This is a genomic window from Pseudogracilibacillus auburnensis, assembly GCF_003201975.1.
GTDB classification, from domain to species: Bacteria; Bacillota; Bacilli; order Bacillales; family Amphibacillaceae; genus Pseudogracilibacillus; species Pseudogracilibacillus auburnensis.
Map to the genome: position 1 here is coordinate 1 of NZ_QJJQ01000013.1, position 57,671 is coordinate 57,671.

Sequence of the window (57,671 nt, forward strand, 5' to 3'; positions counted from 1 at the left end):
AGATGGTTTCCTTCCAGTCAGATTTGTTCTAAATGTGGAAACAAAGGTGACAAGAAAACGCTTGAGATCAGGCAGTGGACTTGCCCCGTTTGTCATACAAATCACGACCGTGATATAAATGCGAGTAAAAACATTTTAAACGAAGGCTTACGATTACGAGCATTAAATTAAGTTTAAAAAAACCGTAGGAACTACGGGGATAGCTTGGTAAATAAGAGAAACCTCTGATTTTAGTGTATGCCACTAAAAATCAAGTATGCTCTCTTCCCAAGAATCTTATGACTCTAGTCATGAGAGGTTCAAGTCGTCTAAATAATTAGAAGAAAGTTCTTTAAAGTAAAAAGAGACCGGGACAAAAGTGTTTTCCCCAAAGAAAAATCCGAACCATGGTAGCTGAATATAACCCGCTCTGGAAATATACTTCGCTCAGATAATGCATGGTTCGTCTTTAGATTTGGTTGCTTTAGTGATGTCTCAGCCTCTAACGAAACAAATATATTATTTATAAAAAGAAATTAAGAATCATATAAGATATACCAGCTAAAGTAGCAGAAATAGGTAAGGTAATAATCCAAGTAAAGATCATTCTTTGAGCTGTACCCCACTTTACTCCTTTTAAACGGTGCGATGCTCCAACTCCAAGAATAGATGATGAAATGACATGCGTTGTACTAACTGGCAAGTGGCTAAATGTCGCTCCAAAAATAACTGCCGCTCCAGTAAGATCCGCAGCTACTCCATTTACAGGGCGGATTTTCATGATTTTTCCGCCGACTGTTTTTATTATTTTCCATCCACCCATTGCCGTTCCAAGAGCCATTGCAAGTGCACAAACAAACTGTACCCAAGACTGAATCTCATCAGAAGTTTGATAATTGTTTACAATCAGTGCCATCGTAATAATCCCCATTGCTTTTTGGGCATCATTTGTTCCATGAGAATACGCTTGTAATGCGGCTGTTGCAACTTGGATATTTCTAAACCTTCTGTTTGTTTTTGATAAATTATTATTTTTAAATACAACTTTAAAAATACTGTACACAATAAACCCAACGGAAAAGGCTAAAACTGGTGATAAAATAAGGGCTAAAATAATAGTCGAAAACCCACTATAATTTAATGCTTTAAAGCCTGCTGCAGCAATGGCTGCTCCGGCAATGGATCCAATAAGTGCATGCGAAGAACTACTCGGAATTCCAAAATACCATGTAATTAAGTTCCATGCAATAGCCGCTATTAGGGCAGCAATGATTACTAATGAACCATTTTCCAAGGTAAATGGATCAACTATGTCTTTTGTGATCGTTTTAGCCACGCCTGTAAAAGTCATCGCTCCAGCAAAATTCATCACAGATGCTAATATGATTGCATGCCTTGGTGTTAACGCTTTTGTTGAAACGGAAGTAGCGATTGCATTAGCTGTATCATGAAAACCATTAATAAAATCAAAAACTACAGCCAAACCAACAATTAAAATTGTTATGAAAAGTATTGTATCCATTATTAATATTACTCCTTAAGCATTTTTCATGATGATCGCTTCAAAAGTATTCGCCACATTCTCACAGCAATCTGCAATTTCTTCAAATTTCTCATAGATCTCTTTATACTTAATCAATTGAATTGGATCCTTTTCCACTTGAAATAACTTTTTAATAGATACACGACGAATTGTGTCGCATTTTGATTCATAATTTTTAATTTTAATTGCATGCCGTCTAATTTGGTGCAATTTCTTTTGAGACAATAGGACAACTGCTTTCTCAATTTCAATGACACTATTATGAATCGCTTCGACGAACTGATGCATATAATCATCAGTAGCAGTAATTGAATACATTTCAAATAGTGCTGCAATATGTTCTAATCCGTCCAACACATCGTCCATATGCATTGCTAAAGATAAGATATCTTCCCGTTCAATTGGAGTAATAAAAACTTTATTTAAATCTTTGATTACTTTATGAACAAAGGAATCTCCCTTTGTTTCAAATTCTTTCATCTTATCAGAAAATACTTTCAGATCTTCTATATTTTTCAATTTATAGTCTGTAAAATAGGTCATACTTTCCACTAAGTTTGAAGAAATATCACTTAAATGCTTCGAGAATTTATCTTCTTTTTTAAAAAACATTTTATTACCTACCTTTAGTATTAAATTCACGTTAATTATCATAGCGTAATTTGTCGAAATAATATATAGTTTAACATGTAGTTTACGCAAAATTTACGTAAAATTTACAAAGGGTATTAATATGTCATTATTTAGCAAAACAAAAGCGATCTCCAATTGGAAATCGCTTAAAAGTTCTTCTGATTATTTATGCAGGATTTGCTTGTAGCTCCAACGTTATTTTAATGTCATCTCCAACTAAAACGCCACCTGTTTCTAGCGTTTGATTCCATGTTAAACCAAATTCTTTTCTAGAAACTTTTCCTTCAACTTCAAATGCAGCTAGATCTACACCCCAAGGGTTTTTACCAGAGCCGACATATTCCGCCTCAAATGTAGCCTTTTTTGTTACATCTTTCATCGTCATGTCACCTGTAATCTTGTATTCATTATTACCTGTTTTTACAATCTCAGTTGACGAAAATGTTATATAAGGATATTTCTCCACATCGAAAAAGTCTGCTGATCGAAGGTGATTATCACGATCATCGCTATTCGTATGAATCGATGATACATGAATCTTAAAATTGATTTGAGCATTTGTTAAGTCTTCGGGATTTCCTTCAATCGTCCCTTCCACCTCGGTAAAACGACCTCGCACTTTTGACACCATCATATGTTTAACCGAAAATCCAACATTTGTGTGTGAAGCATCTACGTTCCAAGTTGCCATTTAAATTCCTACCTTTCTATTTTGGTATTACATTTATAATTTAGATAATTGAAGCAGACATTATTATTCCAATTCAATTATCTCTAATTCAATATATATTTACAATAAACGTTTATTTACATAAGGTCAAGAAAATAAGCTCAGAATGAATACAAAATATCAGTCTATACAACATGCAATAATAAGGACATGTTCATCATCCTTAAATCAGATAATGGTGGGTGATTTCAACGTCTTATCGTTATTCATTCACCTCAACATAAGTATTTAAAATTAGTAATCCCCTTCTTAAAGAAAAATAAACTAAAATGGAGCATTTTCCTAATTGACTCTAACGTTACGTAATACTTTATAGTGGCAATAGAGAAATGTAAATGGAATGACTAAGTACAACTACTAATGAAGTAGTTTGTCCAATTCAAACTGAAATAAAGAGAGGTATCTAAGAATGAAACTAGTAGTAGAAGATACAATCGGTCAATATGAGTCCATGTTTTCTATGGAAAAAGGGAGAGAACATTTCTTTCGGTATTCCATGATGAAGCCTTTTGAAAAAATGTGGAATGCAATCAATGTTCCAATAAATGCGAAACAAACGAATGGGTATGATGTTATCATGGCTACAAATATGCTTGGTTATCTTGATGTATCGGAGACCAAAATGGGACAACAGGCTTTAACGGTGCTAAAAGAAATTCAAGCACTTCAAACGGTTTATGATACTTTGAATGATTGTATTCATTTTATCGAAAAACATCATCTAAAAATAGATGCTCATGAATTGAAATTTGGCATGTATATTGCTGACCCAAAGAAACTCGAATTTCAAAAGGGGTATTGCGGGTTTGGTGGTATTCCAGGTTTTATTCATGTGTCTATTTATCCTAATGCTTATAATATTTCCAGAATTCCCGCTGTCATTGCACATGAATTTCACCACAATGTCCGTTTTTCTTATTTTGATTGGGATCATGGTAATGTAACTGTTGGTGATTACTTAATTATCGAAGGTTTAGCAGAGTCATTCGCAAAAGAGTTATATGGAGAAGATCTATTAGGCCCTTGGGTAACGTCTTTTGACCAAGAGGATCTAGAATACTCAATCGAAATAATTAAAGATTCATTGGACATAAAACGATTTGCCGAAGTCAGTAGCTATATGTTTGGTGACATCATTGCAAAGGAGCAAGGATTTCAACCTGTTGGATTGTCCCCTTTTGCAGGGTACTCAGTTGGATATAAAGCTGTGCAGTCCTTTATGGAATTAAATCGTGTAGGGATTAAAGAAGCCAGCCTACTTACAACAGATGAAATAGTAAAAAATTGTGGACTGTTTTCTTTTTAGTCAGTTTATTGCAATGAATAATGTTGCTATTAAGGTGTACGTTTCGTTGAATTTACATGCTATAATAAACGTATGAAAACTTGCATGTAGAATGGAGAGTGTTTGCATGAATAAACAAGATAAAGTAAAAGCTTTTAAAGAGTTACATGGATTACTTATTTTTTACTCTGAAAATAGAGATCAACCAGTTGAACAAGGATTTGATTTTTTCAAAGAAATTGCAACATTATGTCAACAGCTTGATTTAGATTATGAAACATTTAAAAAGGAATTCAATTTCACTAACTTTAATGAATAACTTAACTCTCGCAACAATAATATGAGTTTAAACAGTTTCCTTGGTTAAGTTCAAGGTGCTTCTATTAATGTCTTTGACAACTTGGGTATCATAAGCGGTTTTTTGAAAATCAAGAGCGCTACCTTCATCTGCAAAAAATGATTGGATGTTGCATATAAGAACCAAACTATGCAGTAACATTTAGTGGCGGAGACCCCGTCGCTACGGAAATACACTCCGCTTTCACCATAGGGCATAAGAGCGACATCTGTTCAACCTGCGCTATCGCTTGTTTTCACAGTGTCTCCTTTACCGCGGCGGCTGGTAAGTCTCCTCACTCGTAATTAAGGAAGGCCTACTGAAACCGGCCTTTGCGGCCAACGTCGGCATACCCCTTGCCGGGGCAGGGTCTCACCTATGCCTTTCCACAGTGATGGTAAACTTGAATCATGAGAGTATTATTTTGTTTGAAATAAATATCATTTACATTCACCTAACGTATAGTTGATTGGAGCGGAGGACAGTTGACTCCTACGGGAAAAGCAACAGCCGAAAATCCATTTTATCCGTTTTGACAAAAACGGATGAAATTAGTTGAGGCGTTGCCCGTGGAAAGCAACTGTCCGTAGCGAAAATCAACGGTGCTGCTAACTTAGTTACTGCACAGTTTGTTTCTACTATTTGATAAGACTTACAACCTGAAGAGCAATGCATTTAGACGTAAGTAGACACCCCTAAAGTAAAATTCAAAGTCAACCCTAGTACTGTATCTCCATCCCCTTCATTCTATCCAGTCTTTACTGTTTATTTCAGTATGCGAAAGTTGAGTGAATTAGAAAAAAGCACCTTCCATATGACCGTGATTTATCATATTATAAGGTGCTTTTTATTTATTTTGTTGGGATGACAAGTTTTCCTAAAATTCCACCGGTTACTTCCCCGTTCTTCATTACTGTAACCCCATTAACGATTGTGACAACTGGCATTCCAGTAACTTTATATCCATCATATGCTGTTACTTTACTTTTGCTATGCAACTGTTCTTTTTTAATGACAGCTTGCTTTTTCATATCAACAATCGTTAAGTCGGCATCCGAGCCAACTTGAATAGCTCCTTTTTGCGGAAAAACTCCAAATTGTTTTGCCGGATTTTCAGCTAATAAGGAAACGAACTGTTGCAATGTAATTCTTTTTTCTGATACGGCATTTAGCATTAATGGTGCAATTGTTTCGACTCCACACATGCCTGCAGGGATCGTCCATAAATCGCCATTCTTCTCCTCTTCTGTATGTGGGGCATGGTCGGAACAGACAAATGAAATCGTACCATCAGCAATTCCTTCCCAAATACTATCTTGATCTTTTCGGAATTTAACGAGCGGATACACTTTCATTGATGGACCAATTGTTTCATAATCTTCATTCGTTAAAAACAAATAATGTGGGCATGTTTCTGCTGTTATTGGAATGCCTTCTTTTTGTGCTTGACGAATTAAGTGTACCCCTTCAGCAGTGCTCACATGTAAGATATGCAGTTTTGCCCCTGTTTGTTTAGCCATTGAAATAGCTGTTTGAATCGTTAATTCTTCAACTACATTTGGTCTTGATGCTAAAAATGTCTCATAATCTGTTTTGCCGCTTTTCTCAAAACTCTTTGTTAATCGATTGATGACATCACTATTTTCTGCGTGAATAGCAAATGTTTGCCCAGTTTTCGCTACTTCCTCAAACATCGCAAACACTTCTCCATCATCACAAGGTGGAAAAACATCTTCCATCTCATTGGAGTAATTATATACTAATTGGAACGTATGTTTATTTACCGCATAACCCCAAAAATATTTAAAGCCGATTACTCCTGCTTCACTAAGGCTTTGTAAGTCTTCATTATTTATATCACCTAAACAAATTCCCCAAACCCCGAAGTTTACATGTGCTTTTGAATGTAAATTTTCTACTTGTTTATGAAAGTTTTCGACATTATTAATGGTTGGATTTGTATTTGGCATTTCAAAAATAGTCGTTATTCCACCCGCTGCTGCAGCTTGTGTCGAATGAAAAAAATCTTCCTTATATGTTGCTCCACCATCGCGTGAATGAACATGTGTGTCAATTAATCCCGGTAATACTTGAAGTCCTGTCGCATCGGTGATCTCTTTTGCTTCCCCTTCAAGTTCGCTATCTGTAATGGTAACAATTTTTCCATTTTTTACATATATATTTGCTTTATATTGAGAGGTTGGTGTAACAATTTCCCCACCTCGAATAATATGATCCCATTTCAATTGATTTAAACCTCTTTTCCATCAAAGACTCATCTATTAAGCTTGACATGTCGCTAGTTCAGAAGGGGTACTGACCTTCCCAACTATATCATTAATGTCTTTCACTTCATATTTTTTCATATATGCTTCGATCCCTTCAATAATCTCGATCATTGCCATTGGATTTATAAAACTTGCAGTACCAACTTGTACAGCTGTAGCACCAGCTAAGATCATTTCAATCGCATCATCTGCATTCATAACACCACCACAGCCGACGATTGGTATCGAACATACTTGGCTTACTTGATAGATCATTCGGACGATAATTGGTTTAACAGCAGGTCCTGAAATTCCACCAAGTACATTACCGATTTTAGGTTCCTTTGTATGGATATCGATGGCCATAGCAAGGAGCGTATTGGCAACATTTAATCCATCAGATCCGGCTTCTTCACATGCACGAGCAATTTCTTGAATACTCGTTACATTTGGAGTAAGTTTCGTAATAATTGGTTGCTCTGTTACTCCCTTTACTTTTTTCACTAGTTCATATGAAATATTGGCATCCATTCCGAATGCTTTTCCGTCTCCTTTTAAGTTTGGACACGAAATATTGAGCTCAATTCCTAAGACACCTTCCGTATTTCCAATGATTTCGGACATTTCTGCATATTCATCTACTGAGTCAGCGGAAATACTCGCAATTAAAGGGGTGTCGTATTTTTTATATGCAGGAATGATATGTTCTACATAATAAGGTAATCCTTTACTTTGAATTCCGATCGAATTAATCATGCCACCATTTACTTCACATACTCTTGGTGTGGCATTTCCTCCTCGAGGATATTTTGTAATACTTTTTGGCACAACAGCACCAAGTTTATTAAAATCAAATATACTTTCCATTTCAAAGCCGAATGCACCCGATGCTGGCATGATTGGATTTTTTAAATGTAACTTACCGATTTGAACAGCTAAATTTAGTTTTTCCATTATGCTAGCACCACCTTATCAAGATCGAAGACAGGCCCTTCCTTACAAACTCGTACAGATTCAATCTTATCCCCATGTTGCACGTCACACACACAAGCATAACAAACACCCATCGCACAGCCCATATGTTCCTCTAATGCAATCTGAGCTGGAATGTTTTTTTCCTGTGTTACTTTTTGCATCAATCTAGAAAGCCTTTTTGATCCACATGTGAATCCTGCTTTAACATCGTGTTCTTTAAAAATTTGCTCCATAATTATTTCGACATTGTCCACATCACTTGTGCCATCTTCTTCGGTCACTTTATACACTTCTGCGCCAAATCCTTGCAGTGTTTCTGTTGCAAGTAGGTCATTATTGCTACGCGCACTTAAAATTGCAACACACTTAATATTTTGTTTTGCTGCTTCCTGTGCAAGCGCTGCAAGTGTCGCAATTCCAACCCCTCTTGCTAAAAGTAGAATCGTATCCCATTCTTTTGCTAAAGAAAATCCAACGCCTAGCGGCCCAAAAACATCAACCGTTTCACCAGCTTTAACTTCTGTCAGCTTGACAGTGCCTAACCCTTTTACTAGATAAAGAAATTCAATTGTCCCATCTTCTTTATTAATCCGATAAATACTAAAAGGTCTACGCAAAAAAGGAAACGAATCGTCTGCGCATTTTATATTAAAAAATTGACCTGGTTCAATTTGGTTTGTCAGCTCTTGTGAATCTACTATCATATGCCAATACCGCTCACTCACCTTTACGTTTGACAATACTTCCAACTTATTTACTTGCATTTGCCTCACTCCTAACAATATGCCTTATTCGTCACTTGAGCTGCCTTCATTATTTCTTCTTTTAATAAAGTAGCACCGACTAATATTTGTTCTATTGATGTAAATTCATTTTTGTGGTGGCTTAACCCATCTTTTGAAGGAATGAAAATCATTCCTGTCGGATACATTTTTGCCATATTCATTGCATCATGCCCGGCCCCACTGGCCATCTTTATAAATGAGAATCCATTTTTTTCACACGTTTCTTTTAGTGATGCAATAATAGCCCCATCCATTTTGGTCGGACATTCATCACATAACTTTACTATTTCAATATTTAATTTACGACTTTGTTCCACATCATGAATAATCTTGTAAAGTTTTTCAACGACTCGCTGTTTTGATGCTTCTGATATGCCGCGAATATCAATTAATATCTCTGTTTCCCCTGGTACAACATTCATCGCACCAGCCTTTACTTCACAATTCCCAACGGTAGCCACTGTACCATTTATTGCTTCTTGACGAGCAGCTTTTTCTAGTGCAAGAGCAATTTCTGCTGCACCTGAAAAAGCATCTTGCCGATGGCTCATTGGAGTTGACCCCGAATGAGCTGATTGTCCGAAAATTTGTAATTTAAATCGTGTAGGTGCCGCAATTCCAGTTACAATTCCAATCTGTTTTTCCTCTTTTTCTAGAACTGGGCCTTGTTCAATATGAAGCTCATAAAAAGCTTTTATTTCATCCGTTTTTCGCTTAGCACGGTTAGCTTCTGCCATATTAAATTTGCATGATTGTAAGGCCTCTTTCAGCGTAATACCATCTTTATCAACTAAATGCGTTAATTCATCTTTTTCAACTAGACCTGTCATTACTTTACTCCCGATGGTCGCAACGCCAAACCTAGCAGACTCCTCACAAGCAAAAATAATTACTTCGATAGGATGTTTTGTTTTTATTTGATGTTCGTTTAGATAACGGATGACTTCTAGACCTGCAATCACGCCAACAGTACCATCAAAATTCCCAGCATTGTACACGGTATCAATATGTGAGCCACATGCTACTGCTGGAAGAGCTGGATCTATTCCTTCCCGACGAGCAATGACATTGCCAACTGAATCTATTTCGATTGTCATTCCTTCATTTTCAAATTGAGTGATTAAATGCTTCAATGCTTGTTGTTCTGTGTTAGTATATGCCAATCGGCTGATCCCTTCGTCTGAATAGCCAAATTGGTTAACTTGTTCCAAGCACTGTTGCAAGCGTTTTACATTCAATGGTACTCCCCCTCATTCCATTCCTCTACTTTAAGTATAAGCTTATTTACTCTATCTTTTATTTGTCTAAACAAACAGTAAATGAAGAGGATTTAAGTAGATATCTACAAAGACTTTATTTAGCAGATTTCTTATGGATTATTGAAGGTAAAATGAGGTGGACGCTTTTTTGCTTCCATCAATCATCAGATCAAAAAACGATTATCCTTATTTAGAATAATCGTTTTTTCCATTTCATTTATTCGAATCAAATTCATAAATGCCCATTTCAGAAATAAATACGAAAAATGATTGAACGATGAAATTGATTCATTCAAGTATTTTTAATAAGAACAATGAAACATCTGGAACATACGTAATAATGAGTAATCCTAATAAGTTAAAGCCTAAAAATGCTACTAATCCTGGGAACATTTCCTTCATATTTATTTTAGTAATCGTTTGCGTAACAAATATATTTAATCCAAAAGGTGGTGTATACATTCCAATTGCAAGATTTGCAATCATAATAATTCCTAAATGAACTGGATCAATACCAAGTGCAATTGCCGCTCCATATACAAGTGGGGCAACGACTATGATTGCTGCAACCCCTTCAATAAACATACCAAGAACGAGTAATAATATATTGAATAATAGTAAAAACATAAATGGAGTTGAAATATTCTCTGCAATAAAGGTAGCAATCATTTGTGGTACTTGACCTCTTGTTAACAACCATCCAAGAATTTGTGCAGCAGCCACAAGAACGAGTACTTGTGCTGTTGTAATGCCAGATTCTACACATATTTTATAGAACTTTTTAATTGTCATTTCACGGTAGACGAAAAAACTAATAAACAGCGCATAGATAGCAGAAACCCCCGCAGCCTCCGTTGGCGTAAACATTCCAGTATAAATTCCACCAAGAATAATAACCGGAATCAGTAGTGCCCAGCCTGCTTTACGGGTCGTTTCCCATAATTCTTTTTTACTTGCCTTTTTATCTCTGGCAATATTATATTTCTTCGCATATAAATAAATGTAAATAATAGAGGACAGGCCAAAAATGATACCTGCTCCAATTCCTGCTATAAATAGACTTCCAACCGAAACACCTGTTACAGAACCATAAATGATTAATGTAATACTTGGTGGAATAATTAAGGAAACAGCACCCGCTGAGGCGAGTAGGCCGGAAGAAAATGATTTACTATATCCACCTCTTAGTAATTCTGGATACATTATTTTACCGATTGCTATTACAGTTGCTGGCCCAGAACCTGAGAGTGCCCCAAAAAACATACTCGACACTTGTGTTGTCATTGCCACTCCACCAGATAGGTGACCGACGAGCGCACGGGCAAAACGTAAAATTCGTTCTGAAAGCCCCCCACCATCCATAATATTGGCGGCTAAAATGAAAAGCGGTAGCGCCATTAATGCAAACTGATCCAATCCAGCAAATAAACGCTGGATAAGTAACATAGGTTGAATATCACTGAAAAAGATGACCGATAAAAATGCAGCAAGTCCCAATGAGATATAAATAGGTACACTACTAAGTAAAAAGATAAAAATTAATGCAATTAAAGCTACTATCATTGAATTTTCTCCCCTTTCTATAACTAATTCGTTCTAAAATTCCGTATCATCTCAAATGTTTGAATAAACAAATGTATGAGAGAAAGGAGTGCACCTATAGGAATTGCTAAATAAACCCAAAACATTGGAACTTGTAGTGCTGGTGATAATTGCCCAGTCCCTTTACTAAATAAAACCAAATCAAGTCCATACTTAATAAGAAATATCATAAAAACAATTGCTAACAAATTAATAATCATACTTAATGTCTTTTTACTCTTTCCTGGTAAAGAATCAATCAATACATCAATACCAACATGGATTCCCCTACGGAAACAAATACTTGCACCAATAAAAGTAATCCATATAATTGCATATCGAATAAACTCTTCTGTCCAAGATATTCCTGCACTAAAGAAAAAACGCAAAATGATATTGATGAAAAGGAAAAATGTTACCGTCATAATGGTAATTCCTACAAAAGCTTCCTCTGTCTTATTAAAAATCTTCATTTTCTCATCTCCTTCCACATGTGATTTAATTTTAGAAAATAGAATGCAAAAAGCAAGGAATTAGTTTAAAGAAGTGAACTAACTCCTTGCTTTACTAAATTTAGTTAGAACGATAAATTCTAGAGATGTCCTTCTCACTAAGTGCGTATTCAAAAAGACCGATAAAAAGGACCAAGAAGTTCAAGACGGCGTAGCTCCCCAGAACGGACTTTTACAGGATGTAATGACTTCCGTGTTGCCCACGACGCTCAGGACGTGCTAGTACTGGCGTTGCGACAGGACGTCGCACCTTTAGCCAGTGAGCAGTAAGAAAGGATATATCCTTTCTTAACAGCCAACGTAGAAATTCGATGCGTCACTTTTGTTGGACTTTTAGAACATCCTCTTTAAGATATTAAAAGATTATTTTGTTACTTCTTCAATCTTTTCTTTTATTTGCTTTAGAATTTCTACTTGTTCTGATTCTCCATAAGCTTCCTCATGGAAAGGAACAGAAACTTCTCTAAATTTCTCGATCTCTTCATCTGTTAATTCATAATAATTAACTCCCGAGTCGATAATTTGTTGACGGTAATCGTCCTCTGTTTCTGCAAGCGATTCTCTTGCGGCCTTTTTCCCTTCTTCTTCTGCTTCATATATTAGCTCTTGAACGTCTGCCGGAAGCCCTTCAAACCAATCTTTGTTTGCCATAAATAAATAGGACATAATTCCGTGATAACTTTCAATAATATTATCTTGTACTTCATGATAATTGTTTAAGTAAATTGTTTGAAGCGGATTTTCCTGTCCATCAACAACACCTTGCTGTAAGGAGTTATAAACTTCTGCATATTCAATCATCGTTGGGTTGGCACCCCATAATTTATATTGATCTTCTAATAATGGTGATGACATGACTCGAATATCTAATCCTTTAAAATCCTCGGGTGCATGAATTTCTTTTTTACCTGTTGTAAATAACTTAAAACCACCAGGCCAGAAACCTAATCCTTTAAAGCCACCTTTTTCAAGTGTATCTAATACAGCTTGTCCAGCTTCACTATCTAATACTTCATACGTTTTTTCTGTGTCAGCAGGCCATAAATAAGGCAAATCAATTACTTTCACATCATCAACAAAAGGTGTTACAAAAGCTGTTGGTTGCATCGTAATATTAATTTCACCTAATTGAGTTCCTTCGATTTGCTCTCTCAAACTTCCCAGTTGAGAAGCAGGGAAGATTTCTACTGATACTTTTCCATCTGACTTTTCTTCAATAACTTCTTTAAATTTTGCTGCTCCAACATGTTCAGGACTTTCAAGTGGTTGGTTATGACTTAATCTAATGACGACAGAGTCTCCGTTGTTACTAGCATCAGTATCAGCTGTTTCCTTATTACCGTCGTCATTGTCTTTAGTGCCTCCCCCACATGCAGCTAGCACAAGAACGGTAAGTGTTGCTACTAATGCTAAAATTCTTTTGATGTTCATTAACATTTTCCCCCTAGTAATGATGTTAAATTTTTTAGCGATAAGAATGTATAAAACGTTCCTACTACTCATTGACTAAAATGCGCGACGCCCTGCTTCTCTCGCTAACGCTCGTCCCACCGAAAAGCATTTGTCGCGGACGCCAGTACTAGCACTGTGCGTCGTAAGTTAATTCACGCCATTAAAGGATTGGCGATAAGCCAAGTTTTTTCCAATTCATCCATTAATGAACTAAAATCACTAGTTGAATGTAAGCGTTATACAGAAACTTTGTTACGTAGTCAGTTGACTTAAATCTAATTATAATTTATATTCAGAAGATTGTAATGTGTGAAATGACCAAATTTAACGGATATGTTTTGTCGTTTAAGACAATGAAACCTATCATTCTTTCTGAATAAGCTCATGGATTTTCATTCCTATAAAAATATTCATTTTATCTTCTGACATTCTTAAATCACAATTCGTAATTTCCTCCACACGTTTTAGTCGATACTTCAATGTATTAACATGAATATACAAATCTTCAGCAGTCACTTTTAATGCCTCATTATGATAAAAGAAAGCCTGTAATGTTTTAATAAACTCTCCCTTTGGATCATGCTTTAATAGTTTGCCAATTGTTTCGTCATAAAAGTCCATTAATTCCGGTTTTTCAATTAGTAAACCTAATAAGCGAAAAGCTCCTAATTCTTCATAATAGATAATGTTTTTGGAATCTTTTATTCTCTTCGTTAATTTCAATGCTTGCTCGGCTTGGAAAAAGCTTTTTCTTATTCCTAAAGGGCCTTTGTATACTTCACCAACACCTAGTGTTAAACCGTGTCCATCAAGTTGTGTCGATAGATTAGTTATTATTTTTTCACATGTTTCCTTTAAATCTCTTTCATCAACTGAATGGATCATACATATTCTATTTCTAATCATGCCAATCAACATTTTTGGCCATTCTGTTAGTAACTTTGCATTCACTTCTGCTTTCCGTATGAGTTGCTTCGTGTTTTCCTTTTCATCTTCATCTAACAAAAAACAAACATATTTATTATCTTTGGAAATAGAATATTTTGTGCCCCATTCAATTAAATCATTTTCACTAATACTTTCATTAAATAATAGTTCCCTCATGAAATCATTTCTATACTGTTGCTCCATATCATATTTCACTTTTAATCGGAGGAATTCCAATGATAACAATGAAGAAGCCTTTTCTAAAATAGCTAAATCCATTGTTAAATGTTCATTCTTTACTGCCCAGCATGTGATATTTCCATAATATTCTCCATCAACGATGATCGGTGCTACAACACATGGAACGAGTTCATCCCCATATTTCCGTTCATACCGAATTGGCCTTTTTATAATGGACAACTCATGCTTTGCAGCTTCTGATAACGGAGAGACCGATTGTTCAGGTATTGGTGTCTTAATAAAAGAAAATTCACTTTCAATCGTAACTAAATTTTTCGTAATTGTACTGACATTCTCAACAAAAACGTCAACACCTTGAGCGTTTAAAGAAATCTCCTGCAATACGTTTGTTGCCTGCTCCAAATCTTCTTGTAATACAACTTTTTCATTAAAAATATGATGCATTACTGGGGATAATATATCTAAATATTTAACCTGTTCTGGTATTCGTATGACTGGAAAGCCTAGTTTATTTGCACTATTTATGATGCCTTCGGGTATGTCCTCCATCGATTCGAATGGCTTAATCGCCAGTGCAGTAGCACCAGCATAAGACAGTCGTTGAATTAATAAGTTTTGTGCATCTTTATCGTTTTTAATGGCAAATAAAGAAGTTAAAATTAATTCTCTTCCCTTTAACCATTTCACAATATCGGGTACTTCCATAATTGTGATATTTTCAATGATTCTATCTACACCACTATGACCAGCAACCACTTCACATTCACTGAACTTACCCAATTTCATCGAGTTTCTTAACGAAATGCTCATCATAGCACCTTCCTTACTCCATCATTTAACGTAAATTAACGAGAAAAAATGTTAGTCCAGAACTACCATAGCCCCTGTAACTAACAGTAACATTTAATATATCCAACATGTTCTGATCTTGCTCATATTTATCTTCACTATTTATGATCACTTAAGGATGCTTTTTTAGATACGAGATAAAAATGGTACGAATGATCAGAAACAGAAACACGCTCCTATGTTGTAAGCCCTTTATCTATGTTCATCGTAAAAATACTCATGGAAATTCAGTAATCAATTTAGATAACATAAAAATTATAGCATATGTTTGGTAAAAATACCTACAAAAAAATATCTGTAAAAATTTTCGTTATTATTCTCTCCATATTTTTTTGGTTTTTCTCCAACAAAAAAACTTAGTTTAAAAGGAAAACCTTCAACTAAGTCTTCTAAAATCACTTAATGAGATATTGAAATACTACCATTTTGGGAGGCAGCTTTTATTTTAATTTCCCCATCTCCTACTACCGTCTCCCAATTCTTCTCCCCAAAAACTTTCACCGATCCATTATGTGTTTTCAAATCAAACATGGCATTTTCCGGCTTGCTTTCGGAACGAATTTCAATTCTTCCATTATTTGTGCGCAGTTCCATTGATTGATCTAACTGTTCTGTTTTGAGAGAGATTCGCCCATTATTTGATTCTCCAACAATCTCAGCTTCTATCTGTTCTAATTTTATGCTACCATTTCTCGTATTGGCATGGACAAGATTTGCATGAATGCCTTTTGCCTTAATGCTTCCATTATCTGTTTCAAGGACGACATTCTCTCCATTTACATTATTTACATTGATACTGCCATTATTTGTTTCGAACTGAATCTTATTACCCTTTAGTTCCTCTATACTTAACCGACCATTATTACTTTTCACTTGTATATTTTCATATGTTTCCTTAGGTATAAAGACGGTTAATGATTGTTCTTGTGGAAAAATATCAAATGTAAATAGTTTATACCGGTTCATTAATGCAGTAATTTTAAGTGTGTCCCCTTCCACTTCTGCCGATAGCTCATAATTAACATTGTTACTGAACAATTCTACTTTTGCCTTTTTAACTTCACTAGGCACTATCGTTATTGCTATATTATTTGAATAAATATCGATATTGCTAAAATCCGTTGTTTCGATCACTTTCTCCTCTAATATTTCTGCAGATTTCATTTGTGTATCAATGGTTAAAATGCTCCCAATCACACCAGTAAGCAATAAGGCAATAGCTATGATGGATAATCTTTTTATCATGCGTTTAAACCACCTTTCACTAGGCTAATATTAAATTTTAGATAGCGAATAAGTCCAAATATAATAGCTTTAGTCGCAAAATACATGCCAATGCTAATAAAAATGCCTAGCCCAGAAAGTCCAGTTGCAACGAATAAATCAAAAAATTCGAAGCTACCTGGATAAACAAAAACGTTAACTAACACTAACAACGGGGATAAGACAAAAGCCATACCTGCTACCCAGCCACCTAATAGTATTCCTAAAATCCCGATAAGTGGTCCAAGAACGATAACTAAGTTAAAAAAGCCTAACCCAATGATTGCCCAAATAGCCTTAAAAATACTTCCTGGCGTTATTTGTGTCTCCATTTGATCAACATAGTAATTTGCAGCCATTTCTTTTCCTATCTGTTGCGGAGAACCTAAGGCAGCAATGATTTCTTTTTCACTTTTTCCTTCCGCTTCTCCCATTAAAAAATGTTCCATAAAATCTTGCTTTATTTCTTCACGATCTTCCTTTGGCAGCTTACGAAGAGCAGTATCCAAACTATTTAAAAATTGCTCTTTAGTCATCTTTCACACCTTCTTTAATTAATTCATTTACCCCATAGGTAAAATCCTTCCATTCTTGAAGTAATTTATGGAGATAGATGCGCCCCGTATTTGTTAATTGATAGTATTTTCTTGAAGGACCTTCTGTTGACTCTTTTAAATATGTTGTAAAATATCCTTCCTTTGTCAAACGCCTTAATAATGGGTAAACAGACCCTTCTGATATCGATATTTGATTAGAAATTTTCTGTACAAGTTCGTAGCCATAACGGTCTTGCTGATCAAGTAAAACAAGCACACATAACTCTAAAACCCCTTTTTTAAACTGAACATTCACTTTTCTCACGTCACTTTCTTTAGAACGATCTACTATATATTATATAGTACTGGTATAAAAACAATACCTTGCATAAATACTATACAACACACTACTAATTAATGCAAGGTACTGATGAATGAATTAATCGCTATTTTTTTGGGGTCATTATTAGGTACTTACTAAAAGTAAGTTTTCTCACATTTTGAATGGGTATCATATGATAAACATCTGTTCATACTAAGTCCCAAGTTAATTCACACTTTTAAATCTGGCTTAAAGGAGGATGTTATTGATGACTAAAAAGGAAAAGCCGGAGGAACCGTTAGAAAATGTAACAAATATAGAGGATGATTCCGAGAATGCCTCACAATTGCAGTCTGAAAAAATGGAGAAGTCAATGGGGAATGAAAATGAGTGGGAGCTATCATAGATAGCTCCCCCATTTTTTATTTATCAATGATTAATAAAAGGCTGGGACATAACTAGAACGATCAAATCTAAAGACGAACAATATACGACCTAAGTGAAGGTAATATACGTAGACTCCTGCGGGAAAAGCAACAGCCGAAAATCCATTTCAAAAGTTTTGAATAAAACTTTTGAAATTAGATGAGGCGTTGCCCGCGGAAAGCGAAGTATATTTCCGGAACGGATTATATGCAACAACTATTGTTCGGATTTCCCTTTGATAAAAAAACTTTTGTCCTAGCCTCATATGGAAGCTAAATTATTGCGTCTACATTAAATGAACTCTTTTCAATCGAGAATCTTTAAATTATGATAAAATACATACAGGTCATTTCGTTTAAAAAATAGGTAGCGAAGTCGAAGGAGCCATTCTCTTTTGGAGGGATCATGATGAACAATTGGTTTTATCAACCCGAAATACCGTTTTATATGTGGGGAACAGCTCATCTGATTACAATTGTTCTTATTTTTTCGATCATTTTCTCGTTATTTTTATGGAAAAAGAGCCTTTTACCATACAGGCGTACTATTCGACTTACCGTTGGCTCCTTATTAATTATCAGTCGCATTAGCCTAGAGTTCTGGTATATTCGAACAGAAACGTGGGATATACGCTCATCTCTTCCCCTTGAACTTTGTAGTATTTCTTCCTTAGTTTGTGGAATCATGCTACTGACGAAAAACCGTCAGCTCTTTGAGGTTTTTTATTTTATCGGGATTGGCGGCGCCATACAGGCAATTTTAACACCTGATTTGAACTTTGGATTTCCGCAATATCGTTTTTGGCAATTTTTTATTGATCATATGTTACTTATCCTTGCTCCATTAATGATGATATCACTATACCAGTTTACTATTACCATAAGGTCTGTTTTAAAAGCGTTTATCACGATAAACGCTATTGCCGTCATTGTATTTATAATCAACCTCTCTCTATCCGCAAATTATATGTTCTTAAGACATAAGCCTAGTGCTGCAAGCTTACTAGATTTATTAGGCCCATATCCTTGGTATCTTTTATCACTGGAAGGAATTACTCTAGTAGTCTTTTTCATTTTATACTCACCTTTTGCTTGGAAAAATTTCAAAACAAAGAATAATAGGTTTTAAGTTTTTTGGCACGCCATTTTCACTGCTAATGCCAATTACGATAACTGTTGCCATCTTAAATGTTACTTTGATTTGAAATGATTATCTATTACCCTCTTTCGTTATTGGTGGAGTACCTATGAAACGATTTCACTTCAATGATATTTATTTTTACGAGAATCTACGACACAATGGTATCTTGCTTTAGCTGACTTACGATTCCTATTTACCAGTTATGATGGATACTTCTTTACACAGAAACAAATTATGAAAGGGGTGTCGGAAGAAACAGCTAGATAACGATCAATACAGCGTTAAGGTAGTCGAACATCATGTTATACTAATAGAAAGAAGAAACGAAAATATTGTCAAATGTCATTTGTAGGAGGTTGGATCAAATGGTTACAATTAAAGATGTTGCCCAAGTATGTGGGGTATCTCCTTCTACAGTGTCTAGAGTAATTGCTGATAACCCAAGAATAAGTAATGCTACAAAAAAGAAAGTCCGCAAAGTCATGAAAGAACTTGGCTATCACCCAAATATCAGTGCAAGAAACCTAGTTGCAAAGTCTACGAATGCCCTTGGAGTCATCATGCCGTCGTCAACGAGCAAAGCACTGCAAAATCCTTTCTTTCCGGAAGTGCTTCGTGGCATCGGATCTGCCATCCATCATATGAAATATTCAATGTCCTTGTCGACCGGAGATACAGAGGATGAAATTTTTGAAGAAGTAAAGCGAATGGTATATGGAAGCTACGTTGATGGTGTCATTCTTCTTTATTCCCGAGCGAATGACCCTGTAACAACATTTTTACGTGAGCGGGACTTTCCTTTTGTGATTATTGGTAAGCCTTATGAATACGAGAATGAAATTACGTATGTCGATAATGATAACATCCGTGCTGGTAAAGAAATTACTGAGCATCTTATTCATAATGGGCACGAAAGGATTGCCTTTATTGGTGGTTCAACTGATTTATTTGTGACAGTTGATCGGGAAAAAGGTTATTCACTTGCATTAAAAGAAGCAGGAATTACGAGTAACGAACAATATAAGGTTCATACGGAATTTGTAAGATCAGGGGGAGAAGAAGCAGTTGCTAGTTTATTTTCGCTTAACAACCCTCCGACAGGAATCGTTGTTAGTGATGACCTTATCAGTCTAGGTGTTACAAATATGTTGAGACAGTCTAGTTATGAAGTTCCGAAAGATATTTCACTCGTTAGCTTTAACAATGTTTACTTGGCCGAATTAACTCAGCCACCATTAACGACTGTAGATATACAAATATATGAGTTGGGGATTCAGTCAGCGAGAGCGTTAATTGAAAAGACAATGAATAAAAATGAACCAACAAAGCGAATCATTATCCCCCATAAAATCGTATATAGAGAATCAGTTGGTAAAATAAAATAGGATGGAACATAACCCTTACACGGGGCTACTCTGTATAGGGCTAATTTTATCCCTTAAGCGTCTGTTACTAAAACTCCTGCTAAAAATCGTGGGAGTTTTAGTTTTTTGAAAGGTAACGTTAAGTTGCTGGAAATTAACATGATCACTTAATTAACAAGTGACTTCCCCATATAATATTCATCAAAAAATGTATCATCTATTAATAATGAGTGTTTTTTTAGCCCCTCTATTTCAAAACCAACTTTCTTGTATAGTGCGATAGCAGATTTATTTTCAACGACTACTGTAAGTTCTAACCGTAAAATCTCTCTTGTAGCTGCCCATTTTTCTAAGGTTTTAAATAAACCTGTTCCTATTCCTTTACCTCTTTCGGACTGCAAAATACCGATCACAATGTAAGCAGAATGTCTATTCCTTTTGGCTTTACCGCCTATTGCCATTAGATAGCCTACTAGCATTTTCCCCTCTTCAGCTACTAAAATAGTAGAGTTTCTTGCTTGTAATACACTTTCAATCAATTTCATTTGTTGATTAAGTGTAATGTTTCTCTCAGCCGGACCAAAAAGCATATAATCTGATTTCATTTCGATTTGTTTCACTAACACCAGCAAATTTTCTGCATCATTTTGCTCAATTTGTCTTATTATCATTGGATCACCTTTTTATTTGCTATTTATATACATAGTTCCTTTAAAAAGTTTTGTTAGGAAACTAACCTTTCTTTAATCTTTCACTTATTTATTTTCAAGAAATTAACCCCCTAATCGCAAGCACAAACTCATACAAAAAGTAACCCGCAAATCCTATTAATAATACACCTGCAATAACGGAAACCCATTTGATCATTTTTGCACTCATTACTTGCCTAGTCGCTGATAAAATGGCAAGAAGAACAATATCATGAAGAAGAATTCCAGCTAGTATGCCGGCCCCCATAATGATAAATTTAGATGGCTCCGTAATATTGTAAGAATCCGATAGCACTGCTCCAAAGACTGAAATCCAGAACACAAGATTTCCTGGTGAAACAGCAACAAACAAACCATTTCTATAGGAGAGAAAAAAGGATTTATTCGGTTTTTCTCCAGCTAATGTAATATCTTTATCCGCATTTTTGATCGAATCATAGCCAATAAAGATTAAAAAGCATGCACCAATCACCCACATTGGGATTTGTATAAAGGGAATAGACAGAAGTGTTGCCACGCCTAAGTATAAGGCAATGATTAGAACGAGATCTATGGTCATACCTCCTAATCCAACTGCCCACCCATGTATAAAACCATTTTTTAATCCTTGCTTCGTCATTTCAATTGTAATTGCTCCAACAGGCATCGCGATTGCAAGTCCAGCAACCATATATGTGAAAAATAAAGCCACAAAAACACTCCTTTAGAATGCAGATGTTTGTAATATATATACTTTAACATAATATTCAGTGAATGTTATGATTAATTTCAATATTTTATCATAAATGATAGACTCAATGAATATCGAATGGTTTATCATTCAAACAAAAAGCCTTCCCTCGAATTTTCGAGAAAAGACTTTAGAACTTTGCCTTATTTTATTATTTTCATTTTTTCAAAATTCAATTTAACGCTACGAAATTAAGAATCGGATACGGTGGTTTGCTCATTCCAATAATAACTGTCTGGATACATTCTTTCACCAAAAATTGCCGTGCCAACGCGTATCATTGTTGCTCCTTCTTCTATTGCTACCTTCAGATCACCAGACATCCCCATCGACAGAACACCCATTTCAACTCCTGGATAATTTTGTTCGATTACTTGTTGCTGAATCGATTTCAGCAAACGAAAACATTTTCTTACTTCACGCTCATCGGCAGACAATTTCCCAATCGTCATCAACCCTTTTATGCGTAAAGTATCTAGCTCGGTTAGTTGCTCAATCAAACTCAAGGCATCTTCAGGGGAAACACCAAACTTACTTTCTTCATACGATGTATTAATTTGTACAAGAATATCTATTTTCTTGTTTTCTTTAGAAAGATAGTTATGGATTTTTTTCCCTAATTTCAAGCGATCTACCGAGTGAATACATGTGACGTATTTCAATACTTCTTTCACTTTATTCGTTTGTAGATGTCCGATGAAATGCCAATTAGCTTTATCATTTCCAATAAGTGAATATTTTTGTTGCAATTCTTGTACTTTATTTTCACCGATCAATGTTTCACCAGCATCTATTGCTCGGTTGATTTTTTCCGCAGCAACCGTTTTTGTAGCCAACAATAACTTTACTTCTTCGGGATTTCTACCGGCAGATTGACAAGCCGCATATATTCTTTCTTTTACTTGTTTTAGATTATCTTCAATCCATAGATTTTTCATATCTCTTCCTCACTTCATCTAGAGGGAAATGTTAAAGGGAGTATCTGGATTTGAACCAGAACTTAAGGTTTTGCAGACCTACGCCTTACCATTTGGCTATACTCCCAAATAAGTAAATTCTTATTATCTTCATATTACCTACTTTTCTTTATATGTTCAATACTAAGTTTTTACTCATAATGATAGGTATTACCTATGAAACTCCGATAATTATTGCTCATGCATTAGATGTTTTTAATATCGCTCATTTCGAAAGAGAGTCCCGAAAACCAAGCCCGATACCCGCCTGAGATTGCCACCTCTCATTGGGCGTTCCTTTAGCCTCTTCACTACGCTTTGGAGACTTAGACTAAGGCTAATCCCGCCAACAGTTGCGTCTCTTTTTCCAATACTCTTGAAATCTTTAGCACCTAATATAATCTTGTCTACTACTTCTTTTCATCTAATAAACAATAAAGAAAAGGATAAAGAAATAATTGCACCATTTCATATAAATTAGAACGTACTTAATAACGTCAATAAATGTGATAGCATTAGTATTTATTTTTTTATCTACTATAATCTTTTACTTTACATTCTCTCTTTTCTTTTTTCTATCTATATAGACCTTAGTTAAAATTAAATAGAAAAACCAAAAAAAGATAATCGTTAAAATAATAGGTGTTAAATTATCGGTATTCACCCCTAGAGTTGTATATAAATCCCAGCCGTCGGTATTTTCCTCGGCCTTTACAAATAACGAATTGAAAAATGATGTTGTATATCCAACTTCATCATGAGTAAACATCAGCTTGATCAAACTAATTACTAAGATTATTACCGTACTTATCACAGCTGACACTAGAGTTCCAATGATAATATTAACTATCTTCATGTAAAAACTCCTCCTTTAGTTTTTTTAATCCCAAACAACTTATGTATATAACGAAAATATATAAAATCATCATTAATATGCTATTGTACAGTTTTGAAAAATTTAAGAATTGTAATATTAATGATATAAACCCTGAAATTATTACGATTATTAAAAATCCAATAATAGGTGAGAATGGATTGTCCTTTTTTGCCGGGAATAGAATTCCAATCAAAGTTGAAAGTATAATTATTAATAGTAATTGACCAAAAATAATTAAAGTATCATAAAGATTAACGTTACCTTTATTTATAATAAGCCCTAATATCAATATTGGTAATGAAGTTATTAATATGTATAGATACTGACTGATAATTAGATTAATATAATCTTTAATTGCACTATAGTTAAATCGATAGTAATTTATTCTAATTGAATCAGTTTGAGTATAAATATATAGTCCTGATGTAGTAACTAAAAACATGGCATATAACGGATTCAATATATCTAGAATAAGCAAAGAAATCGATAAAAAATATGCAATGATAAGAGTTGTTATGTTTTCCACTCTTCTTGATATTTGTAAAATATACAAATTAAACATAGTTAGTCTAAGTTTAGTAGGCTTTTTAATTTTTAAATATAGATTATCTTCTGATCCGAAATTATTAGGAATATAAAGAATGATCAATAGTACAAAAATGATTATTACAAAAATTAAGGATGTAACAATAAATCCATAATTACTATACAATTCTATGTAAAATTGGGACCAATGATTAAATTCACCAGTTTTATAATTTATATTATTTATAGATTGCATTATATCTAGATATAATATTGCCAACATAACAATAAAACTTAGAATTGAAACGAGTGCACTTACTTTTTCTAATTTAATTAAATTTAATACGTATATGATTATGGAATTAATCAGTTGTAATAACAAATACCCTGTTAAACTCGTAAAGAAAATTGTGCAAATTAGTAAAGGTATATAGTGAAAGTTAGTGCGTAATACTACTGCAATAATAACGGCGATACTAATTAGAAAAATAATAGTTAAAGACATAAGCAATTCAAAAATAATAAATGAACTATTTCTTTCATTATGTGTAATTGGCAACTGATTTGTTATTTTTAAGAAATCCCCTTTTTTCAAGAAAATAATTCTAGTAAAAACGAATATAATCATCGTCCAAACGATAATATTTACACCTTGCATTTTAATAATAAAATATATAAAGTTAATTTGTTCGGAAACATCGGTGTCATCTAAAAAATTATATAGAAAAACTGTGGTTACCGTAATAGTTACTACTGTGGCAATAAAGATGAAAGCTTTAAATATTTTCTCTTTTAATATACCCACACTTAGAATTCTTCTTAAAATAAATAGGAAATATAGCTTTTGTAAATTAAAAATATTTTTCAATTTCATTTTTCATGCCCTCATAATCTATAAGCCCTTTAAAAACATTTGTTAAATTAGAACCAGTCTTGAGAATGTTTTCAATAAGATCATCTATGTATATTACACCATTATTTATGAGTAACACCCTATATCCTATTTCTTCAACTAATTCTAAATCATGGGTACACATTATTATGGAACCACCACGTCGTTTGTATTGTTCAAATAATAGTTTGGTTGCTTCTTTTGCTTCCACATCTATACCATTCAATGTTTCATCTATAATAATAATTTTATTGTTAATCATAAATGCACTAACTAATTGAATCTTTTTCCTCATTCCATGAGAGTAACTTTCTATCAATTGATCTAATTTAGAATCTAAAGAATAATACTCTACTAAGCGAGATAACTTTTCTTTATCCAATGGTGTCTCATAAAAATCACATATCATTTCTATATATTCTTTACCTGTTAAAAAATCCGGTAAAAAATCCTCACTAGATAAATATATAATTTCTTTTTTAACCGATGGATTATCATGGAAAGTTTTATTAATGGAAATAGACCCTTCTTGAATTTTAAGTAAATCTACTATTAACTTAATAAGCGTTGTTTTTCCACTTCCATTAGGGCCAGCAATTGTTAATAGTTCTCCTTTATTTAAATTAAAACTTACGTTGTTTAGAACCGTATTTTTTTTGTCATAAAAATAAACAATGTTCTGAATGTTAAGCATATATTCCTCCTATAAAATTAATTATAAATAGTAATTTGTACGAATGGATTTTGATAAAGTCTATATTGACTGCCTTTTTGTTACAATGTTCTTAATGACAAAAACTTTTCCTGGAGGCAAATCAATAAGGCCCACATCCATTTCACATTGAAAACAAAAGAAATACAAAATCTAATTGAAAAATGTGTTCAAGATGATCTTTCTAAAAACATCTTACAAGGCGTTTAACCAACTGATGGAAAGAATACATTCAGGCAACAGATTGAACGGTCTAGTGAGTGAATCAGCTAATCGATTAATCGGAACTGTCCTTATCGACATTTATGAAGATTGGCCTAGCTCATTAAGAAAATATAGCCAATTTTAAGAAAAGTTTTTTTCCTAAATCGCAACCTTAAATGCACCACCTTCGTAAAACCACTTTATTAGATTATTCTGTAATTTATTGTGTGGCCTAGGCCACACAATAAATAAATTTTGCAAACGCTTCCTCGGGGGTCTGATAGTCTAATATTTTCCTAGGCAGCGTGTTCATCCAGTTTTCAACGTCCTCGATAAGTTTATCCGAGTAGGCATGGATGGGTTGTCCTTTTTTGATAAACCTTCGAATGAGCCCGTTATGGCGTTCATTTGATCCACGCTCCTATGATGCATAAGGATGGGCAAAGTAAACATCAATTTGCAATTTCTTGCCCTGTTCCGCCAACTTGCTGAACTCCGAACCGTTGTCCGATGTAATGCTTTTAAAAGTGTCTTGTAGATTTGGAAATTCTGAAAATATATCGCTTAACGCATCGGTTACTGCCGAGGCGTCTTTGCTTGGGATTCGTCGGATGATTTCCATGCGACTCTTCCTTTCCACGAGTGTTAGTAAAGCATTGTCTTTTGATTTGTGACCGAGTACCGTGTCAATTTCCCAATGCCCAAATTCTTCCCTAGTCTCGACGGATTCTGGACGTTCTTCTATACTCGTTCCAAGTATCTTTTTATTTTCTGCGGATTTTGCCTTCTTCGTTGAACGGCGAAGCTTCATAGCTAAATCCATATTGATCACGGACAATTTCCCTTCATCAATCCAATTATATAACGTCTTTGTGCTAGGCACATAGTCGAACAAATCGTGTCTCTTTGCGTAACCTACAACTGCATCTGGAGACCATTTGTCTACCAAAATTTTATCCTCGGCAAATTGATTAAATTCCCATGCAGCCATCACGGTAGAATGGCCACCACAATTTTCACGGTTTTCCTCATAGACACGCACATCTACATCAGGATAGTATTTGGTATAAGGCTTACGAAATGTATCAATCTGTTGGACAGTTCCCCGTTTCTTTTCACGTGATATCGTACTTACATCACGTCCTATTCTTCATGCGATTTCCCGTAATGGCAGGTCTTCATCCAGATAGGCTGCTATTTGTCCTCTTTCAATTTCTGTTAAATGTGTAAATGTGCGCTTTTTCGTGTTAGAATTACTTTGAGTCATCGTGAATACCCTCCGTATGTTTTTTGTTTTGGTCAACTTTAACTATACGTGGTTTCACGATGGCTTTCTATTTATCTAACTGTTGCATTTGATTTTACAATGATCCATTCCATCATTTCTAATTTTTCTTCAACAAACTTTGAAAGATCTTCCCCATCTGGAGCCCAATCTCCTTCTTCGGACAGAACTGCTCCTGTCTCAGCGTCAAATTCGGCGGAGTAAAAATCATCACCCTCCAAAATATCAACGGCATACACAACATCTTCAATTGTCAGGCTAACAAAACCATATTGAACGACTTCTTGATATTCTGGTAAATGATCAAAATCGTAAGGATCATAATTCATAATAAAAATAGATTCAAATCCAGAGTCTGTTTCAAATTCGACATAGTATGAAGGATATTTTTCCTCAAATGCAGCCATATCAAAATTACTTTCAATCGCTTCAATATCTAATGAATCATCGCTCGGGTCATTCGTAGATATTTGTTCATTTTTAGAACAGCCAAATAATAGACCAATACTTGTAATCATGAATAGGATTAACCAGCCTGTTTTATGCTTTTTATTCATCATTTTTTACCGATCCTCCTTACAGTTTTTCTACTTTTTTATACATAAAGTTATCAATTGTTACCTTTTTAAAATGTTCTTTATCATCATACCTCCAATTAGGCACGTTCATCATTTCACTGATCGTGCCATTTTTCACTTCGATCAATTTACCTTCCTCATCTGTCGCTAATAAAAACATCATCTTAAATTTCATATCTGAAACAGTCGATAATATGGTATCAGCAATAAAGGTATCCCATAAATGAAATAAAAAAGATCTTTTTTGACGTTTCATCACAACATACACAACATCACCTGGCGTTCTTAAATGTTCCATTGCGTCTAATGCTTCTTTTGTTTTCTTATTCATATTTTCTCTTCCTTTCCATAGTAAATCTTAGACGACCTCTGCTAATTGTAATGTATCATAATTAAATGGGTTCCAAAGAAACTTTATAAATTCTTTATGATAGGCAGAGTGGACATTTATTTTCCTATCCTTTTTGTTTCACTTCAAGTAAAATAAATATAAAGTGATAAAGGAATGGGTGAGGTGTTATGAAGTTGATTCGCAAAAACTGGAAAGAAGTAGTTGAGAATACATTATCTAATGTAATTGATCCTGATTTCATTCTTATTTTTGGTTCATATGCAAAAGGATCGGAACGAGTTGGAAGTGACTTAGATATTGCCTATTTTTCACATAACAAGCTATCAGATTATGATCGATTTCTCATCGCACAACAACTTGCAGAACAATTAAAAACAGAAGTTGACTTAGTTAATATAAAAACAATCGATACCGTATTTGCTGCTCAAATCTTTTTTACCGGGAAGCTTATCTCCTGCAAAGACAGAAACGAATTTAATAAACAAAGAATGAAAGCATTATCCATGTATGTAACTCTTAATGAGCAGCGAAAAAAAATTATAGAGCAAGTTGATGAAAGAGGGTATATATATGAAGAGTGATCTTGTTTATAACAAAATTGCAATAATTGAACGTTGTATTATTCGTGTGAAAGAAGTTTATGAAGATGACTCTAAAAATCTTCATAACTTCACAAAACAAGATAGTATCATTTTAAATATTCAAAGAGCATGCGAAGCAAGTATTGATCTTGCTATGCATATTGTTAGTCAAAAAAACCTTGGTATTCCTAAATCTTCTCGTGAAGCGTTTGAATTACTAAATAATAATGATTTAATCGATGCATCAATTTACAAAAGTATGGGGGCAATGATTGGATTTAGGAACATTGCCGTACATGATTACCAATCTCTGAACATCCAAATACTACAGGTCATCATTGAAGAACATCTAGAGGATTTCAAGAAGTATACTAAACAAATAATTAAAATTGTTTAAACATAATGAATCATTTAAAAGCAATAAGTTGACTGCTCCCAACGTACTGCCTTTTCATTTTAACTTGCATCCCTTACAACCTTTCTTTTCTTTAGCACCGGCTTAATTTCGGCAATTAAAATAGCCATCATAATTAGTAGTGCTCCAATGACCATTGGTACTGTCAACACTTCTTTTAAAAACAAAACAGATAGTACTGTTCCAAAAAAGGATTCTGTTGATAAAATGATTGCCCCTCTTGTAGCTGTCGTATACTTGAAGGCGATATTTTGGCATAGGTAGGCAATGGTTGTTGAGAAAATAGCTAAATAAATTAATGAGTATATTGCCTCCTTTTCCATTTCTACAGGTATATCTCTTTGTGCAAGTAAGACAATGACACTAATGAATGATGCTGTCATAAACTGAACAATGGTAAGCGAAATGGCATCTTCTTTTTTGACAAAATGATTCGTGTAAAAAATATCAAAGGCAAAACCAACAGCACAAGCTAGCGTCAAAGCATCTCCTATATTGATGGTCATGGAGCCTTGTAATGATAAAAAGCCAATTCCAATAATAGCGATAAAAGAACCAATCACTTCATTTCGATCGATTCTCCGTTTGTAAATAAAATAAGCTAGTATTGGAACAATGACCACATTAACAGCAGTTAAAAATGCATTTTTAGATGGTGTTGTATATTCCAGACCAACCGTTTGCAAGGCAAAAGCTACATATAAAATTGCTCCTAAGATAGCACCTTTCCAAACAACTGATCTCGTAAACTTTTTAATTCTATTTCCAAAAAGAATGATCAGGATGATTGATGCTAAAACAAATCTTCCCGCCATTACTTGATAGGCGGTTAAATAGTTAAGGGCAATTGCAGTTACTACAAACCCGCTTCCCCAAACAATTGCTGTAATCAGCAGCATTCCATCTCCAATATATTGCCTCATCTTCCTCGTCTCCTCCTAGCAAATATAAGGATAGCATAAAAAATAAGGCAATTACCTTTGTTTTTTTCCAAATCTTCTAGCCTATTTTTGTACAGAATCCAAATCATTAGACATTCTACCAACTTGCTGATCTAATAAATATAATTTAACTGCTTGTGATAAATGTTCATAAAAGGCCAGCTCATTACTTGATGGGTCAATCATTTGCTGGATTTTTGACAAACGATAACGGATTGTATTAGAGTGACAAAAAAGTGCCCCAGCGACCTCTTTTACATTACCATTTTTCAATATAAAAGAGATTGCAGTATGAAGCAATTCTTGATTTTTAAGGAGCTTATGTAAATATTTGTTCATGTAATTACGGGCAAATGGTGGATCGTTTCGGTAAAATTCAAATAATATTCTTTCAGAAGTAAGTTGTTCGTAATGACAAACTGATTTCATTTCAATCATAGCTAATGCACATGAATAATAAGCTTCCCTAACTGCAAGATGAAGTCCTGTGTGGCTTACATGGGTTTCACTATAACCGATCGTCCATTCTTCACTAGGAATATGATAGAAATCCATATGGTCTGTTAATGCTTTTTCAAATTGTATGTGTTGATGCTTATCCGAATAGATTAAGAATAGACTATTTCGATAATGACATACAATGCCTAATTTCAAGAAGGAATCCATCCACTTATCATCAGACAAGTTTTTTCGCTGAAGATTTGCTACACAAATATATTTATCTAATGGCCGATTCATTTGTTGTACATATGAATGAATTTGCTCTTCTGTCACTTCTTCTTCCAAAAAGCTGTGTACCATTTCCGTTAAAAATGTTTCATGTTTTCTTTCTTTGATATGTTCCATTACTTCCATAATAACTGTTTCAAAAAATTCATCGCCACCGAAACGCAAAATTGGGAACCCTTTTTCATTTGCATAAGCGATAATTTCATCAGGTAGCTCTTTAAATATGACTGGTTTATAGGCTAATGCACTTACTCTTAGTTCAATTAGTTTCTTTATTGTTTCGAGTAAAAGTTCTGGATGTTGATTGGCAAATAACAGGCTACTAAGTACGAGGCTATTCGGATTAAAAATCGTTTCCCTTGCATGCTCAATACCTGTTGCAAATTCAAAATCTAGAATTTCAACACTTTCAATTTTTTTACATAAAGCATTTTTTCCAGCAACGACTGTAAAATGTTTCGTAATGGGGATTTGCCATAAATCCTTCATGGTCATCATTGTTTCATCATCCTTACCCAAATAGATACTATTATTATAATCTATCTCGATAAAAAGACGGGAGATTTAGGATTACTCCAACAAAAAAGCCTCTTCTCACAGGCAGAGAAAAGGCAATGATTTCTATTTTACTGGAATATCAATTGTTTTATTATATGTTTTTAGAAAATGAATTCCTTCTATAGATAACTGTTCTGGTGTTTCCGTTGTATCAAATACGAGCGTTCTTTCTTTCATATAAACGCCATTTATTTGCATGGAATAATCCTCCCCGATCGTTGTTTGTAATGGTATTGTCCCTTTCTTCGTCACGATAGAAACCCCATCAAGCAAAACATACTCATCTGTTGCTATTGTGACCTCTATTCCTCTTGATGTTTCTTCTACCTGTTTCACGATCATTTCCTCTTCTTCGTATAAAGTGAAAAATTCATTTTTGTCAGGTCCAAATTGAATTTGCTTATTAATCTCCTCGTATCCGATAAATTTTCTAACCATGACTTGTAAAGAGTCTAACTCCTCCGGTAAAGTATGATATTGAATATCGAACGTTGTGCCAGTGGGGCCAGTTGTAACACCATAACTACTAGACCCTACAGAATTACCATTAGCAATTAATCTTATTCCATGTAGTGGAGCTCCTTCAAACTTATCTAAATTCTCTACATCTATTGAACCTTCAAGTACGGTTACTGTTGGAGAAGCAGTGATGACATCAAACGTTATGGTTCCTGAATCAACGGATACGGTCTCCTTAATCGGTTGTGTCAAATTGGCCTGCATCGCTTTGTTCGGGTCATGGTCGAACGTAATTTCCACCGTCGATTCATCATCTTCAGTAAATTGCCAGATAACGAGTGTGAGCTTTTTAGCAAATGGATTTACCGGTTCAAATTGGAGCATTCCCTTCACTTCCGTTTCATCTTCATTGAAGTAACCAGGACCACCTGAAATAGAGGAATTCGTTAAAAATCCCGTGATGGAGGCAAAAGAAATAAAATTTTCCTCATCAATCCCATTCGGATTACGTAACGTATAAAACAAAATCAGCTGATTTACATCTGTCATGATTCCATGGATCGTAAGTGTTGTACCACCTTCTAGCTCAACACTTTTATCAACAACTTGCCCCATTTCATTCTCATTTAAATCTTTTAACGGACCAGATAACATATCATCAAAACCGAGTATTTTTTTACTATAATAAGCGAGCGCATTAAAATTATAACTAATCACACTTACAAGTATGATTGCCGCTATAGCAACCTTCCATATAAAAGCGACTTTTCTTTTTCTTCTCGGTTCCACCGTGTTTAATGCTGCTGTTAATTTCATTTCTAAATCATCTGGAGCTTTCATGGAGTCCAATCGCGCTTTCTCATCAGCTAATTGTTTTTCAAGATTTTCCATTATGATCACTCCCATATTGATCTCGTAACTTTTTTAATCCGTAAAACACCCTGGACTTTGCCGTTCCGACTGAAACATTCATCATCGTAGCAATGGTTTCGTAGTCGAGATCATGAAAATATTTTAATTGGATTGCTTCTTTTTGTTGATCACTCAAATGCACTAACAGTGATTGAATATCGATTTGGTTTTCACTTCGACTATATGGATCACCATTTACTGCCTTGCCAAGTTCCTTACCATTAGCGGCAATGAATTCATCAACTAACACCACTTTCTTCCGCCTTTGTAGTAATGTTTTACATTCATTGACTAAAATCGTCTTACTCCAACTGTAAAATGCTGCTTCTTTTTTTAGTTGATCGATCTTTTCATACAGAGTAACAATCATTTCTGCCATTGCGTCCATTGCATCATGTTCATTTCCCATATACGTAAAGGCTAGCTTATAATAGGCATCTTTTTCCATCATAATTAATTGAAGTAATGCCTTTTTGCTCCCTTTTTTTGCTTTTTTAACTAAACGGACGACATGCATCGCTTCACCCCACTTACCTATAAGAGTCATCAACATGCTAAAAAGTTCATTTTTATTTTTAAAATAAATAAAAGGTGCAATTCTTATGAATAGCACCTTTTATCATTCTTCCATTTTTTAACTCACTACGTCTTTCATTCGTTTTTCATTTTGGGATGTATCTTCTGTTTCCAATCTTTCCGCAATGGGAACAGACAACTTAAATGCTAGATAGATAGAAAACAATGCCGCAACAATTTTTCCCACCATAATTGGTAGAATTAAATTTGGTTGAAAATTAGCAGTGAAAGATAAATGATCTCCAAACACGGTTGCAATACAGACAGAAAAAGCAATATTAATTACTTTATCCTTTGCTGGCATGTCCTTCACCATCCGAAACATCGCTAATGTATTAGCAACAGAGGCAACTAAACCAGTACTACCAATTGTTTGCATCCCTAACGCTTTAGCCAGCTTCTGAAGCGGTTTGGCAAATAAATTTCTAAATAAATAGATCATTGGGAATGAACCTGCTAGCATAATTCCGATATAACCCGCAACTTCTAATGCTCTAAATACATCTTCTTCGTCTGCAATAATCGGATCGAATCCCCAACCACCGAATAAAGTAGAAAAAATCCCAGTAAAATATTCTACGATTGAAAAAACAAGCACTAGTTTAATCCCTGTGTCTAATATTTTTCCATAAAGCAAAAATCCTTTAATCATCATATTCGGATAAATACGTAATCCGATCGCTAATAAGACGACAAAAATAATTAATGGAATTAAGGTAATAAAAATTTCTGAAAAACTTAATAATAATGGATATAATGACGGATCATTCGTTGATACCATCTCTCTAATTTGCGGCTTTGAAATAGCAATCATAAAGCAAGCTACTAAAACACCGACTGGAATGGTAAGAATTCCTGCCATGACACCGAGCGCCATATATTTATAATCTTTTTTAGAAATAAGAGCGAGACCAACAGGAATTAAAAACGTTAGTGTAGGCCCTAAAAAATAGCCAACAACCGTTGCGATAATCCATGATTCCCGCGTTTCAGCTAATACATCAGCTAATTGGTATCCTCCCATATCGACTGCGATCATAGACGTTGCCGCAATGGAAGAATCAATACCGAATTGACTTAGCCAAGGTCCTATTACAGTCGAGATAAACTTCGATAAATATGGTATGGAAGCCATAATTCCTGCGCAAGGAATAAAGATATGCCCGATGACATAAAAACCTTCCATAAATTCTCGACCGAGACCTTTTTCTGAATTTTTTATTGCTGCAAATGCACCGATCACGGCACATGCCATAATTAAATAGATAATTGAATTACTGATAACTTCCATCTAGTTAACCCTCTTCACTTTTTCACTTTAATTAGTTAAAATGTTACACCATCCTATTTAACCAAAAAAATTAACCAATTACCAGAATAATAATCTTAAAGCTGGGAAAAAATAATAATTTCTAATGGTAAAGATGTAAAAAAAGTGCTCTTAACTTGTAGAATTAAAAGCACCTTTATTATTTGAAAATCATTTAATTTACTTAGTTAGTCTTTTTTCCGCCTTTCATTTCATTAGTTGTTTTTCCTCTACAAGTTGATGATTGTTTTGTACTTTACCATTTTTATCTATCTCCACATCGAATGAAATGGATTGTAAATAATGAAGCATTTCTTGTTTTTGTTTTTCTTCAGGAGGAATGATTTGTCCATTACTTATTACATAGGGATCAAAAACTAAATCGATTTTATCACCTTTGAAAATCGCTTTTAATAAGCCCGTTTCGGCGGTTCTCCCTTCAACATAAGGAGGAAATAAAAAGTTTCCTAGTGAATAGGCAACAGGCATTCCTTCATAATATTCAAAGCCTTGGAGCCAGTGCGGATGAGAACCCACGATTAGATTCACACCAACTTCTTTCAAAGCTTTTACATATTCTTTTTGATAATCTGCAGGAGTGTTCGTTTTTTCAACTCCCCAATGAAAATAGACAATTACGTAATCAGCATCTGCCTTTTGTTCAAGGATCGTTTGCTTTACACCTTCAAGATCATATCCATCTGTTACACCAGCCCTGTTTTCTGTCGCCACCCAAGTAAAATTTGGGAAAAAGCGAACAAAAGAAAAGAAACGAAATTTCTTCCCCTGCAATACTACTTCTTTAGATTGATAGGCTTCCTTTCTATCTTTACCTGCTCCGATATATTCCATATTTGTGTTCTTCACATTTTTAAGTGTATCTAATAGACCGGGCTCCATGTAATCCATTGTATGGTTGTTTCCTATATTAATCATGTTAAACCCGGCGTCTTCTATTGCTTGAAGACCCCGCAAATCTGAATTGATCCAAAAAAGCTGGTCGGGATCTTTTGTACCAGGATTTTCTGTAAATACTGTTTCGGCATTAATAAAAGAATAATCTGCTTTTCTGACCGTATCTTTTATGTAGACAAACGGATAATCATAGCCTTTTGTCTCTAAAATTGGTCTTAGTCCCCAATCGAACATCGTATCTCCTGCGAATAAAATTTCAATCTCAGGATCTGCTTGTTGCGCTTTTGATTGAGCACTTACTTTGACTGATCCATTTTCAAAAACTAACAAAAACATAATTAGAAAGAATAATCCCAATAAAGGAATGAACATCTTATATTCACTCGGACTACTATCCTCCAATTTACATCGCCTCCCATAACATCTTATTCAATTGTTTATTAACTATGAATTGAAGTTACTAATCATTAAATGATGCCATTAGAAGAAACAATTTCTTTTAGAAGGTGTATTCATAAATATTGGCTATATTTCTCTCCATTTCTACTTTTCTTTACTTTTTACTATACTCCTAGCATTCTAGAGCCTAGTTGGAACTGAATTGCAAATTTTCCCTTAAATTAACTCTTCTTACACGCCAAAATTTACTAATAAATCATTAAGGGATTTTACTGTTCCATTAAGCAGATGTGAACTTTATTGAATTGAATGCCTATTCGCTAATTTATTTCACTTAAATATAATCCAAAACACAAAAAAAGCTTCTCCCATTTTGGGCAAGCTGTCTTTGTGTTTCCCGTATCTGAAAGGGTCTTAATACTTCCTTTTTATTGCTAATTATTTCAAAAAAGTCATCCAGCATTAATTTGAAAAAATACTAAATTTGATCTTCATTTTTTGGGAACCATCAATCCGTACTTTGATTATCAAATTTTTAATGATTTCTGTATGATATTCCCTTTTATTTTTGCTAGCGTATTCGATTTTTTGATAATGACCTCATTTAATGTCAATGGAGCAGTTGTTAGTAATTCGTATCCGTCCTTTGTCACAATAATCGTGTCAGAATGTCTGTACCCACCAACACCCTCCATATAAATGCCAGGTTCGACCGTAATCACCATGTTTTCTTTTAACGTTTCATAACTGCCTTTAGCAATAAAAGGTTTAGAACATCATTTAATCGTCTTATGTAAAATTATACAAAGCTATACAAAGAAAAAGGCAAAAAACATATGACATCATAACATTTCTCTCACTTAAAGTACCCTCCAACAATAGAAAAAAATAAAACAAATAAGTAGCTTATCATAACTTTTAACATATATGTAATTGAGTTCGTTCTGATTTCGAATGTTTACCGAGAAGTTTATCCAGATAAATAATGTTGTATAATTTTTTCACTCAACTTGCTCAAAGTAAATCTAAAATAGATGACTGATATCACGAATTAAAATTACTATAATGTATTAGTAGCCTTTGAGGTTTGTAAATTTAATAGATACGCAAATTTTATTAATTAGTGAGCAAAACGTTAGTCCCACTCCTAATAAATTGGGGCTTTTACTTTTTCAATAATATCTTCACGTACTTAATTTTAGTTTCATCTACCACTAAAATCATAGCCCTTAGTATAAGTAAAGAAAGAATTAAAAAGAAAGAACCGAGTAACAGAATAATATTTCCAGTTTTTAATGTATATTAATGTTATACAAATGTTCGAAATATTCAATAGGAAATAAGGCTTATCTTAGTGAAGAAATTTTGAGGTGAATAAAACTAAATGAAACGACTCTTTCAAAAAAACACACCTAGCTTGAATACCTAGATGTGCGATTGTATTAGTAAAATAGATTTAACATGTTTTCATTCCACTTAATCAGTGCAGTTAAAAAGTCAGATTGATCCGTTTCAGCATTGTTGGAAACATATCCATCTACCCATTCCAAATTTTTCACCATTTCTTTTCCACTATTTATTTGGTTGATCGCGTCTCGTTCATTTTTTACAAATTCACTTAGGATTCCATTCTGATACTTCTTTTTATGTTGTTGAATTTGCATTAGCAATTGTCTTGTTTCTTCTGGTGTACCTTTCCCATTAATCATTCGTTCCACGTAATCGTTATCAACATACCGTTTGGCAATAGTATATAAGCTAACTTCATCATGCTTAGAATTCGGACTGCTATAGGCTTTAAAAGGTTTCATATCACTATGATCAATGACAATATATCCTTTTTCTCTTAATAGATCGTTTTCCGCATACTCCAATAGCTCATCCATGAATGCTTTAGCTTCTTCTTCACTCTCAAAGTAATTATCAGCAATAAACTCTGCCTGCCTTAACGCCATTTCTCTATAAGCCGACCGTTCCTCTACGCTTTTTTCAGGCATTGAAATGGAACCACGTATCGCACTTGCCAACTCACTTGCATACAAAGAGGCGTTTTTTACTTTCCCCTCTAATGCTTTGGTGATCGTATGTTGCAATGTACCTTCTGGAAAAACGTAGTGTACACCTTCCACCACAAACTTGCTTTCTAACTGATTAAATGACTGTTCATTTTCCATTTGTTCTAAACGCCTTTTTTCAATGGCTTCAGCACTCATAAATTCTTGATAAAATGATTGGAAGGAGGCTAGTAATTCATCATTCTCATCCGCCAAAGCTGCTATTTTATATTGTCTCTTAGCATTCTCACTTATCGAAACATGAGCATTGGCTGGATGAACATTATTGAACTTATTTTTTGATGGTTTATCATCATTTCTTGTATAACTATAGATACTCCGCTGAGTATACAATTGATCATTTGAGATTTTGGGCATGTATGGTCACATCCTTGTTAAAAATCAGCTAAATTTCTTTCTATAAAAAGCTCTTATATTTAATATCGGGTGTGATCAACATTTTTAAAGTGTATCTATACCAATCTTCTTACAATGCTGTCTTTACGCCAAACCCCATCAGTAAAAAACCTGTTGCTTTTTGAAAATGAGATTGTTGTAACCACTTTTTTACATAATCTACTAAATAAACAACGAATAAAAACCAGCTAACAGCAATCCCTGTTAGAAGGAATCCAAGCGTCAATAATTGCTCATTTACATTGTCATTCAACTGAATAAACTGTGGCATAAATGTAATGTAGACAATCACCGTTTTTGGATTAAATGTGTTACTGATCATGCCTTGCAAACAGGCATGTTTATATATTTTCGCTGAATGCTCTGAAAAAATTTGCTCATTTCGAACGTGAAGCTGTTCAACGGAAAATGTCTTTTTCGTAAAAAGAGTTTGAAGACCTAAATATACTAGGTAAGCTGCACCTACATATTTAATGATGGAAAATAAGATGACTGATTTAGCTATGACAACAGATAGCCCGAGGACGGCAACAACCGTCCAAAACGTTAAACCTGTCGCCATTCCTAAGATGGTAAAGCGCCCAGCTTTTACACCGTGCGCTAATGTATTTTTCATAATAAGTACTGTATCTGCACCAGGTAGCATCGACATCATTAATGCCATTACGCTAAAAGCTAGTAAATTTTCCATTGACATCGCTCATTTCTTCATTTTGATCCTTTGTTCCATTAACTATTCTCATATACTGTTTCGGCGTTAAACCTATAAGACTCTTAAAAAATTTTGTAAAGTGACTTTGATCGGTAAAACCAGTTGCCAATGCAACATCAATTGGCTTGTCACCTTGCTCTAAAAATTCTTTCGCTTGATGAATACGGATCGTCATTAAATAACTGTTTGGCGAAATACCCATTCCTTTCGTAAACGTCCTTAAAAAATGATATTTGCTCCAGCCACTTATGTCACTGACGATGTCCAACGATAACTTTTTTGAATAATTTTCCCTTAAAAAGATACAGCTCGCTTCTATTTGATCTGATGTTGAGGGAGGGAGAGGTGGAATAGACAGGTCTGAATAGGTAAGAATCAGCTCCTCCAAAAAGTAATAAAATAATTCTTCCTTCTCTAAAGGGTCTTCTCGGTTGGATATTTTCTCGTGCAATACCTTTAACGATGCGACAAGCTCACTCTGAAAAAAGACATTTTGTGTAAACGTCGGAAGATCTGCACGCCCATTTATCTCCAAAATGACTTTTTCCATTATTTCATTTTTTATATTTAAGCATCGGTAATCAAGGGTTTTTCCATCAATTTGTGCACAACTATGTATTTCGAATGGATTGAATAGTAACAAATCACCAGGATTAATAATAGTTTCTTCCCCTTGACAAATTAATAGCCGTTGTCCTTCTTCAATAAAACCAATAACATAGTAATCATGAAAATGGGCAGGAAATTTTTGCATTAACCCCTAATCCGCATCCATATACACGTTACGCACTTCATTTTATCACATTCAATCCCTTTCCAACTTTAGAATACAATGAACCTTTCATTTGTTCTTGTATAATATTGCTATTATTTTTGTAAACATGATTAAAAAAGACCGTACAGTGATGAAACACCGTACAGTCCATAATATACTAGTTCCTGAAAATGAGCACACACTGAATTTTTGCGTATTGTCACTCGTTTGTTTGTAATTCACGCTGTATTTGGGCGCATTGCCGCTGAATTATTCCCGATTCGCGCTGTATTCGGGTGCATTGCCGCTGAATTGTTCTCGATTCGCGCTGTATTCGGATGCGCCTCCGCTGAATTGTTCTCGATTCACGCTGTATTTGAGCGCATTACCGCTGAATTGTTCCCGATCCGCGCTGTATTCGGGTGCGCTTCCGCTGAATTGTTCTCGATCCACGCTGAATTTGGGTGCATTGCCGCTGAATTATTCCCGATCCGCGCTGTATTCGGGTGCATTGCCGCTGAATTGTTCTCGATTCACGCTGTATTCGGGTGCGCTTCCGCTGAATTGTTCTCGATTCACGCTGTATTCGGGTGCGCTTCCGCTGAATTGTTCTCGATCCACGCTGTATTTGGGCGCATTACCGCTGAATTATTCCCGATCCGCGCTGTATTCGTGCACACCGCCGCTGAATTTTGTCAGCGAAGCACTCTTGGCATCCTCTATCAGGTTATTAAATACTCTCCTGTTTTAATGAATCAATTATATTTTCTTTTTTCACTTTACTACTTGCATAAAGCATTGCAGAACCGACAATGAGGAAGATTGCGAACGTTACGAATAATAAACTGCCCCAAGGTAGTGTAAATGTCGAATGAAAACTTGATCCTAATGTTCGATGCATTAAATACATCAGTCCAATACTAATTGGTAATCCGTATAGTAAAGCTTTCATTCCATAAAAAACACTTTCATAATTAATCATTCTATTAAAGCCTTTTGGCGTCATTCCCATTGACTTCAGCATAGCAAATTCACGCTTTCGTAAGGCAATACTTGTTGAAATCGTATTAAAAATATTTGCAACAGATATCAATGTAATTAACGTAATAAATCCGTAAGTAAAAACAGAAAGCAATAAAATTAGTTGTTCGTCTTGCTGTTTTACTTCATGAAAATTTGTTGCGGCAATCGCTACTTCGCGAATGTCATCGATTTCTTTCCCTGTTTTTATAGGGTCGCTACTTTTTAAATAAAGGTTGCTTTCATAAAAGTCAAAAAATTGATCGTTATCACCACTGGCAATATTACTTGTTACTTCTTTTAACGTCTGTTCAGATACGATTACTTTTAATCCATTATCTAGTACTACACCAACAGGAAGTGCTTCCGTATCAGTCATAATATTAATAGAATCAATATAAAATTCTTCCTCATCATTATCACCAAAAAGCTTTATTGATTCTCCTGCTGGTTTCTTCAAAGGCTGCAGTTCATAATATTTATTATCTATACCAAATGAAGTTTTATTAATAGCGATCCCATTTAATATATCTTGCGATTGTAACTCTTGAAAATCAACACCAACTTCATCTGCAAATTCTTTTAACTTTTCATCATTTAGTGTGATAATTTCAACATACAATTGATGTTCATCTTGCTCATTTGTGTATGTTATTTCTTGCATTTCGCTAGGTATTTCCGATTTTCCTAACCACGTATACACGTTAAATATGTTACTTTTACTATAATCCGTAACAGTATCGAGTGCTATCGTTTTTTCAACTAAACGATTCCATTGCTCATCTGTTTGTCCGCCCTGATGAATAACAATATCAAAATTTAAGTGATCGGTAGTCATATTATTCACCTGTTTTAAACTATCTGTAAAATAAGTAACGGATAAAAATAAAATAATACTGATCACAAGTGAAAGGATGGTTGCAACATACCGTCGTTTATTCCGTTTTAAATTTTTCAAACCTATTTCCGCTTCCATCCCAAATAATTTTCGTACCAACCGGTTCGTCTTCACTTTTTTTCCCGTTAATTTAATATCCTCTGCCTGCCGGATAGCGTCAATGGCAGTAATTTTTGATGCACGCCTTGCTGGAATATATGTGGACATAAATATTGTTAAAATAGATACAAGACAAGCAACGATAACAGATAATGGCGTTACTATCAAAGGTAATGACCCAGTTATTCCAAGCATTGCTTTTTCTAATATTTCATTGATAAACATCAGTGTAATACCAATCCCAGTAATTCCTGAGACCACTCCAATAGGAATACTAATAATCCCAATAATAAAACCTTCAAAGTATACCGAATTTCGTTTTTGTTTTTTTGTCGCTCCGACACTTGAAAGCATTCCGAGATGTCTAGAACGTTCAGATACCGAAATGGCAAATGCATTATAAATAAGTGAGACAGATCCTATGATAATAATTGCCATTATTATTGCACTAAAGGTAAACAATGTTTTACGCAAATCATCTGAAAAAACACCATAGTAACGTAATAATGTCTGATTAAAGTCTTCGGATGAAAAAGCTGTCAACTTTAATTTATTTGCAAGTTCTGCTGCGTAGTTTTTCTGCGCTTTATTCACTTTTTTCCAGGATACTGAAGCGTTGACTGTATGGCCAGCTTCTAATACACTTTCATCTAAATATGTTAACACTGTAAATCCAGGTGACCACACCGGCTCCCAATTAGGACGTTCCATTATTCCAACAATCGTAAATGCTTGATTGGAATGTACTTCTAACTCCTCGACAAGTTCATTTGTATCATATGAATAAGCTAAAGAAACACTTTGATCTAATGGCTCTGTGCCATAATCATCGTCTAGTGGAATGCGATCGCCGATTCCCAATTTTAACTTGTCATCTATCTTCAGCTGCACATTTGCATCCTTCATGATTGTTTCCGAAATAACTATTTCATCTTCCGACTTCGGAAACCGTCCATCGATTAATTCAATAGGAAAGTTGGAAAAACCTTTTTCATTATAAGCTTTTATAAATACATACGGTTTTTGCTCATTTTCACTTCCTTCTAGCATCGAAAAACCTAAATCTTGTGATAATAAAACATCTTTTGTCGTTTTATCTTGTTCAATTGCTTCGATTTGATCTTTATTTACATCACGATATAATACATGCCATTCCCCTTGTTCAGCAATTGTTTGCCGCTTCATTCCTTCAATAAAAGAGGCCGCTAATGTTGAAACGGCGGTTAACATAGCTACTGAAATAATGACCCCAATGATCGTAACAAATGTCCTCCGCTTATTCTCCTTCATATGGCGTAATGTAAGTTTTCTTACGATATTCATGGACGAATCACCTCGTCCTTTTTGAGTTTTCCGTCCTGAATCGTAATAATCCGATCCGCCTGTAAGGCAATATTTTCATCATGTGTAATGACGATCAATGTTTGGTTATACGTTTTATTAAACATTTTTAACAGTTCGATTATCTCATTGCCGTTTTTACTATCTAGATTTCCAGTCGGTTCATCAGCAAGCATAATGGCAGGGTTATTCATTAATGCTCTGCCAATGGACACTCGTTGTTGTTGCCCTCCAGATAATTGGTTAGGCAAATGATGTAAGCGTGATTCTAAATTTAACGAAAGAATAATATCATTTAAGTGTTTTTTGTCTACTTTATGTCCATCAAGTAATAATGGTAGCGTCATATTCTCTTCTACTGTTAAAACAGGAATTAAATTATAAAACTGATAAATTAATCCGAGTTGCCTTCTTCTAAAAATTGCTAATTGTGTTTCGTTTAAATTATAAATATCAGTCCCATCGACGAACACTTTTCCGGATGTCGGTTTGTCCACACCTCCAATCAAATGAAGTAAAGTAGATTTTCCTGAGCCTGATGCACCGACAATCGCAATAAATTCACCTTTATTCACTGTAAAAGAAACATGATCAAGCGCTTTAACGGCTGTTTCACCTTTTCCATATACTTTAGACAGATTTTCTATCTTTAAAATTTCCATGTCCATCCTCCTAATATCACTGTTATATACAGTTTATCTGTCTAAAATGACGCTGACGTGACTCTAATATGACTATATTGTCACTTAGATTTTATCCACGCTTGTAAAACTTCACTGTAAACGTTGTGCCAGTTTCTCCATCACTTTCCACTTTAATATCACCATCTTGTTCTGCAACGATGCTATAGGCAAGTGCAAGTCCTATTCCAACACTATCTTCGTCCGTACTTTTTCCTTTGTAAAAACGTTTAAAAATATAAGGTAAATCTTCTTTTGGAATTCCTCTTCCATTATCAGAGATAACCATTTCAGTATAAAGTGCATTTTCCGAAAAAGACACATTGATTTTGCCACCTTCAGCTGTATGCTCCACACTATTTTTCAACAAATTGATCATCGCTTCAACCGTCCAATTAAAATCACCAATATAATGGACATCTTTATTCCCATGAACCGATAATGTTTGGTCTTTAATTTCAAGCGGAATTAAAAGAGTTTCTACTGCTGTTTCGATTAATTCATGCACTAAAATAATTTCTCTTTTAAAATGAACTGTTCCAGCATCAATTTTGGATAGTTTCAGTAAGGATGAAACGAGCCATTTAATTCGCTCAAGCTGCATACGAATCGTATAAGTAAATTCAAGCCGTTTTTCATCTGGAAGCTCGTCGTTACTTAATAAATCAACCATCATTTTCATGGAAGTGAGCGGGGTTTTTAATTGATGGGAAATATCAGAAATGGCATTGGTTAAATGCTCTTTATCTTTTTGTAAATAAGCACCTTGTTCTGATAGCATATTCGTCACTTTATAGATCTCGTTTTTTAGTATACTTAGCTCGCCCTCATCATTATCTCGGACATCTAATTGGAAGTTACCTTTACTAATTTTCCGTAAATAGACGGATAGCTTTTCAATTTCTCGGTAACGCCAATACGAAAAAAGAATCGCTGTACTCATAAATAATACACAGGTAAAGAAAACAAAAATTGAGACTTCTTGTGATATAAAATAGCTTCCGATTGTCGCAATAATCGTAATGACACCCATACTAAGCAATAATAGTCTAATTTCTTTATTACGAAACATGCTATTCACCAACCTTATATCCTAAACCGCGGACCGTCTTAATCATCGTAGGTTGTTGTGGGTCATCCTCTAGCTTTTCACGGATCCTTTTAATATAAACAGTTAACGTATTGTCATTAACAAAGTCACCCGCGATATCCCAGATTTGACCTAACAGTTGATTTCTTGATAATACTTGACCGCGATGATTTACTAATGTTAGAAACAATTGATATTCCAGTGCCGTTAGCATTATTTCTTCTCCATTTTTGTATACTTTCCCTTGGAGCGTATGAATGTGCACATCCCCAATTTGGATAAGATTTTGTTGCTGCTGTTTATGATACCTGCGTAAAACCGAATTAATCCGAGATACAAGCTCTCGGATTCGAAACGGTTTCGTAATATAGTCATCTGCCCCCATATCAAGCCCCATCACGACATTTACTTCATCATCAAGCGCTGTTAAAAAGATGACTGGGATATCACTTTGCTGCTTAATAAGTTTACATAAATCATAGCCACTTCCATCTGGCAATGATAAATCAAGCAAACATAAATCAATTTCATGAATCCTATCCATGATTAGTTGTTTCGCTGATGTAGCATCATAACAAAGATATGTTTCATATTGTTCTGCTTGAAGTGAGTATTCTAATCCAGAAGCAATCGATTTATCATCTTCAACGATTAAGATTTTCATAGAAATAATCTCCCTTTAAAGTAAAGTCACACTGTTTAGCAATATCACAATATATCTAATTGAATCATTTTCATCCTTCAATAAACGCATTTAAAACACGAGCAATAAAGGAACTTTATATATTAATGTTCGTATTTTTTCTGAAATGAGCATTTATGAAATGGACTTAATTGGTCATAGATATACGTCCCTACTTCTTTCCTGCTTCTATTGTAGTACTTGGAACTAGTTCTAGACAATGAATCTTGCTTAATACAGACTTTTTAGTCCTTGCCAACGGTTGCTAAAATAAATAATTCCCGCTGAAAGCAAACAAGTACCAAATAAGACGATCATAAAATAAAGAACTGAATTTAGATGAAAAACACGATAAAAAACGATTAAAAACAAGCCATGTGATACATAAACAAGTAAGCTAAATGGGCGCAAATAGGCAAAATACTTCTGATCACGCAATTCCCATTGTTGTAACAATTTAAATAAAAAATAAATTGTCGGAACAAGCATGAACCACATCCCACTCCCTTTCGTAAACACTAAATGATGCACTCGATATGCCTCCATCGTAAGTAAAGCGAGGGAAAGGAAAAATAACCCGATATTTTGTCGTTGTGACAATGTGAATGGGTGCTTAGAGATGAAAATTCCTAGGCTAACGAAGAAAGCCCCAAAAAACAATCCATTTCTCGTCGTTAAAAAGATACGATGATAGAGGGATAACCATTCATTCGTTTGCCAGAGATCATAATACGATTGAAAAAGTGTTCCAATAATGAACAAAATAAGCGTGATAAATAGAACCGTTTGCGGCTTGAATAATTTAAATAAGATATAGGAAAAGGCAAGTGCAAACATAAGACCAGTGAGATACCAAAGTGTGTAATAACTTCCTTCAAAAATCGACTTTTGTAAAAACGATAGCCAATAATGCCATGGATCACCGCTTCTAACCCATAATAAAATTTGGAGTGGCAAATATATGAGTAGCCAAACCATATAAATCGTTAGCAATTTTTTTAAGACTGGGAATAAAACATAAAGATCACTCCCTAGCGCTGTATCCACACTCAACTTTTTTCCAAAAAAGAATCCTGAGACAACAAAGAAAAAAGGTACTGCTAGACGAGCAATAACGGAAACTAAAAAATAGTTCCCATTAGCGGAATATGTCATGAGTGGATCGGTATGGACACAGACTACTAGAAATGCTGCAATAACCCGGGCAACATCGATCCCATTATAATACTTCATGAAAGACTACCTGATCAATATAATTAGAAGCCATTCCAGAAAGAACACTAGCATATGTGTTTAGATGAAATGTAATCATATCCCCGACTGCAAAATGCTCACCACTGTCAGTAACATCAACGATAAGATGATCACTGCTCGCCCCTTCGACCGTAATCGTCTTATCTATTGCGACAAGCCCACTAATGTCGATATCTTGTCTACCAATTGCTAAAATTGCCCTTTTTCTAATCCCTTTATCTATAGGTGAAATAGGCTTTCCAAATGCATTCATATAGGCTATTTCCCCTTGTGGTAGAGATGGCTTTTCCTGTAATTCAATAATCTCCGCTTGTAAACGAATAGCATGTGCTTCCCATCCGTCAATCCTCTTTCCATAAGCAAGTTCCGTTCCTAGAAAGATAGCTTGATTGATTCGTACATTGTTTAGACCTCGAGGAATAGCTCTTTCGTATAGTAAATGTAAGCAACTCGAGTTCCCCCCTGATACGATCGGTAGCTCTATAGAAAAATCGGTACGAAGCTTCTCTGCCATTTTCGTAATAATTCCGTAATTTTCCTCTGTCGGAATCACACCTCCGAAACAGGTTAAGTTTGTTCCTATTCCAGCTAAATAAACCCCATTTAATTGTAAAATTTGCTTTACTACTGCATATATTTTCTCTGTTTCTTCAAACCAAAGACCTTCCCTTAGATCCCCAACATCCATCATTAAAATAACTTTATGCGTCTTTCCTTGGGATATGGCCGCTGCCGAAAGTGCCTTAATGACGGTGATTTCAGAATTCAAGCTATAATCAGCATATTGAACTACTTCCTGAACTTCACTTAGTTTAGGAGAACGCAGAAGCATTTTTTCTACTGGTAACGAATGAATGTTGATTAAGTTTTCAATCCGGGAATCGGCCAAATAATCGACACCAGCTTCAATTAGGGTTTGAGCAACATCCATATTGCCACAAACCCCTTTCGTTATACCCGTTACCGTAATATTTTGCTCTTTCGCTTTTCGCACTAGTTCACGCGTATTATTCCTTATTTTATTCAAATCCATTTGTAATGTCGGCTTCATTTCATTAACCTCTTCTCAATCGCTTCTACTACTTTATCAAACTGAAGGGAGCGTGATGCTTTCAGTAAAATGGTACACGGCTCTTTTGCCAATACAATGATCGTTTCAATTAATTTTTCTTCCTCTAGAAAAAAGTCCGCTTGAGGTGATGTATCTCTTTCTTGGATCGAAGTAATTGTATGAAAGGTTAAATCTCCAGATCCTAAAACCATATCAATATTTGCTTCTGCTATATAAGTGCCGATCTGTTTATGAAGGGCAACAGCTTGTTCCCCCAGATCAACCATATCACCCATCACAAATATTTTTCTTTTTCTATTTGGCAATGATTCTAACGTCTGAATAGCCGCTTTTACACTTTCGGGATTTGATTTATACGTATCATTAATTATTGTCACGGAACCGAACCTTTTCACTTCATTTCGCTGTGTAGTTAATTGAACTTGTCGAAAGCCCGTTTGAATATCTGCTTCGGATAGATGTAAAAGGTGAGCAACTTGCATCACAGCTAAACAATTAATTGCTTGATGACGTCCGATTAACGATAATGCAAACATACTATTACTATTTGATGCCGTAAACTGGAGGGAACTTTCCCCCTGATGGAAAGATGTTAGATACAATTGATTCGAGCTTTTCTCTCCAAAAGTAAGTTGCTTACATGAATGACGTTTTGTCTCCTTCAGAAGTAAATCATCATCCCCATTCACAACTAACACACCATCCTTTTTTAAGCCAGTGACAATTTCACACTTGGCCTGTGCAATATTTTCAAGTGTCCCCATTGTCTCCAAATGGGCGCTTCCAATATTCATAATCATCGCTATATCTGGCTTTACCATGTCACTTAAAAAAGCAATTTCTAAGAGATGATCCATCCCCATCTCAATAACAGCCATTTCTACATCCTCATCCAGTGACAATAAGGTAAGCGGAACACCAATATGATTATTATAATTTCCGATCGTCTTCTTTGTTTTAAACCGCGTACTTAACACTTGGTGCAAAATATCCTTTGTCGAAGTTTTCCCATTACTACCAGTAATTCCGATAAACGTTGCTTGTTTCAATTGATTTCGGTAGCTAGCAGCTAGTTGCTGTAAGGCGATTAATGTATCTTCCACAAATATGGTGGGGATGTCTTGTGGGGGATTCGGTTGATCTTTTTTCCAAAGGGTTGCAACTGCCCCATTTTGAATCGCTCCATTTATGTAATCATGTCCGTTACTATTAGGCCCAATGATTGGTATATACAGATTCCCTTGTACAACCGTCCTTGAATCAATTGACACACCGTGAATTTGCACATTTTCCCCGATCCACTTCGCGCCTGCGATCATCGATTCAATTTTTCGAAGCTGTCGAGTAATCACACGCTTACCCTCCTATATTGTAATGTATTACGATTTTCATATGCTTGGAAACCGAGCTTAATCAGTCGATCAAGTAGTTCAGAGTAGCTCAGCCCTTCTGTTTTCTCAATTAATACTGGAAACATACTATACGTTGTAAAACCTGGCAATGTATTCACTTCATTCAGATATATCTTTTGCTCGTCCGTTATAAAAAAGTCAATCCGCATGAGACCAGTCCCACCTAATGCTGTATAAGCTTGTTTTGCATAATCGCAAATCTGTTCATATGTTTCCGTATGGATTAGCGCTGGAATTTGTGGAGTTAAATTTTCATCTAAATATTTATCTTCATAATCGAAAAATTGCTGTTCCCGTTTCCATTCTCCTGCAAGTGAACAAGTCAGCTGATGGTTATTTCCAGTGACTCCGATAATTACTTCCTTCCCGACAATTTCTTTTTCAATTAAAATCTTATCATCATACAAAAAAGCTTCCCCAATTGCTCGTTCGAGTTCTAGCTTATTCTGGCAATAACTAATTCCGACACTCGATCCCATATTCGCTGGCTTCACATAGCACGGAAAATGAATCTTTGATTTTATGAGATTCAAATAATACTCTTCGCGATGCAAAAATAGCTCCTTTGTAAAGTAAATATAAGGTGTTTGCGGAATATCATTTGTGGCAAATAGTTGCTTTGACATGACTTTATCCATGCCAACCGCGGCTGCATTAACCCCATTTCCAACGTATGGTAGATCAAGCATCTCCAACATCCCTTGTAGTTTTCCGTCTTCCCCAAAAGTTCCGTGTAAGACAGGAAAAATGATGCTATTTGAATCAAAACTGTTTTGAAAAAATTGATGGATAGAAGCACGTACTTCCAATTCCGTTTCTTTCATGATTTGTTCTCTTTCTAGCCGTTTGCTTCCTACTTGAAAAGGTTTATTCCATTTGCCATCCTCTGTAATATAAACAGCGAACACATCATATAGTTGCTTGTTTAGTTCATTTAATACATTTAATGCCGAGTCAATGGACACTTGATGTTCTGCGGATTTCCCACCATATAACACATAAACTTGCTTTTTCATTTTCATTCCTCCTCGTTATATTTTTATACTTTGCTAATTTATTCCTCATTGTAAGATAGAAAAGTTTAGACAGCAGAAAGAAATGGTAAATATTTTTTAAAGATTATTTGCTTCCAGTGTTTTTTATTGATTATGTTTATTACGTTCTAGCTTATCTAAATAAAGTGACTTTCGCGTGACTTATAAGTGACGGAATTGTCATTTAATACCGTTTTAGGAACAAAAGAATAGTGGAAGAAAGAGAATGCGGTTATAAACAGCGTGACTGGAGAAGAGACTTAGCTATTTTCGCACATACATTTTATCCACAAGTTATATTTAAAAGCATGGACTCAACTCATACCTTAATATTTTTCAAAGTTTTACTTGAAGAATATGATAAGATGGAAATAAATCATTCGTTTAATAAGGTGATATGAAATGGATAAAGAGGTACATATTTTAGTTATGGAAGATGATGAAGATATTAATAACTTGCTTTGTCAAATTGTTCAAGATAGTGGTTACAACCCACAACCTGCATTTTCTGGAACGGAAGGACTTCTTTATTTTGAACAAAAAGAGTGGGATATGGTGCTACTTGACCTAATGATTCCAGGTATGACTGGGGAGGTAGTCCTTCAAAAAGTGAGGGAAAAATCAGATGTCGCCATCATTATTATTTCTGCTAAAGAAGAACAATTAACAAAAGTAGACTTGCTTCGTAATGGAGCCGATGATTATATAACAAAGCCATTTGATAATGGCGAAGTGGCTGCACGTATCGATGTTCTCCTCAGAAGATATAAACGAACCCCACCTACTTCCACGCTTACATTTAAAGATATAGTCATGGATACAAATGCGAAAAGTCTAACTGTAAACAATACGGAAGTTATCCTTACTGCACGTGAATACAAAATGATGAAACTATTTTTATCAACCCCTAAAAAAATGTTTACGAAAGAAAATATTTTTGAAAGTGTGTGGGGGGAGGAATACTACGGTGATGAAAACACAGTAAATGTTCATATGAGCCATTTAAGAAGTAAACTTTCAGAAGCAAATCCACATGAAGAATACATCGAAACAATTTGGGGGATGGGATACCGACTTAAAACTTAAGAATTACTTAAGAATTTATTTATCTTTCATTATGATTTGTACGCCATACTTAACATAGAACAAAAAAGGAGGTATGGCAGTGAGTGAATATGTCTTACAAACAGTCAACCTGACAAAAAAATATAAAGGCATTGATGTCGTAAAAAAGGTGAATATGCAAGTTAAAAAAGGGGAAATCTATGGATTTATTGGTCTAAATGGGGCAGGTAAATCAACGTTGATTCGTCTTGTCGCAGGATTAACTTACCCTACAGAAGGCCATCTTGAATTATTTGGAGAGAACCAATCAAAAGAACTAATACACGTACGCCAACAACTAGGAACTTTAATTGAAAATCCCGCATTATTCCCCAACATGACAGCTGAACAAAATTTAGAAGTGATCCGACTACAAAGAGGGATCCCAGGTAAGGAATGTATAAAAAAGGTCTTGTCACGGGTTGGGTTAGAAAATACAGGGAAGAAGAAGGCTAAATCATTTTCATTAGGAATGAAACAAAGACTAGGGATTGCCATTGCAATGTTACATGAGCCAGAACTTCTTATACTAGATGAACCGATCAATGGATTGGATCCGATGGGTGTCGTAGAAATTCGTGAACTTTTAAAACAACTAAATGAAGACCATGGTGTTACTATTATTATATCAAGTCATATTTTAAGTGAAGTTCATCAGCTCGCAACAAATTACGGATTCATTCATAAAGGTGAATTAATTGAGCAAATAACGGCAAATCAGTTAAATGAAGCATGTAAAGCACATCTATTGTTAAAAGTGAATGATGCAAATCAGGCAATTATTACATTGGAGCAAAAGCTTAACACGGAAAATTATGAAGTGATGCCTGATGGTGCGATTAAATTATTTAGTCATCTTGAAAACAGTACGCTCGTCACTCGTGTTCTTACAGAGAGTGGACTTGATATTGAACAAATTTCTCCACAAGGCGATACTTTGGAAGGCTATTTTACTAGCTTAGTAAAGGAGGTATCCTAAAATGAGTAACCTCCTCCGCGTAGAATTTTATAAACTAATCCGTACTAAAGTGTTATGGATTTTACTGATTATTAGTGCGCTGTTTAGTTTCATGCTTGTATCCCTTTTTTATATGGAAGGGCAAGGAACACTTGAAAAAATTGAAGAATTCAGTGACAATATTACAGTTGAAAAAATGGAAACAGATCCAAATGAAGAAGATATTCCTCATAGTGGTGTCAATATTTTTATGGTCTCTGCTCTTTCTGGTGATGTCTTTATAAATATATTATTCATTTGTATTATCGGTGCTTTCTTTATTACCAATGAGTATTCATCAGGAACGATAAAGAATCTTGTTTCCGCTGGTTATTCAAGGAATCAAATTTATATATCTAAATTAATCGTTTATTCTATGATTTCCATCGTCCTCACTTTATCTTTTGCGATTTTCATGGGGTTATTTGGAACCATGTATTTTGGCTTTGGAGAATTCCCCCCGATAGAAGATGTAATGAGGCTAGTAAAAGTACTATTGCTCCTTTGTTTGTATGTCACTTCATTTGTCTCTATCGCCATGTTATTTGTCATCATCGCTAGGGGAACAGGAATGGCGCTGTTACTATCATTTGGATTTTATCTGATCATCGGCTCTGGTTTAAAGTTTTTAAGTTTTCAATTTACACTTTTTGAGAAAATAAGTAAGTACTCCGTATATTCGCTTTATCCGTTAATCGGCGAGAGCGATTTAGGTAGTAAAGATTTATTTCAATTTATCAATGTGCCTTTTATAACAATCCTCATTTTTATTTTTATTGGGATAAGTTATTTTAAAAAGCAAGATATTACGTAATACATGAATTTATTGGAAAGGATGAAGAAAATGGTCTATTTACTGTTAACGATTTTATGTACAATTTTGATCATTTTCTTTTTCCATCTCTTACAAACTAGAAGACAAATAAAACAGTTATCCTTCCAGCTTCAACGTTACAACCGCGAAGAAACGTCAATGAAAGTGAACTTGTCTACCGCTAACAAATCCCTTGAAGATTTGGCTATTATCATTAATGAGACGATTGATAAGAAGACAGAATCTGAAGTAATTTCAAATCAGATGCAAAAGGAATTAAAGCGAGCTGTTGCGAGCATGTCACATGATTTACGCACGCCACTTACTTCCATTATTGGTTATCTTCAATTAATAAACGATAAAAATATTTCTGAGGAACAGCGGGAGGAATATCTTCATATTGTGCTAAAACGTACCTCCCGTTTACATACGCTTATCGACAACTTTTTCTCTTTATCTACTGTCGATTCAGAAGAATATTTATTACAACCTAAAAAAACGTTGCTGAATACATTGCTTCAAGAAATACTTTTATCGTATTATGATGAGTTTACAACAGCAGGGAAAGAACCGACTATTCATATAGTAGAGGAAAATCTGTTCGTTTTAATTGATGAAACCGCCTTTAAACGAATTGTTGAAAATGTACTATTAAATGCCATTCAACATTCGAACGGAAATATAACAATCGAATTAAAGAAAGAAGACCATTGCGTTTTGTTTGAAGTAACAAATACGATAAAGCCGGATGATACTCCAGACATTAAGCATATTTTTGATCGCTTTTATACTACAGATCGAGCGCGTAATCATGGAAATGGTTTAGGTCTTTCCATTGTCCAACGTTTAATGAATAAAACGAATGGCCAGGTGAAAGCAGAAATAAACAAAGATGAATTTAACATTGTTTGTACATGGCATTTGTATCAACAAGTATGAATGTGGGAGAATGATTAGTAAATTTCCCATACTATTCTTGTGTTCGGTATACCATAATTACCGCTTTGACAAATGGCCTGATTTTTAAGAGAGGCTTTTTTTATAAAGGCTATTCACTTTAACACCGAATAATAGACACAACAGCATGGTAACAGGAATGAAAACTAAGAATCGCCATATCACCTTGGAGATGTATCATACCATTGAAAAGAATACATCGGAATTCAGCGCTAAGCAGAACTATTCAGCGGCAAGGCTTGCGGATTCAGCGCGGTTCGGAATCATTCAGCGGATAGACTCCCAGATTCAGCGCGAACCGGAATAATTCAGCGGATGCACCGGAATTGAATAAATCAAGGGAACAAAAAATATTGGGATGTTGAGTAAAGTTGTTGTCAGTAATTGCTTTACCTATTTCTTTGATCTATTTAACAAACAAACCAACAACTTCATCCGCTTCATTAAAGCTAATTGTAAAGGTACGATTTTCGTTCGTATAATTTGCAACAATGATTGTGATATACATATTATCTTGTTTTTCAACAGATGATTTTTTGATTTCTTCATAATCTCCAGACTGCTCTATAACCGGTTCTATTTCTTTTAATCGATCCGCTGTTAACTCTGCTTTCATTTGGCTATCTAACGTTTCTGTTACAGCTTCGAAGTTCCCATCATTTAATAGCAGGATGATTTCCTCCGCTTTTCCAATATATTTGTCTGATGTGGCATCATCTACTTTTTCACCGCCACAAGCAACTAGCATGCTTAAACAAATACCTAGCAAAACAAACATGATCTTCTTCATTTATAAAACTCCCTTTCTTTTTAATTGAATACTATAAACAATGACACTGATACTCATGACAACTAAAAGACCTTCCAGTATCCAAGTTGCCGGCTGTCCCGAAATGATCATCGGTACTAGACCGACGAAAGAGTCTATAACACCATGCAATACTACTGCGATTACGAAATAGCGTATACGCTTTGTCACCACACTTTGTAACACAATGATCGATAAGCCGATATGCAATAATATTGCAAAAAATCGTTCTGTTGCTCCAAGAGCATATGCCTCACCATCAACAAAAATAGTTTGTGTGAATAATTGTATCACTGCATGTAATCCTAAAAATAAAACAGCCTCTATCCCACCATGTCCCACACCAAATAACAATCCTGCTTTCCAGTCGTGTCGCTTCATAACAAATCGCATCGCAATGAAACGGGCAACCTCTTCAAATATTCCTGCTGAAAAGCCTAGTAAGATGACATAAATAACAGGCTTTGTCACGCTAAACATATTGTAACTGATGCTGTTTGTATCTAGATAATTTAACAGTGGGATACGTAAAACGACTTGTGAAATGACAAATGCCAATACACCTAATACATAAGGAAATACTCGTCTCGTATACAGCGCATAAATAAATACAGAGAGTGGGAGTACAACACTAATAAAAATGGCAAAGTAAATACCTAGCATAGAACTCACCTCTTCCATTAGTGTAAAACACATGATGGGAATAGTAATCACTTTGTTCATACTTGGTTCCATTTTCTTCATAAACGGGCAAAAAAGCAGTAACATGATTGTCACTACTTTTTTAAAGTGATTATTTGTGTGAAATATAGGGAGGTAAATTCTGTTTCAAGTTGCGCATTTGGGATTTTTGTAATCATTTGCTTCAGCGAAAACAACCCATAGCCTCGTTTTTTCCCTTTGCTAGAATGCTTTTTTTCATAAATTTCTTGTACATCAAGCTGCTGATTACTACAACTATTTCGGACAATAAATCGTTGAATATCTTCTCCTTCGAAAAAAGCGATTTGCACATTACGCTCCTGACTTATGATCGCTTCTTCGATTGCATTATCTAATAAAATGGAAATCGCACGAATAAAAGGAACTAATGGCATCGCAATCTGATCGATTTTTTCTGGGATATCAAGTAGTACTGACAAATCATGCTGCTGTGCTCCAATTACTTTTACACTCAACATGCTTTTTACTTCGGGGATTGCAATCTGTGACAACTTCACTAGTTCTATCTCTCGATGATTAATTAATTCGGAAGTAGGTGCAATGATATCACGGTAAATAGTTTCAATTTGTTCTAAATCTTTTGTTCGTATCCCATCATGAAGCGATAACAATACATTCATATAATCATGACGAAAACTCGCTAACTCCTCGTGCATGACTTCCAATTTTTCCACATAATCTAGTAATTCTTTATCTAATTTTTGCTGTTGGTCATCCAATATTTTTTCTTTTGCTAAATGTGAACTAATCGAAAACAGGATGATCAACACCAAAAACAGCATAACTGAAATAATATAAGTCGTTTCACCGTAATTTAGATGTAACGTACGAAGGAAGCTCGAAGTTGGTATCGTTAAAATAAACAGTATCAATGTACTTAGCATAAGTAAAATATAACTCAAATAGAACAAGAATGGACTTTGTACAATAAAACAAGCCAATTTCCTAGTTTGTTTCTGAAATAAAATAAGCAAAAGAAAAATAATACTCACACTAATTAATTGTAGTACACTTGCTGTCCATAAATATAAGTTAAGAGGAGATAACATGAATAGTTGAAATAATCCTTGTACAAAAACCATTTTTAAAAGGGTAATACTTACGATGCTAACTAAAGCAAAATAAAGATTTTGTGAAAATGTTAGTCCATGTTTTTGTCGTAATAAACCGAGAGCTAAAAGAAAAATGAGGGATACGATCAAATTAAATTCAGGATAACCTGTCACAGTTACAATGATCCCTAGTAACACTGTAAATAAAAGACTTAAAACAATAAGAAATTTCCATGTAAAACGCTCATATTGAATAAGCTGTAAATAAAACACGATATGACTTAAACCAACGATTACAATCGTAAAGACATCATAAATATACATTATCTTTCACCTTTTAAAAGTTGTTTCACTTTACGTACTAAACGACGTGAAACAGGAATTCGCTTCCCACTTTTTAAGACTAGCATTCTCTGTGATGCTTCATATGCAACCATTTTATCACGATTCACTAAATAAGATTGATGACAACGGAATAGCCGTTCATCCAATGCTTCAACTTCTTTTAATGTACCATAAAAATTAATCAGTCGATCTTCAGTTATTAACGCTAGGCGGTGGGCTTCTGCCGTCATAAAATAGTCAATCGTATTGAATGGCACTCTTACCGTAGCACGCATATTCTCTAGTACGAAATCATCGGAATTTGCCGCTTCATCATGCTGAGATTGATAATGTAATAGACAATCCTTAAACAATTGATAACGAGTTTCGTA

The 57,671-nt window shown here is 34.8% G+C and carries 55 protein-coding genes, 1 tRNA gene and 3 pseudogenes (1 of these 59 running past the window's edge); 13 read left to right on the top strand and 46 right to left on the bottom strand.

Features of this window, described 5'->3' with window-relative positions; translation table 11 throughout:
* On the top strand, positions 1 to 171 hold a 171-nt coding region (locus tag DFR56_RS15910), incomplete at its 5' end, for a zinc ribbon domain-containing protein (protein WP_146214307.1).
* A 331-nt stretch (positions 172 to 502) separates the two neighbouring features.
* On the opposite strand, the gene DFR56_RS15915 is transcribed toward DFR56_RS15910, so the two are convergent.
* The 3 genes from DFR56_RS15915 to DFR56_RS15925 form a co-directional block, all read right to left on the bottom strand.
* A complete protein-coding gene (locus DFR56_RS15915) occupies positions 503 to 1,501 on the bottom strand; it encodes an inorganic phosphate transporter (RefSeq protein ID WP_110396445.1) in 999 nt (332 codons plus the stop codon).
* 15 nt (positions 1,502 to 1,516) lie between these two features.
* Positions 1,517 to 2,134, bottom strand: coding sequence for a DUF47 domain-containing protein (locus DFR56_RS15920; protein ID WP_110396446.1), 618 nt, complete (start codon positions 2,132 to 2,134; stop codon positions 1,517 to 1,519).
* 187 nt (positions 2,135 to 2,321) lie between these two features.
* Positions 2,322 to 2,846, bottom strand: a complete 525-nt coding sequence (locus DFR56_RS15925) for a YceI family protein (RefSeq protein ID WP_110396447.1) — start codon at positions 2,844 to 2,846, stop codon at positions 2,322 to 2,324.
* Between the two features lie 448 nt (positions 2,847 to 3,294).
* Between DFR56_RS15925 and DFR56_RS15930 the strand changes: the two genes are divergently transcribed.
* Together DFR56_RS15930 and DFR56_RS15935 are read left to right on the top strand one after the other, a co-directional pair.
* Positions 3,295 to 4,191 (top strand): DUF2268 domain-containing putative Zn-dependent protease, encoded by an 897-nt coding sequence (locus tag DFR56_RS15930; protein WP_110396448.1) that lies wholly within the window; start codon positions 3,295 to 3,297, stop codon positions 4,189 to 4,191.
* Between the two features lie 106 nt (positions 4,192 to 4,297).
* On the top strand, positions 4,298 to 4,489 hold the full coding sequence (locus DFR56_RS15935; protein ID WP_110396449.1) for a hypothetical protein: 192 nt from the start codon (positions 4,298 to 4,300) through the stop codon (positions 4,487 to 4,489).
* Between the two features lie 869 nt (positions 4,490 to 5,358).
* On the opposite strand, the gene allB is transcribed toward DFR56_RS15935, so the two are convergent.
* The 11 genes and pseudogenes from allB to DFR56_RS15990 all read right to left on the bottom strand — a co-directional run bounded on the left by allB (position 5,359) and on the right by DFR56_RS15990 (position 17,430).
* A complete protein-coding gene (gene allB / locus DFR56_RS15940) occupies positions 5,359 to 6,753 on the bottom strand; it encodes an allantoinase AllB (RefSeq protein WP_110396450.1) in 1,395 nt (464 codons plus the stop codon).
* 36 nt (positions 6,754 to 6,789) lie between these two features.
* A complete protein-coding gene (locus DFR56_RS15945; protein WP_110396451.1) occupies positions 6,790 to 7,728 on the bottom strand; it encodes a dihydroorotate dehydrogenase in 939 nt (312 codons plus the stop codon).
* Positions 7,728 to 8,513 (bottom strand): dihydroorotate dehydrogenase electron transfer subunit, encoded by a 786-nt coding sequence (locus tag DFR56_RS15950; RefSeq protein WP_110396452.1) that lies wholly within the window; start codon positions 8,511 to 8,513, stop codon positions 7,728 to 7,730. Before DFR56_RS15950 ends, DFR56_RS15945 begins: the two co-directional genes overlap by 1 nt.
* An 11-nt stretch (positions 8,514 to 8,524) precedes the next feature.
* Positions 8,525 to 9,772, bottom strand: coding sequence for a Zn-dependent hydrolase (locus DFR56_RS15955; protein WP_110396453.1), 1,248 nt, complete (start codon positions 9,770 to 9,772; stop codon positions 8,525 to 8,527).
* Between the two features lie 309 nt (positions 9,773 to 10,081).
* A complete protein-coding gene (locus DFR56_RS15960) occupies positions 10,082 to 11,356 on the bottom strand; it encodes a TRAP transporter large permease (RefSeq protein WP_110396454.1) in 1,275 nt (424 codons plus the stop codon).
* Between the two features lie 23 nt (positions 11,357 to 11,379).
* Complete coding sequence (locus DFR56_RS15965) at positions 11,380 to 11,847, bottom strand: TRAP transporter small permease (RefSeq protein ID WP_110396455.1); 468 nt, start codon at positions 11,845 to 11,847, stop codon at positions 11,380 to 11,382.
* A 402-nt stretch (positions 11,848 to 12,249) separates the two neighbouring features.
* Positions 12,250 to 13,317 (bottom strand): TRAP transporter substrate-binding protein, encoded by a 1,068-nt coding sequence (locus tag DFR56_RS15970; RefSeq protein WP_110396456.1) that lies wholly within the window; start codon positions 13,315 to 13,317, stop codon positions 12,250 to 12,252.
* Positions 13,318 to 13,701: 384 nt separating this feature from the next.
* The gene (locus tag DFR56_RS15975; RefSeq protein ID WP_158525674.1) at positions 13,702 to 15,276 is read right to left on the bottom strand and encodes a PucR family transcriptional regulator; all 1,575 of its coding nucleotides are present in this window, start codon (positions 15,274 to 15,276) and stop codon (positions 13,702 to 13,704) included.
* A gap of 438 nt (positions 15,277 to 15,714) precedes the next feature.
* On the bottom strand, positions 15,715 to 16,560 hold the full coding sequence (locus DFR56_RS15980; protein ID WP_110396458.1) for a DUF4097 family beta strand repeat-containing protein: 846 nt from the start codon (positions 16,558 to 16,560) through the stop codon (positions 15,715 to 15,717).
* A pseudogene (locus DFR56_RS15985) lies at positions 16,553 to 17,114 on the bottom strand (HAAS signaling domain-containing protein); the annotation flags it as partial. The pseudogene DFR56_RS15985 and the gene DFR56_RS15980, both read right to left, overlap by 8 nt.
* Entirely contained in the window at positions 17,107 to 17,430 is a 324-nt protein-coding gene (locus DFR56_RS15990) for a PadR family transcriptional regulator (RefSeq protein WP_110396460.1), read from the bottom strand. The pseudogene DFR56_RS15985 and the gene DFR56_RS15990, both read right to left, overlap by 8 nt.
* A 271-nt stretch (positions 17,431 to 17,701) precedes the next feature.
* Between DFR56_RS15990 and DFR56_RS23050 the strand changes: the two genes are divergently transcribed.
* From DFR56_RS23050 to DFR56_RS16000, 3 genes are all read left to right on the top strand, one after another.
* Positions 17,702 to 17,842 carry a hypothetical protein gene (locus DFR56_RS23050; RefSeq protein WP_211320645.1) on the top strand — a complete coding sequence of 47 codons (141 nt, stop codon included), beginning with the start codon at positions 17,702 to 17,704 and terminating at the stop codon, positions 17,840 to 17,842.
* Positions 17,843 to 18,270: 428 nt separating this feature from the next.
* Positions 18,271 to 18,990, top strand: coding sequence for a YwaF family protein (locus DFR56_RS15995; protein WP_158525676.1), 720 nt, complete (start codon positions 18,271 to 18,273; stop codon positions 18,988 to 18,990).
* Between the two features lie 377 nt (positions 18,991 to 19,367).
* The gene (locus DFR56_RS16000; RefSeq protein WP_110396462.1) at positions 19,368 to 20,387 is read left to right on the top strand and encodes a LacI family DNA-binding transcriptional regulator; all 1,020 of its coding nucleotides are present in this window, start codon (positions 19,368 to 19,370) and stop codon (positions 20,385 to 20,387) included.
* Positions 20,388 to 20,533: 146 nt separating this feature from the next.
* Here the strand turns inward: DFR56_RS16000 and DFR56_RS16005 are convergent, their stop codons facing one another.
* The 10 genes and pseudogenes from DFR56_RS16005 to DFR56_RS16050 all read right to left on the bottom strand — a co-directional run bounded on the left by DFR56_RS16005 (position 20,534) and on the right by DFR56_RS16050 (position 28,166).
* Complete coding sequence (locus DFR56_RS16005; RefSeq protein WP_110396463.1) at positions 20,534 to 21,037, bottom strand: GNAT family N-acetyltransferase; 504 nt, start codon at positions 21,035 to 21,037, stop codon at positions 20,534 to 20,536.
* Positions 21,038 to 21,131: 94 nt separating this feature from the next.
* A complete protein-coding gene (locus DFR56_RS16010) occupies positions 21,132 to 21,767 on the bottom strand; it encodes a LysE family transporter (protein ID WP_110396464.1) in 636 nt (211 codons plus the stop codon).
* 230 nt (positions 21,768 to 21,997) lie between these two features.
* Positions 21,998 to 22,744 (bottom strand): YggS family pyridoxal phosphate-dependent enzyme, encoded by a 747-nt coding sequence (locus DFR56_RS16015; RefSeq protein WP_110396465.1) that lies wholly within the window; start codon positions 22,742 to 22,744, stop codon positions 21,998 to 22,000.
* A 35-nt stretch (positions 22,745 to 22,779) separates the two neighbouring features.
* A tRNA-Cys gene (locus DFR56_RS16020) sits at positions 22,780 to 22,850 on the bottom strand.
* A 459-nt stretch (positions 22,851 to 23,309) separates the two neighbouring features.
* Positions 23,310 to 23,618 (bottom strand): hypothetical protein, encoded by a 309-nt coding sequence (locus DFR56_RS16025; protein WP_110396466.1) that lies wholly within the window; start codon positions 23,616 to 23,618, stop codon positions 23,310 to 23,312.
* Entirely contained in the window at positions 23,605 to 25,038 is a 1,434-nt protein-coding gene (locus DFR56_RS16030; protein WP_110396467.1) for a hypothetical protein, read from the bottom strand. The genes DFR56_RS16025 and DFR56_RS16030 overlap by 14 nt, the downstream gene beginning before the upstream one ends.
* The gene (locus DFR56_RS16035; RefSeq protein ID WP_110396468.1) at positions 25,016 to 25,750 is read right to left on the bottom strand and encodes an ATP-binding cassette domain-containing protein; all 735 of its coding nucleotides are present in this window, start codon (positions 25,748 to 25,750) and stop codon (positions 25,016 to 25,018) included. The genes DFR56_RS16030 and DFR56_RS16035 overlap by 23 nt, the downstream gene beginning before the upstream one ends.
* 454 nt (positions 25,751 to 26,204) lie before the next feature.
* Positions 26,205 to 27,239 (bottom strand): annotated as a pseudogene (locus DFR56_RS16040) (IS30 family transposase).
* 71 nt (positions 27,240 to 27,310) lie between these two features.
* The gene (locus tag DFR56_RS16045; protein WP_110396469.1) at positions 27,311 to 27,817 is read right to left on the bottom strand and encodes a hypothetical protein; all 507 of its coding nucleotides are present in this window, start codon (positions 27,815 to 27,817) and stop codon (positions 27,311 to 27,313) included.
* A gap of 16 nt (positions 27,818 to 27,833) precedes the next feature.
* Entirely contained in the window at positions 27,834 to 28,166 is a 333-nt protein-coding gene (locus DFR56_RS16050) for a hypothetical protein (protein ID WP_110396470.1), read from the bottom strand.
* 194 nt (positions 28,167 to 28,360) lie between these two features.
* Between DFR56_RS16050 and mntA the strand changes: the two genes are divergently transcribed.
* Both mntA and hepT read left to right on the top strand, forming a co-directional pair.
* A complete protein-coding gene (gene mntA, locus DFR56_RS16055; protein ID WP_244916556.1) occupies positions 28,361 to 28,768 on the top strand; it encodes a type VII toxin-antitoxin system MntA family adenylyltransferase antitoxin in 408 nt (135 codons plus the stop codon).
* The gene (hepT, locus tag DFR56_RS16060) at positions 28,758 to 29,165 is read left to right on the top strand and encodes a type VII toxin-antitoxin system HepT family RNase toxin (protein ID WP_110396472.1); all 408 of its coding nucleotides are present in this window, start codon (positions 28,758 to 28,760) and stop codon (positions 29,163 to 29,165) included. The genes mntA and hepT overlap by 11 nt, the downstream gene beginning before the upstream one ends.
* A 59-nt stretch (positions 29,166 to 29,224) precedes the next feature.
* Here hepT and DFR56_RS16065 read toward each other — a convergent pair whose 3' ends face one another.
* The 10 genes and pseudogenes from DFR56_RS16065 to DFR56_RS16110 all read right to left on the bottom strand — a co-directional run.
* Positions 29,225 to 30,106 carry a DMT family transporter gene (locus DFR56_RS16065; RefSeq protein ID WP_110396473.1) on the bottom strand — a complete coding sequence of 294 codons (882 nt, stop codon included), beginning with the start codon at positions 30,104 to 30,106 and terminating at the stop codon, positions 29,225 to 29,227.
* A gap of 81 nt (positions 30,107 to 30,187) precedes the next feature.
* Entirely contained in the window at positions 30,188 to 31,351 is a 1,164-nt protein-coding gene (locus DFR56_RS16070; RefSeq protein WP_244916557.1) for a PucR family transcriptional regulator, read from the bottom strand.
* A gap of 123 nt (positions 31,352 to 31,474) precedes the next feature.
* Positions 31,475 to 32,761: a DUF4179 domain-containing protein gene (locus tag DFR56_RS16075; RefSeq protein ID WP_158525678.1), complete on the bottom strand. Its 1,287-nt coding sequence runs from the start codon at positions 32,759 to 32,761 to the stop codon at positions 31,475 to 31,477.
* A complete protein-coding gene (locus DFR56_RS16080) occupies positions 32,748 to 33,299 on the bottom strand; it encodes an RNA polymerase sigma factor (protein ID WP_110396586.1) in 552 nt (183 codons plus the stop codon). Before DFR56_RS16080 ends, DFR56_RS16075 begins: the two co-directional genes overlap by 14 nt.
* 117 nt (positions 33,300 to 33,416) lie before the next feature.
* Complete coding sequence (gene eutH / locus DFR56_RS16085; RefSeq protein WP_110396475.1) at positions 33,417 to 34,649, bottom strand: ethanolamine utilization protein EutH; 1,233 nt, start codon at positions 34,647 to 34,649, stop codon at positions 33,417 to 33,419.
* A 225-nt stretch (positions 34,650 to 34,874) separates the two neighbouring features.
* Positions 34,875 to 35,984 carry a CapA family protein gene (locus DFR56_RS16090; RefSeq protein ID WP_110396476.1) on the bottom strand — a complete coding sequence of 370 codons (1,110 nt, stop codon included), beginning with the start codon at positions 35,982 to 35,984 and terminating at the stop codon, positions 34,875 to 34,877.
* 524 nt (positions 35,985 to 36,508) lie between these two features.
* Positions 36,509 to 36,742 carry a M24 family metallopeptidase gene (locus DFR56_RS23745; RefSeq protein ID WP_280523468.1) on the bottom strand — a complete coding sequence of 78 codons (234 nt, stop codon included), beginning with the start codon at positions 36,740 to 36,742 and terminating at the stop codon, positions 36,509 to 36,511.
* A gap of 681 nt (positions 36,743 to 37,423) precedes the next feature.
* The gene (locus DFR56_RS16100) at positions 37,424 to 38,413 is read right to left on the bottom strand and encodes a hypothetical protein (RefSeq protein WP_110396478.1); all 990 of its coding nucleotides are present in this window, start codon (positions 38,411 to 38,413) and stop codon (positions 37,424 to 37,426) included.
* A gap of 109 nt (positions 38,414 to 38,522) precedes the next feature.
* Positions 38,523 to 39,143, bottom strand: coding sequence for a LysE family transporter (locus DFR56_RS16105; protein WP_110396479.1), 621 nt, complete (start codon positions 39,141 to 39,143; stop codon positions 38,523 to 38,525).
* Positions 39,121 to 39,924: pseudogene (locus tag DFR56_RS16110) on the bottom strand (AraC family transcriptional regulator); the annotation flags it as partial. The gene DFR56_RS16105 and the pseudogene DFR56_RS16110, both read right to left, overlap by 23 nt.
* 204 nt (positions 39,925 to 40,128) lie before the next feature.
* Here DFR56_RS16110 and DFR56_RS22610 point away from each other — a divergent pair.
* Complete coding sequence (locus DFR56_RS22610; protein WP_146214309.1) at positions 40,129 to 40,734, top strand: hypothetical protein; 606 nt, start codon at positions 40,129 to 40,131, stop codon at positions 40,732 to 40,734.
* Here the strand turns inward: DFR56_RS22610 and DFR56_RS16115 are convergent.
* The 8 genes from DFR56_RS16115 to DFR56_RS16150 form a co-directional block, all read right to left on the bottom strand.
* Positions 40,649 to 43,258 (bottom strand): FtsX-like permease family protein, encoded by a 2,610-nt coding sequence (locus DFR56_RS16115; RefSeq protein WP_110396481.1) that lies wholly within the window; start codon positions 43,256 to 43,258, stop codon positions 40,649 to 40,651. The genes DFR56_RS22610 and DFR56_RS16115 overlap by 86 nt on opposite strands.
* A complete protein-coding gene (locus DFR56_RS16120; protein ID WP_110396482.1) occupies positions 43,255 to 43,938 on the bottom strand; it encodes an ABC transporter ATP-binding protein in 684 nt (227 codons plus the stop codon). Before DFR56_RS16120 ends, DFR56_RS16115 begins: the two co-directional genes overlap by 4 nt.
* A 91-nt stretch (positions 43,939 to 44,029) precedes the next feature.
* Positions 44,030 to 45,028, bottom strand: a complete 999-nt coding sequence (locus DFR56_RS16125) for a sensor histidine kinase (RefSeq protein WP_110396483.1) — start codon at positions 45,026 to 45,028, stop codon at positions 44,030 to 44,032.
* 1 nt (position 45,029) lies between these two features.
* On the bottom strand, positions 45,030 to 45,710 hold the full coding sequence (locus tag DFR56_RS16130; RefSeq protein ID WP_110396484.1) for a response regulator transcription factor: 681 nt from the start codon (positions 45,708 to 45,710) through the stop codon (positions 45,030 to 45,032).
* A 249-nt stretch (positions 45,711 to 45,959) separates the two neighbouring features.
* Entirely contained in the window at positions 45,960 to 46,961 is a 1,002-nt protein-coding gene (locus DFR56_RS16135; protein ID WP_110396485.1) for an acyltransferase family protein, read from the bottom strand.
* The gene (locus tag DFR56_RS16140) at positions 46,948 to 48,033 is read right to left on the bottom strand and encodes an alanine/ornithine racemase family PLP-dependent enzyme (RefSeq protein ID WP_110396486.1); all 1,086 of its coding nucleotides are present in this window, start codon (positions 48,031 to 48,033) and stop codon (positions 46,948 to 46,950) included. Before DFR56_RS16140 ends, DFR56_RS16135 begins: the two co-directional genes overlap by 14 nt.
* On the bottom strand, positions 48,030 to 49,406 hold the full coding sequence (locus DFR56_RS16145; protein ID WP_110396487.1) for a UDP-N-acetylmuramoyl-tripeptide--D-alanyl-D-alanine ligase: 1,377 nt from the start codon (positions 49,404 to 49,406) through the stop codon (positions 48,030 to 48,032). The genes DFR56_RS16140 and DFR56_RS16145 overlap by 4 nt, the downstream gene beginning before the upstream one ends.
* A complete protein-coding gene (locus tag DFR56_RS16150) occupies positions 49,403 to 50,482 on the bottom strand; it encodes a D-alanine--D-alanine ligase family protein (RefSeq protein ID WP_110396488.1) in 1,080 nt (359 codons plus the stop codon). The genes DFR56_RS16145 and DFR56_RS16150 overlap by 4 nt, the downstream gene beginning before the upstream one ends.
* Positions 50,483 to 50,902: 420 nt before the next feature.
* On the opposite strand from DFR56_RS16150, the gene DFR56_RS16160 reads away from it, so the two are divergent.
* The 4 genes from DFR56_RS16160 to DFR56_RS16175 all read left to right on the top strand — a co-directional run bounded on the left by DFR56_RS16160 (position 50,903) and on the right by DFR56_RS16175 (position 54,354).
* The gene (locus DFR56_RS16160; protein ID WP_110396490.1) at positions 50,903 to 51,586 is read left to right on the top strand and encodes a response regulator transcription factor; all 684 of its coding nucleotides are present in this window, start codon (positions 50,903 to 50,905) and stop codon (positions 51,584 to 51,586) included.
* Positions 51,587 to 51,665: 79 nt separating this feature from the next.
* Entirely contained in the window at positions 51,666 to 52,583 is a 918-nt protein-coding gene (locus DFR56_RS16165) for an ABC transporter ATP-binding protein (RefSeq protein ID WP_110396491.1), read from the top strand.
* A gap of 1 nt (position 52,584) precedes the next feature.
* Positions 52,585 to 53,415 (top strand): ABC transporter permease, encoded by an 831-nt coding sequence (locus DFR56_RS16170; RefSeq protein WP_110396492.1) that lies wholly within the window; start codon positions 52,585 to 52,587, stop codon positions 53,413 to 53,415.
* Between the two features lie 30 nt (positions 53,416 to 53,445).
* Entirely contained in the window at positions 53,446 to 54,354 is a 909-nt protein-coding gene (locus DFR56_RS16175) for a sensor histidine kinase (protein WP_158525679.1), read from the top strand.
* A gap of 424 nt (positions 54,355 to 54,778) precedes the next feature.
* On the opposite strand, the gene DFR56_RS16180 is transcribed toward DFR56_RS16175, so the two are convergent.
* The 4 genes from DFR56_RS16180 to DFR56_RS16195 all read right to left on the bottom strand — a co-directional run.
* Positions 54,779 to 55,162, bottom strand: a complete 384-nt coding sequence (locus DFR56_RS16180; RefSeq protein ID WP_110396494.1) for a DUF3887 domain-containing protein — start codon at positions 55,160 to 55,162, stop codon at positions 54,779 to 54,781.
* Positions 55,163 to 55,843, bottom strand: a complete 681-nt coding sequence (locus DFR56_RS16185) for a YhfC family glutamic-type intramembrane protease (RefSeq protein ID WP_211320646.1) — start codon at positions 55,841 to 55,843, stop codon at positions 55,163 to 55,165. It lies immediately after the preceding gene.
* 113 nt (positions 55,844 to 55,956) lie between these two features.
* The gene (locus DFR56_RS16190) at positions 55,957 to 57,279 is read right to left on the bottom strand and encodes a GHKL domain-containing protein (protein ID WP_110396496.1); all 1,323 of its coding nucleotides are present in this window, start codon (positions 57,277 to 57,279) and stop codon (positions 55,957 to 55,959) included.
* Positions 57,279 to 57,671 carry the 3' portion of a LytR/AlgR family response regulator transcription factor gene (locus tag DFR56_RS16195; protein ID WP_110396587.1) on the bottom strand. The gene runs 342 nt beyond the window's last position, so the window shows 393 of its 735 coding nt (coding positions 343-735); the start codon falls outside the window, past its right edge; the stop codon is at positions 57,279 to 57,281. Before DFR56_RS16195 ends, DFR56_RS16190 begins: the two co-directional genes overlap by 1 nt.

What these genes read in the sequence shown, in the direction of transcription:
- DFR56_RS16075 (WP_158525678.1), bottom strand. Translation starts at nt 32,761, where the DNA reads ATGGAAAATCTTGAAAAACAATTAGCTGATGAGAAAGCGCGATTGGAC.
- DFR56_RS16115 (WP_110396481.1), bottom strand. Translation starts at nt 43,258, where the DNA reads ATGAATATCGTAAGAAAACTTACATTACGCCATATGAAGGAGAATAAG.
- DFR56_RS16190 (WP_110396496.1), bottom strand. Translation starts at nt 57,279, where the DNA reads ATGTATATTTATGATGTCTTTACGATTGTAATCGTTGGTTTAAGTCAT.
- DFR56_RS16015 (WP_110396465.1), bottom strand. Translation starts at nt 22,744, where the DNA reads ATGAAAAATCTATGGATTGAAGATAATCTAAAACAAGTAAAAGAAAGA.
- hepT (WP_110396472.1), top strand. Translation starts at nt 28,758, where the DNA reads ATGAAGAGTGATCTTGTTTATAACAAAATTGCAATAATTGAACGTTGT.
- eutH (WP_110396475.1), bottom strand. Translation starts at nt 34,649, where the DNA reads ATGGAAGTTATCAGTAATTCAATTATCTATTTAATTATGGCATGTGCC.
- DFR56_RS15925 (WP_110396447.1), bottom strand. Translation starts at nt 2,846, where the DNA reads ATGGCAACTTGGAACGTAGATGCTTCACACACAAATGTTGGATTTTCG.
- DFR56_RS16180 (WP_110396494.1), bottom strand. Translation starts at nt 55,162, where the DNA reads ATGAAGAAGATCATGTTTGTTTTGCTAGGTATTTGTTTAAGCATGCTA.
- DFR56_RS15995 (WP_158525676.1), top strand. Translation starts at nt 18,271, where the DNA reads ATGAACAATTGGTTTTATCAACCCGAAATACCGTTTTATATGTGGGGA.
- DFR56_RS15975 (WP_158525674.1), bottom strand. Translation starts at nt 15,276, where the DNA reads ATGAGCATTTCGTTAAGAAACTCGATGAAATTGGGTAAGTTCAGTGAA.
- DFR56_RS16100 (WP_110396478.1), bottom strand. Translation starts at nt 38,413, where the DNA reads ATGCCCAAAATCTCAAATGATCAATTGTATACTCAGCGGAGTATCTAT.
- DFR56_RS16150 (WP_110396488.1), bottom strand. Translation starts at nt 50,482, where the DNA reads ATGAAAAAGCAAGTTTATGTGTTATATGGTGGGAAATCCGCAGAACAT.
- DFR56_RS16035 (WP_110396468.1), bottom strand. Translation starts at nt 25,750, where the DNA reads ATGCTTAACATTCAGAACATTGTTTATTTTTATGACAAAAAAAATACG.
- DFR56_RS15950 (WP_110396452.1), bottom strand. Translation starts at nt 8,513, where the DNA reads ATGCAAGTAAATAAGTTGGAAGTATTGTCAAACGTAAAGGTGAGTGAG.
- DFR56_RS16030 (WP_110396467.1), bottom strand. Translation starts at nt 25,038, where the DNA reads ATGAAATTGAAAAATATTTTTAATTTACAAAAGCTATATTTCCTATTT.
- DFR56_RS16105 (WP_110396479.1), bottom strand. Translation starts at nt 39,143, where the DNA reads ATGGAAAATTTACTAGCTTTTAGCGTAATGGCATTAATGATGTCGATG.
- DFR56_RS16070 (WP_244916557.1), bottom strand. Translation starts at nt 31,351, where the DNA reads ATGATGACCATGAAGGATTTATGGCAAATCCCCATTACGAAACATTTT.
- DFR56_RS15960 (WP_110396454.1), bottom strand. Translation starts at nt 11,356, where the DNA reads ATGATAGTAGCTTTAATTGCATTAATTTTTATCTTTTTACTTAGTAGT.
- DFR56_RS16050 (WP_110396470.1), bottom strand. Translation starts at nt 28,166, where the DNA reads ATGAATAAGAAAACAAAAGAAGCATTAGACGCAATGGAACATTTAAGA.
- DFR56_RS16005 (WP_110396463.1), bottom strand. Translation starts at nt 21,037, where the DNA reads ATGATAATAAGACAAATTGAGCAAAATGATGCAGAAAATTTGCTGGTG.
- DFR56_RS15980 (WP_110396458.1), bottom strand. Translation starts at nt 16,560, where the DNA reads ATGATAAAAAGATTATCCATCATAGCTATTGCCTTATTGCTTACTGGT.
- DFR56_RS16025 (WP_110396466.1), bottom strand. Translation starts at nt 23,618, where the DNA reads ATGAAGATAGTTAATATTATCATTGGAACTCTAGTGTCAGCTGTGATA.
- DFR56_RS15920 (WP_110396446.1), bottom strand. Translation starts at nt 2,134, where the DNA reads ATGTTTTTTAAAAAAGAAGATAAATTCTCGAAGCATTTAAGTGATATT.
- DFR56_RS15945 (WP_110396451.1), bottom strand. Translation starts at nt 7,728, where the DNA reads ATGGAAAAACTAAATTTAGCTGTTCAAATCGGTAAGTTACATTTAAAA.
- DFR56_RS16000 (WP_110396462.1), top strand. Translation starts at nt 19,368, where the DNA reads ATGGTTACAATTAAAGATGTTGCCCAAGTATGTGGGGTATCTCCTTCT.
- DFR56_RS15935 (WP_110396449.1), top strand. Translation starts at nt 4,298, where the DNA reads ATGAATAAACAAGATAAAGTAAAAGCTTTTAAAGAGTTACATGGATTA.
- DFR56_RS16130 (WP_110396484.1), bottom strand. Translation starts at nt 45,710, where the DNA reads ATGAAAATCTTAATCGTTGAAGATGATAAATCGATTGCTTCTGGATTA.
- DFR56_RS15965 (WP_110396455.1), bottom strand. Translation starts at nt 11,847, where the DNA reads ATGAAGATTTTTAATAAGACAGAGGAAGCTTTTGTAGGAATTACCATT.
- DFR56_RS15970 (WP_110396456.1), bottom strand. Translation starts at nt 13,317, where the DNA reads ATGAACATCAAAAGAATTTTAGCATTAGTAGCAACACTTACCGTTCTT.
- DFR56_RS15915 (WP_110396445.1), bottom strand. Translation starts at nt 1,501, where the DNA reads ATGGATACAATACTTTTCATAACAATTTTAATTGTTGGTTTGGCTGTA.
- DFR56_RS16045 (WP_110396469.1), bottom strand. Translation starts at nt 27,817, where the DNA reads ATGATGAATAAAAAGCATAAAACAGGCTGGTTAATCCTATTCATGATT.
- DFR56_RS16175 (WP_158525679.1), top strand. Translation starts at nt 53,446, where the DNA reads ATGGTCTATTTACTGTTAACGATTTTATGTACAATTTTGATCATTTTC.
- DFR56_RS16080 (WP_110396586.1), bottom strand. Translation starts at nt 33,299, where the DNA reads ATGCATGTCGTCCGTTTAGTTAAAAAAGCAAAAAAAGGGAGCAAAAAG.
- DFR56_RS16135 (WP_110396485.1), bottom strand. Translation starts at nt 46,961, where the DNA reads ATGAAGTATTATAATGGGATCGATGTTGCCCGGGTTATTGCAGCATTT.
- DFR56_RS16140 (WP_110396486.1), bottom strand. Translation starts at nt 48,033, where the DNA reads ATGAAGCCGACATTACAAATGGATTTGAATAAAATAAGGAATAATACG.
- DFR56_RS16125 (WP_110396483.1), bottom strand. Translation starts at nt 45,028, where the DNA reads ATGTTTCGTAATAAAGAAATTAGACTATTATTGCTTAGTATGGGTGTC.
- DFR56_RS16185 (WP_211320646.1), bottom strand. Translation starts at nt 55,843, where the DNA reads ATGCTAGGTATTTACTTTGCCATTTTTATTAGTGTTGTACTCCCACTC.
- DFR56_RS16160 (WP_110396490.1), top strand. Translation starts at nt 50,903, where the DNA reads ATGGATAAAGAGGTACATATTTTAGTTATGGAAGATGATGAAGATATT.
- DFR56_RS15930 (WP_110396448.1), top strand. Translation starts at nt 3,295, where the DNA reads ATGAAACTAGTAGTAGAAGATACAATCGGTCAATATGAGTCCATGTTT.
- DFR56_RS16120 (WP_110396482.1), bottom strand. Translation starts at nt 43,938, where the DNA reads ATGGAAATTTTAAAGATAGAAAATCTGTCTAAAGTATATGGAAAAGGT.
- DFR56_RS16170 (WP_110396492.1), top strand. Translation starts at nt 52,585, where the DNA reads ATGAGTAACCTCCTCCGCGTAGAATTTTATAAACTAATCCGTACTAAA.
- DFR56_RS16065 (WP_110396473.1), bottom strand. Translation starts at nt 30,106, where the DNA reads ATGAGGCAATATATTGGAGATGGAATGCTGCTGATTACAGCAATTGTT.